The sequence below is a fragment of the Acinetobacter sp. WU_MDCI_Abxe161 genome (assembly GCF_025514355.1).
GTDB lineage: Bacteria > Pseudomonadota > Gammaproteobacteria > Pseudomonadales > Moraxellaceae > Acinetobacter > Acinetobacter pittii_E.
Window position 1 is genome coordinate 1 of record NZ_JAHPTU010000001.1, and the last position, 57,671, is coordinate 57,671.

A 57,671-nucleotide genomic window follows, 5' to 3' on the forward strand; every position below is an offset into this window, starting at 1 on the left:
GCGAAGAGACTCGAACTCTTACACCTTGCGGCGCTGGAACCTAAATCCAGTGCGTCTACCAATTTCGCCACGCCCCCGATGGCTGTGTATATTAGCGATAAGATCTAACAGTGACAAGTGTTTTTTTTCTAAAAAAAACTAACCGTGTAAATTGTATACAGATACTAGATCAATGATTTTTATCAATTTGAATCTGCTTTAAGCAATTTATTGCTTCACTGGCATTTGAAAACCGATTTTGCTGCTGTTTTTGTAATAAACCTGTGAGCAATGGATAAAAATTGAGAAACTGCGGAGGCAATTGAATGCTTAATTTTTGGCAATGTAATATTGCCCAATCACGATAACTGGTTGCTTCTAAGCGAGTTTGGGTTAACCATTCATATAAAACGATACCCAATGCATATAAATCGCTTTGTATGCTCTTATACCCTCCTCGAAATAGTTCAGGAGCCATATAACGAGGTGTTGCATCCATGATTGATTCTTGACTTGAGATAGGCCTTGTTTTCTCAAAATCAATCAAATAAGGCTTTTGCTGAAACTTTCTAAAATGTTCTGTCTTAACGTCTCCATGAATCCAGCCAAATTCATGCAGTTCAGCAAGTTTATTTATTGCGAACCAAATCTTTCGATATACATCATTAAAAACAGTTTCGTTATTCAATGAATCAAACCACACATCACTATCAGGTAAAATCAGAACTTTACCTAAAGACTGGCCTAACTGGGGAATTAAACTGACTTCAATCAGTTTGTAAGGTAAAAGCCATGTTGAGTTCTTAAGGTTAATTTCTTTGTAAAATAATTGCTCATGCAAAAAATCTTGCTCACTTTGAGCATGGGTTTCAGGCAAATGATATTTTAACCAGTAATTCTTAGTGTCTATGGTACATGTCCATAAACACCGCCCTAACACTGCACTTGCTGGCTTGGTCACACATATTAAGTTTTCTATGGGGGAAGCAAAATCATGCTTCAGCATAGTAGGACTCAGGCTGTTGTTTCTTTTCTTCAAAACGCAAAACCTCTAAACAATGCTGAATTGTTTTACCAATACGAGCATGCGTCTCAATTGAAGAAATTTTTGGCCAAGTCGCGCGTTCTCCTTCCCTTTGCAAACGTTTAAACAAATGTGGACGCGGATTTTGCAAAGTATAGGTATAGTGACTTAGGCTATATTTAGCAATGATATTTACATCACCATAATAACGTTGCCCCATTACGCCATATCCATGATCTAACAATCTTCTGACTGGAGATATAGAACCAAGTCGCTGACGAGTAAAATCCATAACGCCCATTGATAGCACTTTACCTTGGCGTCTTAGAATTCTTTCAGGCCAACTTAGTACATCTTTACGAAAGCGATCCGCATCATTTTGCATAAATGGAACAATATGGGGGTTAACTTGACTCGCAATTGTGTAGTTTAAATTGTAAAGCCGTGCCATTCTTTCTTGAGGGAAATCACTTCTTACGCTTCCATCCACCCACTTTGTATTTGCCATATAAGGTGTATGCTCACCATCATAACGTTTGCTGGTTAAACGTACCGGTGGGAATAAAATTGGCACAGCACATGAAGCTAATACCGCACTCCACACCAAAACGTTCGGTGTCATAATGGCGTTCATAATCCGCGGGTTTTCTGTTGCATCATACGGCGCTACAGCAACATTAATATTCAAGCCTGATTTTTTAAAAGCTTCTTCAAAAGTAAGATCGCCTAAATTTTCAATTAGGAATTTTTTCAAATAGTGAACATCGGCAATCCCACCATTGCCTTTAATAAGTTCACGGAATTTTCTGAAATGAAAAGCATCACTAAAGAATTGCTCGCCATTTAATAAGTTTTGAATATCTTCACTGGCAGAGGTTCCCAGCATACCTGTCATAATTGCTCCAGCACTTGAGCCAGAGAGTACTTTAGGCATCAAGTCTTGTTCAATTAGAGCTTTACATACCCCTGTATGAAACAGACCTAAAGTCGCCCCACCCGAGAACATAAGTGCGGGCTGTCCGTATGCCTTTTCACAGTTTTCAAAAAACTCAATTTTTTCTTTTCTTTGAAAGGTGATGCATTCACTTGAAGCAATGTAAGCCAAGCTTTGGCTTACCTCATCAATATAGTCTTCAATTAACTTTTTTGTTCCCACATGCGTTGCAGCAAAAAGCATCGGGTGACCAATATTTGCAATATCATAGGTTAGACCTTCTTTGAGTAAATAGATGAGGTCTAGTGTTCGATGTTGCTGACGATATCTTTTGAGTAAGGTATACCGATAAGAAATGAGCTCGGCATCGAAGTAAGGTGAACTATTATCAAATTTCCACTCTTGTACCCCTGTTTCTTCATCTAGCTTTAGGGCAAAAGACTTCCATTCTTCATAAGATTCAGCCATGTCTAATTGACGTTGTAATTTTTTGATACGGTAAGCCTGATGTGGATTCATATCACTTCGTAATTTTTCAAACATAATTCGTCCTCATCTTCTCAGATGATTTTACTGAATAGACATGACAACACTATGCTCGGTCTGAACATTTCAATCAATTGCAAAACCGATAAAGTGTATAGGCAATAAGTTTTTTGTCAGCCTGTTAATTTCGGTGTTAGTATCCTAGTAAATTACTGTTTAACATGATTGATTAACCATGGCTACCATTGATTTACCAGAGAATTTAGTTCAAACATTATCACTTGTATTAAATCAGCTACAGCAGGTCTTACCTGAACCTCGAGAAGAGACAGATTTTACTGCACCTGCTTTTAGATGGGAAAATCAGCAACTTAAAGCCATCTACACACCGAAAAATATTTATCTTGATGACTTAAAGGGCATTGAGCGTCAAAAAGAAAAAATCATCCAAAATACTTTGCAATTTTTAAATGGCCTACCGGCCAATGATGTGCTTTTAACGGGTTCGCGTGGTACAGGAAAATCTTCTATCGTTCGTGCTTTATTAACTGAGTATGCCCCTCAAGGATTACGTTTAATCGAAATTGAACGTGATGATTTAGCAGACTTACCTAAAATTCAAAAACTCATTCAAAATCGACCTGAAAAATACATCGTCTATTGTGATGACTTAGCTTTTAACGCTGAAGATGAAAATTATCGCAGTTTAAAAAGTGTATTGGATGGTTCATTACAATCTGGTTCAACAAATTTTATTATTTATGCAACCAGTAACCGTCGCCACTTGTTACCAGAATTCATGCATGAAAATACACCTGTAACCAAGGTCGATGTTCCACAATATACTGAGTTACACCCGCAAGAAGCGATTGAAGAAAAGATCTCTTTATCAGATCGGTTTGGTTTGTGGTTATCTTTTTATCCTATGGACCAAAATTTATATTTAGAAATCGTAGAACATTATCTTGATAAAGCGAACATGCCTTTTAATGACGAAGTTCGTGCTGAAAGTTTACGTTGGTGCCAGATGCGTGGTCAGCGTTCTGGTCGAGCTGCTTATCAGTTTTCTAAGCATTGGATTGGTTTAAATGCGTTAAAAGAGCTAACCAGTTCTTCCAAATAAAATAAAACGGCTATTTCAATAAAAATAGCCGTTTTTTTAAGTATTAAGAATTTACTGGAATAGATAACTCGGTCATTGGCCAACGTGGTGTAGTCGTGACAGCTAAACCATCATGTTGGCCGGCTTTTAAACGCTGATAACCTGCAAAAGCAATCATTGCCCCATTATCAGTACATAAAGCAGGCTCGGCATAATAAACTTGTGCTTTAATTTTCGCCAAGGAAGTTTCTAATTGCTCACGTAGTCTTAAATTTGCACTGACTCCACCGGCAATAACTAAACGTTTAAGTCCAGTTTGCTTTAAAGCTTTTACTGATTTTTTTACCAAGGTATCTACAATTGCTTCTTGGAAGGAAGCAGCAATGTCCGCGTCTCTATTTTCACCATTCAATTTTTTCAATTGAACAGAAACGGCTGTTTTTAAACCACTAAAAGAAAAATCTAGACCTTGATGAAGCATAGGCCTTGGAAATTCAAACGCTAATGGATCACCGGATAATGCAAGTTTTGCGATGTTTGGCCCACCTGGATATGGCAAGCTCATCATTTTTGCAACTTTATCAAAAGCTTCACCCGCAGCATCATCAATAGACTCACCCAATAACTCATATTGACCAATAGCATGGGCTGCCATCAATTGTGTATGCCCACCTGAAACCAACAATGCCACAAATGGAAATTCGGGTGGTTGACTTGCAAGTAATGGTGCCAACATATGCCCTTCCATATGATGAACACCAATAGCAGGCTTATTTAAAGAAAAAGCTAAAGTTCGTCCAAATAAGGCGCCTGTCATTAATGCTCCCATTAAGCCAGGACCACGCGTATACGCGACTGCATCAATCTCTTGTTTTTTTACACCACTTTGCTCAAGCAATTGATTCATTAAAGGAATTAATTTACGAACATGGTCGCGAGAAGCAAGTTCAGGTACTACCCCACCATATTCGGCATGAAGTTTAATCTGACTATAAAGAACCTGTCCCCGTAAGCCGAGTTCGCTATCATAAAGTGCCAACCCTGTTTCATCACAAGAAGTTTCCAAGCCTAAAACAATCATCAAAACTGCCTTTTATATGAGTCAAAATATTGCAATCGCTATTATAGACTTGTGATATGAGTTGTAAATGAGTAAAATACTGACCTTCACTTGTGATCCGGCGCAATGGTGTGCCTGATCTTATCCATAATCTAGAGGATTTTACATGCCACAAGTTAAGTTGAAAGAAGGCGAACCAGTTGACGTAGCTATCCGTCGTTTCAAACGTTCATGCGAAAAAGCTGGTGTTTTAGCTGACGTTCGTAAACGCGAATTCTACGAAAAACCAACTCAAGAACGTAAGCGCAAAAAAGCTGCAGCAGTTAAACGCTACCAAAAGAAATTGGCTCGCGAATCTGTACGTACTACTCGCCTTTACTAATTAATTTGTGATTGACTGCTGAATTATGACTACTTTAAAAAACCAAATTACTGATGCATTAAAAACTTCTATGCGTGCCAAAGATATGGCAACAGTGACGGTTTTGCGTAGTCTACAAGCGGCAATTAAGCAAATCGAAGTCGATGAGCGCAAAGAGCTTGACGACGCTCAGGTTCTTGCGGTCATTGAAAAGCAAATTAAACAACGTAAAGAATCGATCAAAGCCTTTGAAGGTGCTGGTCGTAATGATTTAGCTAGTAAAGAACAAGCCGAAGCTGAGATTATCTCTCAGTTTCTACCAGAAGCTATGACTGAGGAAGAGCTTGATTCTCTCATTGAGCAAACGATTTCTGCTCAAGAAGCAACTAGCATGAAAGATATGGGTAAGGTGATGAATTCTCTACGTCCGATCATAGCCGGGCGTGCCGATCCTGCTCAAGTTTCAGCAAAAATTAAAGCTAAATTAGCTTAATCCTCCCTCTTTTCTTATTCTTTCTTAGATTAAACTTTCATTTACTTGTAAGTTTAAATATATCTACGTCTACGAAAATTATAAGGTCAAACTACAGATCTAAATTTTCATTCGTCGTTCATCTTGCATTTGTTTGAGTCGACTGTCTATTCTAGCTGACATTGCTTGATTGTCTTTTGCTAATCGTTGAGCATGCAACATTGATTTAATTGCATTTTCTTCACTACCTGACCAATACTCTGCTTCAGCCCGATAGCGTAAAACATTAACCGCTCTTAAAGGTGCATTCTTATCCAAATTAGCGGCTTGCTGTAAAAATTGCCAGCCTTGTATATCTCTCGGATTCTTATTAATAAATCTTTGAACCAAGGTTTGGACTTGCGCAAATTTACCTTGACGTAGCAACACTTCAGCCAACTTATAACTAAAAGCTTTATTTTCAGGCATCGTCATTTGTGTAGCAGCAATCGTAGTATAAGCTTGATCTAATTTGTTTTGACCCAAATAAATATCTGTCTGCAATAATGCCACTAGAGGCTTTCCACTAGATTTCGCTTGATCTAAAGTAGACTGGGCTTGAGCATAATCACCTTGTCTTGCATAAAATGCTGCTAAAGCAATCAGACCAGCAATATTCTTTTGAGCGGCCAAACTTTGTAGTTGGTTTTCAGTTGCCTGATTTGCAACCACCATGGTGTACCATTTTAGAATCTCAAAATCAGCATCATATATACGGTTTTTAACTCTCGGCATCTGGTTTGCACGAAGGCGAGCTTCACTCATACGCTCAGTCGTCAATGGATGAGTCAACCAGAAGTCTGGTAAAAAACTCACTCGACTTGTAGCCCTATGCATTGTTTCAAAGTAATCTGCCATACTTTGTGGGTTATAACCTGCCGCATACATATATTGCATGCCGATACGGTCTGCTTCACGCTCTTGATTGCGACTATACGTTAATTGCTTGTCCATGAGTGCAGCTTGCGTTCCAAGCATCACTGCTGCGCCCGCATCACCACCACCCTGTGCAGCTATAGCCACACCTGCCAAAAGTCCTGCTAGACTTAATAACGTTTGACCCTTAAAGGCTTCTTCAGAGCGACTAAAATGTCTTTGTGATACATGGGCAATTTCATGTGCCATTACCCCAGCAATTTCATCAATATTACGAGCTGAAGCGATAAGCCCTGTATTGAGCGCAAATAATCCGCCCGGCACAGCAAAAGCATTAATTTGGGGATCTTTGATAACAACCAGACCAATTGGCTGTCCAAGCTGAGTTTCGCTTAAAATACTCGAAAATACCTGAAAAAACTGGTCTTCTAACCAGACATCTTGAATGACTGGCATTTGTTTGTGAACTTCCCGAAAAACTTTTTCACCAATAAATTTTTCTTTTTGTTGATCAAGCAAACCGATTCCACTTCCAATATTTGGAATTTCCACCTGATTTGCAGATGGTTGAGGGTCAAAAGGCTGCGCGTACGAAGCATTTGTTATAAAAGCCGTACTTAAAATAATTGGCAGAAATCTCAAAAGTTTTTCTCTATTAAAATTAAAGCATCAAAAAAGTCTACTGATATAAAACATAAAAAATTATGTTCAATCAATAGACTTTTACTATATCACTCGAGATAGTTTAGTTTTGCAATGAAGTGTTATTCATCATTTATGCAAAATTTGGATTTACCAAATATCTAGGAGTTTTATCTTCTAAGGCTTCAACTAGATTTTTATAAGCAAGATTTGCCATTTTTTTACGGGTCTCTGCAGTAGCCGATCCTACGTGAGGCAAAGTAACCACATTAGGCAATTTAAAAAGCGCTGAATCTTGCAAAGGTTCTTTTTCGTACACATCCAAACCGGCTGCAAAGATTTCCTCACTTTGTAAGGCCTCAATCAAAGCTTGCTCACCAACCACTGAACCACGCGCAATATTAATAAAAATAGCGTGCTTTTGCATAAGCTCAAATTGAGCTTTGCCCATTAAGGCTTTTGATTCATTATTTAAGTCAACAGCGGTTACTACAAAATCAGACTGTTGCAGCAATTCATCCAAACCAAGATATTGTGCTTTTAAAGGCTCAGCCAATTCAGGCTTTTCACGGCGATTATGGTAAACAATATTCATGTTAAATCCGTAAAAACCCCGGCGTGCAATTGCAGCACCAATATTACCAAGTCCTATAATTCCTAGGGTTTTTCCAAAAACATCCAAACCGAACTGCTGAGGCCCTACTGTTCTTTTCCATTCACCTTGTTTAGTCCAATGATCAAGAAAAGGAACTTTTCTAGCAGCGCTTAGTAATAATGTAAAAGCAAGATCAGCAGTTGTTTCAGTTAAAACGTGAGGGGTATTTGATAACCAGATTTTTCTTTGATTTAAATAAGCCACATCATAATTGTCATAGCCCACCGTTACAGATGAAATAATTTTTAGTTTTTGTGCAGGCGCAAGATTACTTTCATTAAGAAGTCTCCCAGCACCAATCATTCCATCGGCATCTACAACTTGCTGGCGTATTTGCTCATTAATGTCACCCAATTTTGGGTTAAGAACCACAACCTGATAATCCTGTTGTAATCGAGACAAAATTTCTTCATCAATTTGGCTAAAAACTACAACTTTTTTCATGTAAATCCCTACTACTCGTTGTTATCTTGCATCAATTGCCATAATCTTTTTTTAAGGAGCGGTTTCTCCAACATCTCTTTTAAACTTGCCAAGTGAATAATATTGGCATGTTGAATATAAGAACATTCACCCAAACACAAAATTTTCTTATCTGCTGCAACAGCATCTAAAAATCCTTGAATATATGAACCTGCACCGCGTTGGTCTTGATAGCTAGCCAAAGGGAACGGCCATTTCAATTCAGCATATTGCCCTATTTTTGCTTTTTGAATGTTACTCCAAAGCTGCTTTTCTTCATTAGCTAAATTGGTAACATCTAAAAAAATGACACACTTTTCAAGTGCAAATGCTTGCAACTCAAATGAAGCAACCGTAATCGTTGGAACGTGTACCTCATTACGAGGTGGCACAACAGGCGGAACTTCTGCTGGAATTGGGGCCACAATTTCAGGTTCAACTTTGGGAATTTCGTTGATTTGTGGTTTTATGGGTTGTTCAAGAGCTAGATTATTCTTAGAAGGCAGTATAATCGGCTCCACTTCTGGAGCAGTGTGATCTCGCCAGAGGCTTTGAGCATTATTTTTTTGGCACGCCTGTGTCTTAGGAACCCATACGTCAATCCCTAAAGTCGCCAATATATTTCTTTGCTGCCCAATCATCTGTAAATCAATACCTCTACTCTATCTACATTCTAACGGGCTTGAGTTTTTTTTTCAGTGTTTTATTTCATTGAGATGTTTTTATAATCGTATATGTCTTTTAAATAATCATCACACTATTTCTTTTTTGCATTTGATCGACAATTTCTTCTGTCTCAAAACCAAAACGCCAATAAAGCAATTCAAGAACATCCAGCTCATCTTGCGTGATAATACGGTCGCTCCACAGACACATTTCTGCAATAGCTAGAATACTTAGACGGTCACGCAATAATAAACCAGCAATATCATTTAAAATTTCAGCCAGATCTAATGGCTCATCTGAAATTTCATCATAGATATACATTTCATCTGGGTTAAGTAGTGAACGCAAAATACGCTCACGTACTTCTAACTGATTTGGACTATTAATTTGCTGGACATGAAGTAAAGCATCAATCAAACGAACAATTTGAGGTTTTACTTCTTCAAATGCGGTCGGCAAATGTAACGGCATTAAATTCAATTCATATTTAACCCGCTCCAGTAAAAGTGCATCTAATAGGCCAATCTCACCATCTTCCTGAATAATCAGGGCTAGTTTTGTCAAAAATTGACGCGCAATACTTGCAGGTATATGACCGATATTTTTACATGCATCGTGAAATATCTGAATATGAATACGCCCATCCAGATTTAGTAGCGCATCTATAATGGCATGACTAACTGGCGCGTCTTTTGGAATGAATTCTCGATATTGGCGAATCATCAAAATAGCGACCATTACCTCGCGTGAACCCGTCGCAGTTTGTAGTGCTCGCTGAATTAATTCAGGACGCTTCTTATTTCGACGTACGTCGCTACTCAGAGGTTTAATAGCATCATTTAATGCAAAACTAATCGGTGACAGTCTTAACAAAGGTAGAGGCTGTGGAGATGACCAGGGAATATAAATTTCTTTCTCAGATTCTTCCAAGAAATGAAATAAGCTAAACAATGGACGATTACGAAGTTTCTTTAAATTTTCTAATTGCAGATCTTGTAGTAAAGTCGGATTTAACTCATAAATACGTTCACGAATACTCGGATGAATATTCATCCAGCTTTGTGGGCTCAGTGAGTTAGCAAAACACATGTGTGCGATTGACTCTGAATAGGCACTATGAATTTGCGAACCAGAGTGGTGAACATAAATACGCAACAAGGTTTGGGTGTTCGCATTATTTTTTAATAGCCGTACTGTTTTTTGATCATTACGGAATGTACGTCCACTCAAAGTCAAATATTTAATAAAACGAGTAATCAGCACGCCTAAGCTTCCGGCTAACCAAATTACCCCACCCACGGCAACAAAAACTGTTTCAAACTTATGTTTATAACCTGGGCTATAGCGCTTAAAACCTTGTTTGGCTAATTTACTGCCCCACTGACTAAAAGTTGTTAAACCACTATATAGAATCTTTAATTTCGTATTTTCAACAGCCTCACCCGATAAAATCTGATTAAACTCATGGCCTAATAAACCATATAACTCAAGCTTATCCAAATTTTGTAAAGCGCCCCAGGTCAGAATAATGACAATATCTTTAGGATGAAAACCTGCCGTAAGTGCATTTACACCTACTTCATCAGGTAAAACATAGACGGTTGGTACTTTTAGGGAAAAAGTTTGCGCCAAGTGCTCTGTAATTTTTAATGCGGCGAGTTCTTCGGGAGTACTTTCCTCTTTCACCAAACGACGTGCTTTAAGTTGTTTTGCTAAAGAGTGCCCACCTTTACGCAGAATATAAAGTTCGGTAACTACTGACCAAACCATAATAAAAAGTAATAGCGCGACAAAATAAGGACTTAAAGTATGCCACCAAATTGGTTGGCTATAATCAAAAAAATGGACGAGTAAACCTAAAATTAAATTTAAAATAAAAATAGTCAGCAACACGGCAACCAAACACATAGTGATGGACCATGCCATATTTTTATTTTCGATTAGATAGTGGCTTACTTCTTTCAATGTAAATATTCCCAATTACATTGTTAGGTTTCATCATAAAAGAAAAAAGCGGGAAACACCCGCTTTTTTCGGCTATTTCTATTCTTCTTTAATGCCAGTTAAATCTACAGAAGCAGCATCGACATTCACATCAATATAACCATCTTTTTTCTTTTTCGCAGAATCATTACGCTTCTGCTCCAAATTGTTTAAATAGTTAACGTCAATATCACCAGTTACATAGATTCCATCAAATACTGAGCAGTCAAACTCTGTTAAATCAGGCACTTTGCTAGTACGTACAGCATTTTTCAAATCTTCCAATTCTTGGAAAACTAAGCGATCAGCACCAATAATTTCTTGGATCTCTTCAACACTACGCTCTGAAGCAATAAGTTCAGCTTTCGCAGGCATATCAATACCATAAACGTTTGGATACATCACTTTTGGTGCTGCTGAAGCAAAGTATACTTTTTTTGCACCAGAATCACGTGCCATTTGAATAATCTCATTACACGTTGTGCCACGCACAATAGAGTCATCAACCAACAGAACGTTTTTCCCTTTAAACTCTAACTCAACAGGGTTTAATTTCTGACGTACAGATTTTTTACGTTGCTGTTGTCCCGGCATAATAAAGGTACGGCCGATATAACGGTTTTTCATAAAACCTTCACGGAACTTCACACCCAGAATATTTGCAAGTTCTAAAGCTGAAGTACGGCTCGTATCTGGAATTGGGATAACCACATCAATATCATGGTCCTCACCCCAGTCACGTAAAATTTTATGAGCGAGCTTTTCACCCATTTTTAAACGGGCTTTATAAACCGAAATTCCGTCAATAATGGCATCAGGACGAGCAAAATAAACATATTCAAAAATACATGGACGGTATTTTGGATTAGCCGCACATTGTTTAGAGAATAATTGACCATTTGCATCGATAAAAATTGCTTCACCCGGTTCAATATCACGCTCAATTTTAAAACCAAGAGCAGTAATAGCAACTGATTCAGAAGCAATTATGTATTCCATCTCACCCTGGTCAGTTACACGTGAACCATAAATAAGTGGACGAATACCGTTTGGATCACGGAAACCTACTAAACCATGACCAGTGATCATCGCCACGACACCATACGCGCCCTGACAACGCTCATGCACACGAGAAACCGTATGGAAAATATCATCAGCTGTAGGATTTAAAGTACCTTTCTTTTGTAATTCATGTGCGAATACATTTAAAAGAACTTCTGAGTCAGAATCAGTATTCATATGACGTAAATCTGTTTTAAACAGGTCATCATGAATTTCTTCTGCATTGGTTAAATTACCATTATGTGCAAGTGTAATACCGTAAGGTGAATTCACATAAAATGGCTGTGCTTCAGCACTGCTTGCAGAACCAGCAGTTGGGTAACGTACATGGCCAATGCCATAATTACCAAGTAATGCTCTCATATGACGAGTATGAAAGACATCACGTACCATACCGTTATCCTTACGCAGGAAAAGACGGCCTTCATGGCAGGTTACTATTCCAGCTGCATCTTGCCCACGATGTTGCAACATCGTTAAAGCATCAAACAACATTTGGTTCACTGGCGATTTACCGGCTATACCAACAACTCCACACATAGCAACCTCGCAGACAAGCTAGGAATTAATAAAAAGGATTCTTTGTCGAATGGTCAGATCGGCTTTCTAAATCTTCCGATTTGTCCATTGGTTTTGAAGGCGCGCCTGATGCGCTACCTCCAGATGTTATTTGATGAAATGCCTCACTTGCTGCATCTTTAGATAACTCTGTAGCTAAAGGGGCATATGGCAATAAATACTGTATAAGCTTGGATTGCTTCCAGTGTGGTGAACTCTCAACCCAAGGCCCTACACCCTGCATTGTAATTAGTACAACCAACAAACCCTTTAAAGAACCAAAAGCACCACCTGCTAAACGATTTAATGGCCCCAATTTCAGACTTTTCAAGAGGCCATTTAAAAATGCAGAGACGATCCATGTTAAAACAATGATCAAAAGCGCTATAAATGCAAAAGCTGCAATTTTTTGAACCACTGGATCATGACTTAAACCCGACATAGACGGCGCAAGAAGGACAGCATATTTTGCACCCATAATTAATGCAATGACCCATCCTACCAAGTTCGCAAAGGCTTTGATAAATCCTTGTCGCAAACCGTTTAGCCCCCCAATGAGCAAAAGTATCAGAATAATGATATCAATTGTGTTCATATTCACTTATGACATAGATGCAACACATTGTTTCACTAGAATAGGACCGGTATAAATCAGCCCACTATAGATCTGTACTAATGTTGCTCCAGCTTGCTGTTTGACTGCTGCTTGTTCACCCGACAAAATTCCCCCCACGCCAATTAACGGGATTTGTCCTTTTAATGTTTGGGCAAACAAACGTAAGCATTCTGTACTTTTTTCAAAAACAGGTGCGCCTGATAAACCACCCGACTCGTTACCATTAGGAAGATTTTCTACACCTTCTCTTGATAAAGTCGTATTGGTAACAATTAAACCATCAATTTTAAAATGCAATAATTGTGCTGCAATAAACTCAACATCTTCAGCTGTTAAATCAGGTGCAACTTTTAGAACCAAAGGAACATAATGATTATATTGTTCGGCTAGCTCAAGTTGTCTTTCTTTTAAGGTTTGCAATAATTCAGTTAATGCATCACCGCTTTGTAAACTTCTTAAGTTCTTAGTATTTGGAGATGAAATATTAACGGTAATATAAGAAGCGTAGTTATAAACTTTCTCTAGGCAAATTAGGTAATCATCGACAGCCTTTTCTACAGGCGTATCGGCATTCTTACCAATATTAATGCCTAAAATCCCTTTAAATTTTGAAGCTTTGACATTTTCAATCAACTTATCAACGCCATCATTATTAAAACCCATACGGTTAATAATGGCTTTAGCTTCAGGAATACGGAATAAGCGGGGCTGCGGATTACCCGACTGAGGGCGAGGCGTAATGGTTCCAATTTCAATAAAACCGAATCCTAGACCTGCCAGTGCATCAATGTGTGCACCATTTTTATCAAGCCCAGCTGCTAAACCTACCGGATTTGGAAATTCAATTCCCATACAAGTCGTTGGTTTCGCTTCTACGCTCTGACGTAGCAGGCCGAACTTATGTGCTTTATCAAGCATAGATAATGTTAATTCATGGGCACGCTCTGGTGCTAAACTAAACAACATCGGGCGAGCAAGTGAATATAACATACCAATCACAATCTACTGATTTTAGGTAGGCATATTATAGGCACAGGGAGCACAAAACACCATGCTTAAGACCAGCATATTTTAATATGTTATTGAACCGTCGCTGTTAATTTAATCTGACCTTCACTTGAAACCATTTCCATTTTTTCAATACTTAAGCCCATTTGCGCCAGTTGGGTTAAAAAGTTCGCTAAAATTGCGTAATTCTGATGAGTAACAATAATTTGTAACTGCTCGCCATTTTGTTGAGAAGTGACGGTTAACCCTTGTTGTTGAGCTACACGTTGTATTTTTTCTGCTTGACCCAACTCAAGCTCATTCGCAGGTTTCATCGTGACTGCATTACTTTGCATCCACACCATCAAATCTTTTAAATCATTTAGGCGCTGTTGCTGTTGTTCTGCTAAGGAATGCATTTTCCAAAGTGAAGCTCCAATAATAGCCACTACAACAAAAATTGTAGTAAAGACCACCATGATACGTTCACGGACAGTTAAACGGTCTAAATATTGATTGATTTGTTCAATCCACTGATCAAACCGGTTTTGCAATTGAGCTAACATTTTCATTATTGTATTTTCACCACCCCAATTGCCCCACCACCATCGGCTTGAATATTACCTAACTCTGCCTTGAAGCCTTGCTGATTAAGCTGCTGTGTTAAAGCTTGCAAATCATCTCCCGATTTTGCTTTTAAGGCCATGGTTAGTGTAGAAGCATCATAATTTAACTGCTGAGCTAAAATTTGTCTTTGCATTAAAATAGGTCCAACACGGCTCAACAGAGAGAGTGCTTGTGTGTCACCCTGTTTACTCATTCTTAAATGACTTTCAAATTGGCTTTTTATATTTTGTTCATTTACACGACTAGAAGGACCAAACCAATATTTATATTGCTCAATTGTCTGCTCAGCTGTTTGATTGGCTACATTTCTTAATTTCACCCAACGCAACAAATCATAGCTAAACTGAACCACAATTATTGCTAAAACAATAACCGCACATGCTTTCCAGTACCCAGAAACCGTCTGCTCTTGCCCTTTGGCTTTTGGTAAAACATTAAAAGGATGCTGTTTAGGTTTATCTAAGCCCTGAAACTCATAAAAAAATTCTGAACGTTGCTCAACACTAGAAGCTGCTTCTAAGCTTTCTAACTGTTCTACAGTCAGCCCACTATATTGATAATGTGTTTCAACCGGCTGGAACTCCAAAAACAATCCCAAATCATCCAGTGAATTACCTACCCACTTACTTTCGCGCGCCAGTAATTTTTGATCAATATTACACAGAATAACTTGTTGATCTTGAGGTTCAGGCAAAATCAAAAAGTCTGGTAACAAAGCAACGAGCTTGATTGGCAACAAATTCATCGCATGTTGCCATGTTTCCACAGTAGTTTTTGCGACGCCCAATATTGTTAATTGATCAGCATGAAAATGATGAACCACTTTCATGTGATCAATCGGCAAAGTTACAAACTCTTCAAGCAAATATTTAACACCATCTGCTCCGAGTTGCTTGTAATGAGACTTTGCTATTTGTTGCTGGAATACCTGAGCATGACGGCTAGGAAAAAAGACGACAGCCTCTTTTCCTTGATGCAATTGTAGGTCTTGTATTAATTGATCCAGACTTGCAGCCTGTAACCAGTTTTCTCCGTTAGACCAATGCCATATTCCATTGGTTTCAGGCATCCATAAATACAGCATAATGGGCGAAATAACCTTTTTTAATTATATTGTGGGTATAAAACTATTTTTTTGTGTTGATAAACCAGTTGCAATCACAGCCTGATCATAAATTCGGGCTTCAGCCAAAGCAAATGGATTAAAGCTTTCATGAGTCAGCAGTTCAGCAATATGTCCTACTACATTCATATGACACACCACTACAATTGACTCATAAGGAACCTGAGATAACCACTCAATTGCTTCTTTCGCATTATCATCTGGTTTAATTTTATCGCATAACAGCACAGGCACATCTTTAAAATACGCTTGAATATGTGCCAATGTTTCTTGAGCACGTAGTAAAGGACTAACTACAAAAATGTCAGGCTTAACAATATCTTTTAAAAATGTTGCTGTCTGTTCAGCTTGAGCGTGTCCACGAGCAGTAAGAGGGCGTTTAGTGTCGTTACCATTTACAGGTGGAGCGGCTTCCCCATGGCGAACCAATGTCAGTTGCATAAATTTTCCTTGTTAATAATTCTTGCATTATAACCACAATTTATGACATTTCTTCTTCAGACTTCGTGATGAGGCAAAACAAATTCTACATCACTACGATGTCCGTTTTTCATAAGAGATAATGCAATATTTAAAGGAGGCGCCCCTTCAAAAATAACTTCATATAGAGCGTTGGTAATAGGCATATAAACATCTAGTTCTTCTGCTTTACCACGCACCTGAACGATTGTATTGATGCCTTCTGCTGTCTGACCCAACTCTTTACTGGCTTGATCAAGTGTTTTACCCGAACCTAAAGCATAGCCAATCTGATAATTACGGCTTAAAGGACTATTACAAGTCGCGAATAAATCTCCCACACCTGACAACCCCAAGAATGTAAGTGGATTTGCACCTTGTTTTACTGCAAAACGACTCATCTCGGCCAGAGCACGGGTTAAAATCATACTCTTGGTGTTTTCACCAATTTTGTAAGCTGCGCCAATTCCCATTGCAACCGCATAAATATTTTTAAGCGCACCACCTAATTCCACACCATGCACATCATCACTACCAAAAACACGGAATAGAGCACTATGCAGAGCATGTTGCACAGCATAACGAACTAATTCCGAATCACTAGCAATAACGGTACCCGACGGCATACCTGCCATAATTTCTTTTGCAAGGTTTGGACCTGATAGCACACCATAAGGTACTTCCGGCAATTCTTCACGAATAATATCACTCATGAAGCTGAAAGTTTTAGCTTCAATACCCTTGGTTAAAGAAACAACCGCTTGTGCCGTAATATATGGAGCAATTTGTTTTAAGACATCACGGAATGAGTGACTTGGAATTGCGACCAAAATAATATCTCGGTCACACACGGCTTGCTCAAGATCAGACACGGCACGTAATGATGACTCTAAAGTAAAGTCCGGCAAGTAACGTTTATTAATGTGGGTTTTATTAATTTCCTCAGCTGTTTCGGCATCACGAATCCAGATCATGGTATCGCAACCGTTACGTGCAGCTAAATTTGCCATAGCCGTTCCGAAGCTCCCTCCCCCTAGAACAGTAATACGTAAAGCGGTTTTTTTATCAACCGCAACAGGTTCTACCAAATCTGTAAACTTAAATTCAGCCATCTTTTATTATCCTATTTCTTACTTTTACAGACTTTTAAGCCTGCCAAACTTTTACGAATTCTTTACTTTCAATATCTGCACGGGGTGCAATTACTTTAGCTGCTGTACCGACGTAAATAATACCTGAAATTAAATCACGGGCTTGCAGGCCTAAATGCTGTTTTAACCAATTTGATTCGACAACTGCACCACTACGCCACATGGTCGAAAACCCTTGAGCTTGCAAAGATAACAAAAGATTTTGTATTGCGGCCCCTGTACTTAAGATTTGTTCAAAATGCGGTACTTTTGGATGATCTTGTAATTGTGTAAGCGCCAAAATGAGTAGCGGGGCGCGAAAAGGATGTTGTTTAACTCGTTCGAGTTGAGCGGGATCAGTTTCACCCAAATCTGCCAAAGCCTTTGCTAACACTTCTCCAAAAGCAGCACGTTGTTCGCCCGAAACTACCACAAAACGTGTTGGCTTAAGTCTATGATGATCTGGAGCTGTCAAAGCTGCTTGGAAAGCTAACTCTAATTGCTCTGTATTTGGAGCTGGCTCAACTAATTGGCCAATAGACTGACGCTGATGAATATTTTGGTGAATTATTTGTATTGCTGAATCCGTCATTAATATTGATCTAACTCAAAAATTCAAAATAGATTAGCATAATCTACCGTTAATCCACCATTGAATCTAGTTTATAAAATTAGCGAACTCACACTTTGACATTTTTTAATACAAAACATCAAAACTCATACAACGTATTCAAAATCAATTAGAAAACCTGTGTTCAAATGGCAATATCTTTTAGCGATTAACTTTAGGTGAATTATGAAAAAAATAATTTTAGCGAGCGCAATGAGCGGTGTTGTTTTATTACTTGGTGCTTGTGCAACTACTCCTAAAAATACTCTAGCAGTTCAGAAAGAAAATAATCAGTTTGAAGTTACAGGTATTGGCAAAACCAATTTAATTGCAAAAAACAATGCAATTACAGCAGCCCAAAAAACTTGCTCAAAAAACACTTCACCAGTCGTTGTGGATGAAAAAACAACCTACAATGGTGTATTAAAAGATGTTGTAAGTGAAAAAACTGGTCAAATGGTTGAAGCTGCGGCAGGTGTTATTGGTACATTGACGGGTAAAAATGCATCTTTAGCAAAAGATGATGACTATCAAACAACGCTTACTTTCTATTGTAAAATTAATTAATTAAAAAAATCCCAATCAAATGATTGGGATTTTTTTATTAGCAGTAACCATCTAATCTGGTCAGTGGTAATTTCTTACCAATTGCTTTTTCAATTTCGGGTAAATAAAAGGCATCATCTTCTGAAAGAAAACTAATACTTACACCTTGTGACCCAGCGCGACCTGTACGACCAATACGGTGTACATAATCATCAGACTGCTCAGGCAAAGTAAAGTTAATGACATGTGATACGCCATCTACATGAATACCACGACCAGCAACATCCGTCGCAATCATAATATTATGTTTACCTTGCTTAAATTGCTCTAGCATTTTTAAACGTTTATCTTGAGCAATCTCACCTGAAAGCATACCGACTCTATATCCATCTTTCTTTAAATGATCATAAAGACGGCGCACCTGATCACGTCGATTAGCAAAAATCATGACTTTATCGATCGGCTCTTCACGCAAGATATCTTGTAATAAACGATATTTATCTTGTTTAGCCACGACATACACTCGTTGCTCTACATCGTTATTCGTTTTTTGCTCAGGCTCAATTTCAACAGTGATCGGTTCAAACAACCATTGTCTCGCCAAATTCAAAACATCATAACTAAACGTCGCAGAGAACATCAGCGTTTGACGTTGTTCCTTACGCGGAGAGTAACGGACAATACGTTTTACAGAAGGAATAAAACCCATGTCCAGTAAACGGTCAGCTTCATCAATCACTAAAAATTCAATTTGATCGAGCCAAACTTCTTTTTGTTCTACAAAATCAATTAGACGCCCAGGTGTAGCGACCATGATATCGACAAAATTAGCATCTAGCTGTTTCTTTTGCTTATCAAAATCTACACCACCTAATAATGTTACAAGGTGCAAATCTGAGAATTTTGTGAGTAGCTTTGCATCACTTTCAATTTGCAACGCCAATTCACGAGTGGGTGCCAAAATTAAGGCACGTGGCTCACCACGGAAACGCTGCTCTTGAACCGGATTATTGAGTAAATCATTAATTACACTAATCAGAAACGCAGCTGTTTTACCAGTTCCTGTCTGTGCTCGCCCAATTGCATCATGCCCGGCTAATGTATATTTTAAAACCTTTTGCTGAATTGGGGTCATTTGAGTAAACCCTAAAGCATCAATCGCCTTTTTAAGTTGCGGATGTAAATTCAAGGTTTCAAAACCAGATGTCATAAATACGTGCTCTAACAAACAATCTCTCGAATGAGAAGATCATTATAAACAAAAACGCCCCAATTCAAAAATTGGAGCGTCCATCATTCATCAAAAAGATGAATTAGTCTTAGTCTAAAGGCTGAACGTTTTCAGCTTGAAAACCTTTTTGGCCTTGAACTACGCTAAATTCTACACGTTGGCCGTCACGTAAAGAACGGTGACCGTCACCTACGATCGCACGGAAATGAACGAATACATCGTCACCGCCGTTACGTTGAATAAAACCAAAGCCTTTAGTGTCATTAAACCACTTTACTACGCCTTGTTCACGAGCTGTCATAAGTCAATCCTCAGATGTTGAAAAAAGGACCTTCCGGTGTTGCAAACAGCAGAGCAAACAAGGTTTTAAAATATTTATAATCTTAAAGCTTGTAATCATTCTGTAAAACTATCAACAATTTCCGGTTACATCCATTTGTTATAGGGTTATTAAATCAATTTGATTGTGTGGTAAATCCTAAAACGGTTCGAGCTTAACACGGGTTTATGACAATTAATAGAATTTTTTTCAATTATTTCCCCTATTTTTAGTTCTTTTTTTAAACAGCTTATTACAATATTTTTTATAGAAATTCCCCCTATCTTGTTCCATAAAATATGCTGTATTTACTAAAAATTTGTTAGAATATTTTTTTTAGTTGTTTTGATGATGAATGAGCAATACTTCTTCTAATACAGCACCCATTGAAATTAATGCCCTTGGGCAGCCCTGCCCAATGCCATTGTTAATGCTAAAGCGTGAACTTAAAAAAGCGTCAGGCAAACAACAATTTTTATTAAAATCGTCAGATCCTCATAGCGAAATTGATGTAACTCGTTACTGTGGTTTGCATCATTTTATGTGTCAAACTACACACGTATCAGAGAGAGAATTTCACTATTTAATTGAAACTCAATAATTCTTTGCTAAACTAAAAGATTAGAAATTGCATAAAATTTTACATTTCTCTACCCAATTTTCCTTAATTATGAAGCTGATTCAAATTAAGATGAATTTATTGGTTATCCCATTCGATCCTATAAGGAGAACTCATGAGTGACAGCAGCAATCAATTGATGCCCCTGTCATTGTCTGCGCCCGGTGTAAACCTTGGTGCATATATCAGTACTGTCAATCAGATTCCTATTTTAACGGCCGAGCAAGAAAAAGAACTTGCTGAGCGTTATTATTATGACCAAGATCTTGATGCCGCAAAAATGCTGGTAATGTCGCATTTACGCTTTGTCGTTCATATTGCGCGCAGCTATGCAGGTTATGGCCTACCACAAGGCGACCTTATTCAAGAAGGTAATTTAGGCTTAATGAAAGCCGTGAAACGTTTCGACCCAAATATGGGTGTACGTTTAGTATCTTTTGCCGTCCATTGGATTAAGGCAGAAATTCATGAATACGTTATTCGCAACTGGCGTATTGTCAAAATTGCAACGACAAAAGCTCAGCGTAAATTATTTTTCAATTTACGTAGTCTAAAAAAATCGAGTAAAAAACTTACCCTCGAAGAAGCTCAATCGATTGCTAATGACTTAAATGTAACACCAGAGCAAGTACTGGAAATGGAAGGTCGTTTAACTGCCTATGATGCTGCTTTTGAGGCGCAAGGCGACGACGATGATGACACTCCTCATACTGCTCCTGCGTTGTATCTTGAAGATAACCGCTATGACCCTGCTCGTTTAGTCGAAAACGAAGACTGGGAAGAGCAAAGTACTTCAGCCTTGCATGATGCAATGGACCAGTTAGATGACCGTTCACGTAATATTTTGCAACGCCGCTGGTTAGATGATGACAAATCTACTCTTCATGAGTTAGCGGCTGAATATAATGTTTCTGCAGAGCGTATCCGTCAGCTTGAAAAGAATGCGATGGAAAAGATTAAAACTGCCATGTCAGCAAGCTAAAATAAATGAAAAAATAAAAGGGCGATCCGCCCTTTTGTTTTATCTGGCTATGTTTAGCCAACCCAATCTATGTTAACGTTGCTTTTCATTATTCAATTGCGTTTTTTGTTATGTGGATTGCCATTTCAGCCCTTAATCTTGCCTTTGCAGTCATATTGGGTGCTTTTGGAGCACATGGTCTTAAAGCTCATGCGGGTCCCGAGCAACTTGCTTGGTGGCATACTGCAACCGACTACTTTTTTTATCATGCACTAGGTCTATTGGCGCTTGGTATTTTAAGTAAGGTTCTTCCTCATTTCCCAATCAAGTTATCTTTTCTACTTATCCAGATTGGTATTCTATTTTTTTGTGGTTCGCTTTACATCATGGCGCTAGGTTTACCACGAATATTAGGTGCAATTACACCAATCGGTGGAGCCTTAATGATTGCTGGATGGCTGGTCTTGGCTTGGAATGCTTTCAAATACGCAAAATAATCGGAATGTGATCATGCAAATTTATTTAAATGGCGAATTAACGGACACGCCTTGTCAAAACCTGTTGCAACTCATTCAGGAACTGGCACTTGAAGGAAAACGCTTTGCTGTAGAACACAATCAGCAAATCGTTTCCAAAAGCAAATTAGAGCAAATTTCTATTGCTCAACATGACCGTATCGAAATTATTCACGCTGTTGGCGGCGGCTAAGTCGGAGTTATCCATGCAAGACACCCCTCTCATTATTGGTTCACGTTCTTTTCAATCTCGTTTATTGGTCGGAACTGGCAAATATAAAGACTTAAATGAAACGGATTTAGCTATTCAAGCCAGTGGTGCAGAAATCGTAACCGTCGCAATCCGCCGTGTGAATATTGGACAAAATCCGGATCAACCAAACTTACTCTCAGTTATTCCGCCAGAAAAATATACAATCTTGCCAAATACCGCAGGTTGTTTTGATGCTGACAGCGCAGTACGGACTTGTATGTTAGCGCGTGAACTTCTAGATGGTCATAACCTAGTAAAACTTGAAGTTTTGGGCGATGAGAAAACCTTATATCCAAATGTAACCGAGACCCTAAAAGCGGCTCGAACTTTGATTGATGATGGTTTTGAGATTATGGTTTATACCTCGGATGACCCTATCATTGCGCAAGAACTCGAAAGTATGGGTTGTGTTGCAATTATGCCTTTAGGAAGTCTGATTGGCTCGGGTTTGGGCATTTTAAATCCACATACCATTTCAATTATTAAAGAAAATGCAAAAGTGCCAGTTTTGGTAGATGCAGGGGTTGGTACAGCAAGTGACGCTGCTATTGCAATGGAACTCGGTTGTGACGGCGTACTCATGAATACTGCTATTGCAGCTGCTCAAAATCCTATTTTGATGGCTTCTGCAATGAAAAAAGCTGTTGAAGCAGGACGTGAAGCATTTTTAGCTGGTCGTATGCCACGTAAGCGCATGGCAAATGCAAGCTCGCCAGAAACAGGTTATTTCTTTAAATAATTTATTTCTTGCAATAACACAGCCTTTAATTGTCGTTATAACGCCTATGCGACTTGTATAGGCATTTTACTTTTCAAAGATGAAAAGTAACAAAAATCTTTTGTTTCGCTGATATTACATCCATGTGATACAGCGAAACGGTGGCATCCATGCCACCTCACGATAGTTATCGCTTACGAGAGTTTACGTTGAGTAAGACTAAGCCTGTTGCTCATCACGTTTAAACACTAACTCTTTTGCTGATGAATTCTCAGCATCAAAGTAGTAACCTTCGGTATTAAATGCTTTGATGTCATCAGCTTTATTTAATTGGTTTTCAATAATAAAACGAGTCATTAAACCGCGCGCTTTTTTCGCATAAAAACTAATGACTTTATATTTGCCATTTTTCTGGTCAAGAAAAACAGGTTTCACAATTTCAGCCTTAATTTTTTTCTCATTGACCGATTTGTAATATTCATCTGAAGCTAGATTTACCAACAATTCAGATTTAATTGCGGCCAAATCTTCATTAATCTGATTGGTGATAATGTCACCCCAAAATTCATACAAATTGTGACCGCGAGTATTTTTTAATTTAGTACCCATCTCAAGACGATACGGCATCATTAAATCCAAAGGACGCAACAAACCATACAAGCCCGATAACATACGTAAATGGTGCTGTGCAAAATCAATATCTTTGTCTTTTAAGTGATAAGCATCTAATCCAGTATAAACATCACCCTTAAATGCATAAATCGCCTGACGAGCATTTGAAAAATTAAATTCGGAGTCCCAATCTCTGAATCGGTCTGCATTTAGTGTGGCAATTTTTTCACTGACACTCATTAAATTGGCAATTTCCGAAGCAGAAAGCTTACGGCAAACATCAATTAATTGTGCTGAATGTTCTAACAAGCGAGGCTGAGTAAACTCATCTGTAGGTAACGCTGTTTCATAATCTAAAGTTTTTGCAGGAGAAATTAAAGCAAGCATAGACAACCTGAAAAAATTATTATTAATGCCAACTATAACAGTAGATATTTTTTAATGCTAACTCGTGTTTTCAATGACGACTATCGGTAAAATAGGAATACGTATTGTTATTTATCGATTCTTATATGTCTGAGCAAATTTTCATTCAGGGTCCAGTAGGTAAAATTGAACTTTTTGTAGACCGCCCTGAAGGTGAAATCAAAGGCTTTGCGGTTGTTTGCCATCCGCACCCATTGCAAGGTGGAACTCCTCAACATAAAGTCCCTGCTCTTTTAACCCAAATCTTTAATGAATATGGCTGTATTGTATATCGTCCGAGTTTCCGTGGTTTAGGCGGTAGCGAAGGTATTCATGATGAAGGTCATGGTGAAACCGAAGATATCTTAGCTGTCATTGAACATGTCCGTAAGCTTCATGAAGGCTTGCCGTTTTATGCAGGTGGTTTTAGCTTTGGCTCACATGTTTTAGCAAAATGCTTTGCACAACTTGAACCTGAATTACGACCTGTACAGTTAATTTTATGTGGTTTACCAACAGCTACTGTAGTAGGTTTACGTCACTATAAAACTCCTGAAATTCAAGGTGATATTCTACTCATTCATGGTGAGCAAGATGACATTACCTTGCTTTCAGATGCGATTGAATGGGCAAAACCGCAGAAGCACCCAATTACGATTTTACCGGGTGCTAATCACTTCTTTACAGGCTATTTAAAACAGCTTCGTCAAATCATTACACGCTTTATTATTATGAAATAAACTACAAATTGATGGGCATGGATTGAGTCTATGTCCATCATTTTATAGGCAGCTTCATTATTGAAAATTATGCTAATTTAATCCGAAACGGGCTAAATATTTTTTACTCTATCATTATCGTTTACCCTGATTCTTATAAAGTTTTAATAAGTGTCTATAATAACTTCACGCATTTGACTAAAAAACTCCAACAATATGCTTCATTTTACTTTTTTAGGCACATCTTCAGGTGTACCCACTCTGACACGTAATGTTTCAGGATTAGCAGTTCGTAACAGCAGAAATAAGGACTGGATTTTAATTGATGCTGGTGAAGGTACACAGCACCGCCTTCAACAAGCTAGACTATCCTTACAAAACCTAATAGCCATTTGTATTACACATGTTCACGGGGACCATTGTTACGGTCTAGTTGGCTTATTGGCAAGTGCAGGCATGAATGCTCGTACCAAACCACTAACCGTGATTGCACCCAAAGAGATACAGCAATGGTTTGAAATTACAGCCCAACTTACAGATTTATATTTGCCCTATCCCATCAATTTTATTGATGTTAATGAGGTAATACAGTCTCAGCAGATCTCTGATGAGTTTATTGTTCAAGCCCATCCTCTTAGCCATCGTGTCCCAAGTTTTGCCTTTAGTGTTTATATAAAATCTACACAGAAGAAGTTAGATATCCAAACTTTAACTCAGCTTGGTGTACCTAAAGGCGATATCTGGGGACATTTAAAACGAGGTTATGATGTTGAGTTTGAAGGACGAATTTTAAAATCGAAAGACTTTATCAAAGTTCAGAATCAGCAAATCCACGCAGTTATAGGTGGTGATAATGATCAACCTGAACTATTAGCAGATGCTTGCAAAGATGCTCAATTACTTATTCATGAATCGACTTATTTGCAAACGGTTTTGGATAAAGTTGGTAAAGGACCAATGCATAGCTCAGCAAAAATGGTCGCTGAGTTTGCGGAACAGCAATCTTTAAGTAATTTAATTCTGACACATTTTAGTCCTAGGCATCAGGATAAAATTGGACAGCAAGCTATTACCGAAGAAGTTCGCCAATTTTATAAAGGTCATTTTTATTTAGCGAATGATTTTGATGAATTTACTTTAAATGAAGCTGGACAGCTTTTAAAAGTCGAGTAAAAGTTAAAGTTGAAGAAGCTCATGACTGAGCTTCTTATTTCTAAAAAAATTACTCTACAGATGCTAAAGCTGTTACCAACAACTTCCAGCATTTCTCTACAGTGTCTACTTTAACTCGTTCACCTGGCGCATGTGCACCTTGAATATCAGGTCCAAACGATACCATCTGTAAATCTGGATAGTGTTCAGCAATAATCCCACATTCCAAGCCTGCATGAATTACTTTAAGATTTGGTTCAATATTAAAAGCCTTTTGATATGCGTGTTGTAAGCACTTTAGAGCAGCCGAATCTGGATTTGGTGTCCAACCCGACACTAACGGTGTAAGTGTAGAACTGATATTAAACTGACTAAAATGTGCCTGAATTTTTTCTGCAAAATCTTGAGCTTCTTGATTCACCATTGAGCGAACCATTAAGACAGCTTTCCCGCCTTCGCGATTTAATTTCACAACCCCAATATTATTTGAGGTTTCAACTACGTCTGGTAAAGCTTGGCTCATACTTGCAACACCGTATGGACTTGTTGCCAAAGCTTGCAACCATTCGTTTTGCTGTTGTTGAGTAATCACTTGATTCGTTTCAACGCTAGTAGGTTGAATAGTGAATTGCAAATTATCATCAATACCCTGTAATTGGTCTTTCCATATCGTTTGATATTCAGCGAGTAATTTTTCTAATTCAGGCAATTGGTTAGATGAAATTGCAATAGTCGCTACAGCTTCTCGCGGTAAAGCATTACGAGCTGTACCACCCGTGAACTCAACAAGATGCCCACCAAGCTTTGCTAAATACTCATTTAAAAAGCGGGCTAAAATAATGTTGGCATTGCCACGTCCTAAATGAATATCTACTCCAGAGTGACCACCTTTAAGACCAGCCACCTGAATATTTATAACTGTCAAATTTTCAGGAATTGGTTCATACGTAAGTGCTTGTTCGACTTCAACATCAATACTGCCTGCACATCCAAGATATAACTCACCCCACTCTTCTGTATCAATATTAAATAACCATTTTCCTTTTAGCACACCTGCCTGTAAAAGCCGTGCACCACTCATCCCTGCTTCTTCATCAACAGTTAAAAGAACTTCAATTGGCCCATGAGCAATATCATTTGAGTCTAAAACTGCCAAAGCTAAAGCGACCCCAATGCCATTATCAGCACCTAAAGTAGTGTCTTTGGCAATTAACCAACCATCCTCAAGAACTGGGCGAATCGGATCTTTAAAAAAGTCGTGTACTGTGCCAGTGTTAGCCTGCGTGACCATATCTAAATGGCCTTGGAGAATGACTCCAGCTACATATTCTTTACCCGCAGTCGCATCCTTACGGATAATTAAATTACCGACCTCATCTACGTAAGTTTCTAAATTCCGACTGTGTGCCCAGTTCTGCAAAAATTCACGAAGTTGCTGCTCATGCTTTGATGGGCGCGGAATAGTGCAAAGAGTTTGAAAATGCTGCCAAACAACTTGAGGAGATAATGTTGCAATATCAACTTGTGTCATGAAAACCACACTCTAATTATGTAAATATCTTAATAATTTCAATATACACAATGCATTAAAGATAGGTAGGGATTTCGGGAAAGATTTTGTATTTTTATCTTTAATCTAAAGAGTACGACTTTTTAAAAAGCCGTACTTCATGAATAAGTCTTAACAGTCTTAGACTTAGTTTTTCCATTCAAATGCTGAAAAACTCTGATCAGCTTTCAGACTATTTTCCACGGCCTGTGCAAGCTGACGAATAATACTTTGCGTTTCAATCTTTTCAAACCAATCTTGTTCTTCATCAGGATTGGCAGAGATTTCACACATCAAATGCCCTTCATGATCTGTTTTTTGGCAAGTAATAGATAAGGGTAAAAGATGATTATCAATACTGACTTCTACTTTTTCATGTTCATGCACAATATGTTGTGCATCAAAGCCATAATGTCCCAATTGTTTAAACAGTAAAGCCGCTACATATTCTTGTGTGATATGGCATTCATTTGGTGGATGATCAAGCACCCCATGTTGTGGGCAACTGGCAATAAATTGTAATTTTTTCATCCTTTGTCCTAACACTTTTATCATTATCTGCGCTTAGCATAAGCAATAAACAAACAGCAGCCAAGCCTTTAGCCCGCTGCTGCCGTTGCTATTGTGTTAGCAATTATAAAATGTGTTAGGTCAAAAGTTATTGGCTAACTTCGATTGTTAAGCCTGCACGATTCGCCAACTCAGTGAAAGTTGGGAAGCTTGTAGCAACAGTTTCAGTACCGTGAATTGTAATCGGACCAGAAGTACGAAGACCTGCCATACTAAAACTCATAGCAATACGGTGGTCATGGTGCGATTCGATTTCACCACCAGCAAAAATTGGTGACCAATCGCCAGATTTGCCTTTACCTTCGATAATGATGCCATCTTCAGTTGGCGTACAGTCAATGCCCATAATTTTTAAGCCATCTGCCATAACTTGAATACGGTCAGATTCTTTCACACGAAGCTCTGCTGCACCAGTCAATACCGTTTGGCCTTCGGCACAAGCTGCTGCAATAAATAAAGCTGGGAATTCATCAATTGCTAAAGGCACTTGGTCTTCAGGCATATGAATACCTTTAAGCGTGCGTGAACCTTTAATATGAATGTCTGCAATAGGCTCACCACCAGCAATACGTTCATTTTCAACAGTGAGGTCGGCATCCATCTGTTTTAAAATTTCAATTACACCAGTACGTGTAGGGTTAATACCTACCGCTTCCAAAACAACATCGGATCCTTCAGTAATTGCAGCACCCACCATAAAGAAAGCAGCAGATGAAATATCAGATGGAACCTGAATATCAGTACCTACTAATTTTCCACCACCAACAAGTGAAATCTTGTTGCCTTCGGTTTTAACATCATAACCAAATGCACGAAGCATACGCTCTGTATGGTCACGAGTTGGCTCTGGCTCAGTTACCGAAGTTTCACCTTCAGCCCACAAACCAGCAAGTAAAATACCCGACTTCACTTGAGCAGAGGCCATTGGCAAGTCGTATTGAATGCCTTTTAATTGCTGACTACCCGTAATGCTGACAGGTGGTGTACCTTTTTCACCTGTTGTTTGAATTTGCGCACCCATTAAACGCAATGGCTTAGCAATACGCTCCATTGGGCGTTTAGAAAGCGATGCATCACCCGTCATCACTGAATCAAACTTTTGTGCTGATAACATGCCTGAAAGCAAACGCATGCTCGTTCCAGAGTTACCCATATACAATGCACTTGCCGGTGCTTTTAAGCCATGCATGCCCACGCCATGGATGGTCACTTCACCATTTTTAGGGCCTTCAATGCTTACACCCATATCACGGAAAGCCTGCAAAGTTGCCAAAGCATCTTCGCCTTCAAGGAAGCCAGTTACATGGGTAGTGCCTTCGGCAATAGCACCAAACATAATGGAGCGATGTGACACAGATTTGTCACCCGGTACGGTAAATTTACCTTTAAAGGTCTTATTTCCCGGTAAGATACTGAATTGCTGTGTCACCTTATTTTTCTCCATTAAAGGTTTTTTGGCTAACATATGATTGAAATGCTGACGTGCTGCCTGAGCATGGCCGAGTAAACCCATTAATGCATGAGAATCTTCGTTTTCAATCAATTTTCTAAGTACGGTAAGTTGTTTTTCGAAGCCATCAACAGCATTTAATATCGCTGTTTTATTGGCAAAGAAAATGTCATGCCACATTTGAGGATCACTGGCAGCAATACGCGAAAAATCACGAAAACCACCGGCTGCATAACGGAAAATATCAAGATTATCTTCACGGTTTGCAAGTTGCTCGACCAAATTAAATGCCATCAAGTGCGGTAAATGACTGGTATGCGCCAAAACTTCATCATGCTTGGCAACATCCATACAAATGACTTCAGCTTTAGCTGCTGACCAAAGTTGAATCAGTTTCTCAACTGCCCATTCTGCACTTGTCGGTAACGGGGTTAAAATTACTTTGTGATTTGCAAACAGGTCTACCTTACCTGCATGAACACCCGTGTGTTCACTACCCGCGATAGGGTGTCCCGGTACAAAACCTGCTGGTAAATCTTCACCAAATACAGCTTTTGCTGCATCAACGACATTACCTTTTGTACTTCCCACATCAGTTACAATGGTGGTTTCTGACAAATAAGGCTTAATTTGTTCAAGCACTTTTTGCGTCGCACGTACTGGCAAGGCTAAAACGACTAAATCTGCCCCTTTCACGGCTTCAACAGGATCAGAAAATCCTTCTTGTATTAAGCCAAGTGATTTTGCATCTTCTAAAGTTTTCTGTGAGCGTGTAGATGCCACGATAGTTGTCGCCAACTTTTCGGCAACAATAACGCGAGCTAAACTCGACCCAATGAGTCCTAAACCAATAAATGCAACTTTTTTAAATAGGGGTTGTGACATAACTTCAACTTTGCTTTTGCTCAAAGTTATTTAGACCTTTGAGCAATTTGTTTTTAAGCATAATGACATGCCCATCTTAATGCATGTCATTATTCCAACATGAATAATTAGAGAACAGCAGCAGGATAAGAACCTAAAATACGAAGCTCTTTTACCATTGGACGAATATCATTGATTGCCGCAGCAACATTCTCTTGATCGATATGGCCTTCTAAATCGATAAAGAATACATAGGCCCATTTTTCAGGTAATGCCGGACGCGTCTCAATGCTTGTTAAACTAATATTATGTTTTGCAAATGGCGCTAAAATTTCTAATAAAGCACCTGCGCGGTCATGCGCTGAAATTAATAATGAAGTTTTGTCATTACCACTTTGTGGAATCTTTTCACGACCAATCACTAAGAAACGAGTGGTATTTTCAGGGTTATCTTCAATATTGCTATGTAGGATTTCAAGATTATACATGCCTGCTGCGATATCAGACGCGATCGCTGCTGAATGCCATTCGTTGCGAATACGACGTGCAGCTTCTGCATTTGAGTTTAAAGCAACACGTTCAACACCCGGATAATGCGCGTCTAACCATTGACGACATTGAGCCAAAGTTTGCTGGTGTGCATAAATCTGTTTAATACTATCTTTACGTGTATTTTCAGAGACTAGGAATTGATGATGAATACGTAATTCAACTTCACCAATCACATTTAAATTCGATGTTTTAAAACAATCTAAAGTATGGTTCACAATACCTTCAGATGAGTTTTCAACTGGTACTACGCCGTAATGTGCACTACCCGCTTCTACTTCACGGAACACTTCGTCAATTGTTGGTAATGGACGAACAACTGCATCTTTACCAAAGTGTTTAAGTACAGCAGATTGAGTAAAAGTCCCTTCTGGCCCTAAAAATGCAATGCTTTGCGGAGCTTCTAAAGCGAGACAAGCAGACATAATTTCACGGAACAAACGCGCCATGGTTACATCAGACAAAGGACCTTGATTGCGTTCCATGACTTTACGTAAGACTTGTGCTTCACGTTCAGGACGATAAAACAAAGGATTCTCTTCGGAAGCAAATTTAGCTTTTGCAACAGCTTCAGCAAGGCTTGCGCGGCGATTTAATAATTCTTGAATCTGTTGATCTACACTATCAATATCTTCGCGAATTTGTTCCAAACTAAGAGAAGTCGTTTTGTTTTGATCATCGTTGATCATTAGAATGCAGCCTCAGTAAAATCATCTTTTGAACGAGAGTATAACAATAGTCTGCTTTGATTTGTTAGGCAATATGGCTGTAAAAGCTTTTTTCATTAACCTTTTTGCGCACATTTCTTTGATCACTTTATTTGATAATGATTTTCATTTATCATTTGCATAATAAATTTTATTATTCCCCATTATGCATAAATCATTTTTCTTTTTATCTTCAAGTTTTTTATTAAGTACTTTAATAAGCTGTTCTGTTTTGGCTCAAACGTCTGTACAAAATCAATCAAAAATCGTTTTTCAAAATAATCAGGCACAATTTCAAATTAAATCTAAACATACAGGTCATGATTATCTTATTCAAATTTATAAACCGCCTGTTGCCCCCCCCCAACATGGTTATCCAGTACTTTATATTTTAGATGGGAATGCCACATTTCCAAGTGCTGCCAATATTGCTCAATCGATTGGAGCGGGTTCTACCAAATTGGGCTTAGACCCGCTCATGATCATAGCGGTTGGTTACCCTCAGCAAAAAACCTTTGATGTGCAGAAGCGTGCTTATGATTACACTCCAAAACCTTCTGCTGAATTTCAAGCACAAGGTAAATATAAATATGGGGGTGCCGATCAGTTTATTGCGTTTTTAGATAGCGAACTCAAGCCTGAAATTGCGAAACAATTTCCAGTTAATAGCCAACAACAAAGTCTATATGGACATTCTTTTGGTGGCCTATTTGTGCTTTATCATTTTTTTCAAAAGCCTAGTACATTTCAGCGTTACTTTGCTGCAAGCCCTTCTCTTTGGTTCGATCAAGGCATGTTATTTCAACTGTTAAATCATTGGCAAAGTCAAAAACAAAGTCATTCTCCGATGCTTTTAACCACGGTCGGTACCCATGAACAAGGCGGCCCTCGTACTCAACTTAAAAATAAATTTAATGAAACAGATTTCTTTAAAGCTTTAGAAAAAAAGCGTTCAGATCAATTTACTTATTGGCATTTTTATAACCCAGCTGAACAACACATTACAAATTTATATGCGAGTTTACCCAAAGCCCTTATATTTGCTTCGTGCAAAGATCTAGAAAGCTGTAAATCTTTATTTGATGAGCAGAAGCAGAAGACAGCTCAATAAAAACTTACTCGATTTTTAAAAGCTAAGCTCGTCTCAATGTGTAGATTAGCTATACTAGCTAAAGACGTCATAACAACAGTAAAATAGAATGAATAAAATTATTATTTTAAGCCTACTTGGCTTCACCAGTTTCACTTTAACAGGTTGTGGTGGTTGCCCAATAATTGCAGGATGCAATGGTACAGACCCTTCTCCATATTATATAACGACTACCAGCAGTCAAGTTCGTGGTATTCCAATTCCACCCAAAACCAAGCTGACCTATCAATCTCAACATTTCAGGCAGAAATCTGAGCAAACGCATGCTTTAAAAGAAAGAAATTTATCAGGTATCTCTTTACCGGCAGACACAGCCATCATTTGGGGTGGTATGCCAGTTGACATGTTTATACAGTTTTCTAATCCCGAAATGAAAGGATTTTCGGTCTATCCTGCACAAGGATTTAAAGCAGAATTATCAAATGAGTTTTTACGTTTATGGAAAAGCTGTGAAAGTGATTTAGACATTACTTTAAAGGATCCAAATGACTGGTCATTTAATCCTAAAAATATGAAAATAAGAGGTTGTAGTATCAATATTCAAGAACGTAGTGCATACACCGAAGATTCATTTCATCAAGATGAAGCAGATGAGTTTTTAAGAAAGATGAATCATGCATTACAGCAATTACCAAAACAACAAGACTATCCTGTCATTCAACAGAAGACTAAATAGTTAAAAACAAAACAGCCTGTTCTAAGACAGGCTGTTTTTTCTTTGCTTAATTAGGCTTTGCCAATTAATCCACGTGCTACGATTTCTTTCATAATTTCATTTGTACCACCGTAAATACGTTGGATACGGGCATCTACAAAGAAACGTGAAATTGGGTATTCAGTCATATAACCATACCCACCGAAAAGTTGTAGTAAGTTATCAGCGACTTTCATTTGCATATCACTACTGAAACTTTTCAATGCTGCAGCCGTTTCTACATCTAGTTTACCTTCTTGATATAATGCAACATTTCTTTCATAGAAAGCTGCTGTTGCAAGCTCATCAATTTTTGCTTGGGCTAAAACAAAACGAGTATTTTGGAACTGAGAAATAGGTTGACCAAATGCTTGGCGCTCTTTTACATACGCTGTTGCCAAATCAATTGCACCACGAATTGCCCCAATTGCAGTAGATGCAATGGCTGTACGTTCACGAGGTAACTCTTGCATTAAGTAAGCAAAACCTTGCCCAGCTTGACCGAGTAACTGGTTTTTAGGCACTTTTACATTGTCAAAAAATAGCTCTGAAGTATCTTGAGAATGCAGGCCGATTTTGTCGAGATTTGTGCCTTTTTTAAAGCCTTCTAAATGCGTATCTGCTAATAGTAACGATACACCTTTGGCACGCGCTTGAGGATCCGTTTTTACTGCGAGTACAACAAGATCAGCATGTTGTCCATTTGAGATAAATGTTTTTGAGCCATTTAATAAATAGTGATCGTCTTGCAAAATGGCGCTGGTACGCATTGATTGTAAATCCGAACCTGCTCCCGGTTCAGTCATACCAATTGCACCAACAACCTCACCTGTTACCATTTTCGGCAACCAGTATTGTTTTTGCTCTTCTGTCCCGATATGTAAAATATACGGTGCAGCAATTTCAGAGTGGCAAGAAATCGCTGTTGATAATGCACAAAAACCAGCACGTGCAGATTCTTCAACTAACATTAATGAATAATAGGTTGGCACACCGTAACCACCATATTCTTCTGGGACATCCACACATAAAAAGCCATTTTCGCCCAGTTGACTCCAGACAGAACGCGGCATAATTCCTTCACGCTCCCATTGGTCGTAATGAGGCGCAATATGCTCACTCAAAAAACGTTTAAAATTATCACGGAATAATTCTAAATCTGCATCGTATGCCAACATAATATTTTCCTTCAGCTTTATTGTTTTATCGAATCTCATTGCTGTGCATGCTAATCATTTTTTCAGCAACTGTCATGACATAGCCGCTCATTAAAACTGTACTTTTCAGTCAGCCAATAAAAAAGGAAGCTCAAAGCCTCCTTTTTTATATAGGTTTATTTAAATTAATCTAGACCTTCAGCGACTTGAGGAGTTTTTTGTTCCATCATTTTTCTGTCGACTTCATCTGGATTATTCAAAGCATCATTTAACTTATCTTTATCTAAAGCACCGACCCATTTTGCGACGACTATCGTTGCTAAAGAGTTACCTACAAGATTGGTTAATGCACGTGCTTCTGACATGAAACGGTCAATACCTAAAATCAATGCCAAACCTGCCACTGGAATATGACCAACAGCAGATAAAGTTGCTGCCATCACAATAAAGCCAGAACCTGTTACACCCGCTGCACCTTTAGATGAGATTAAGAGTACTAGTAACAAAGTAATCTGATGCTGAATATCAAGCTGTGTATTTGTTGCCTGAGCAATAAAGATTGCAGCCATGGTCAAATAAATTGACGTACCATCAAGGTTAAATGAATAGCCTGTTGGTATCACCAAACCAACTACAGATTTTTCACAACCTGCAATTTCAAGTTTACGCAACATGCGAGGCAAAACTGATTCAGAAGAAGATGTACCAAGTACAATTAATAACTCTTCACGAATTAAGCGAATCATCTTAAGGATACTAAATCCGCTAATACGGCTGATTGTACCCAAGATCAAGAAAATAAAGAGTAAACAAGTAATATAGAAGCAGATAATGAGCTGCCCTAATTGTACAAGTGAACCAACACCATATTTACCGATAGTGAATGCCATCGCACCGAATGCACCAATCGGAGCCAATTTCATGACCATATTCACAATGTTAAAGAACACATGTGCAACTTGATCAATAAATTTTAAAACTGGACGTCCGGCATCACCTAACTTATGTAAAGCAAAACCAAAGAGAATTGCAAAAAGAAGGACTTGTAAGATTTCACCATTTGCAAATGCACCAACAACCGTATCTGGGATGATGTGCATTAAGAAATCAATGGTAGATTGTGACTCACCAGAACTGACGTATTTTTGAATGCCCGAAGTATCAAGAGTAGTAGGGTCAACATTCATCCCTACACCTGGTTTAGCAATGTTAATTACAACAAGGCCAATTAGAAGTGCAATTGTTGAAACGATTTCAAAGTATAACAATGCAACGCCGCCAGTTTTTCCGACTGACTTCATGCTTTCCATACCAGCAATACCGCTTACAACGGTACAGAAAATAACTGGAGCGATGATCATCTTGATCAAACGAATAAAGGCATCACCTAATGGCTTGAGTTTCTCACCTAAACCTGGGATATGTTGTTCAACACCATTGACAATTTGCGTGGAGCTTGGAGAAAAATGTCCCACCAAGATACCTGCAATAATCGCAATAATCACCTGAAAATAAAGTGATTTATAAATCGGTTTTTTAGCCATAACTTTACTTCAATCTATATTTCCAAGTCCGTTGGAAATACCAAAATGAAACGTCTATTCTTTACGAATACACAGCCCTAACCTTTCACATTAACACCGCAAAAGGGAAATGGTTTTTTGTGAACAAAAAACCTTCCTACTACCTCAATGAAAACAAAATAGATGTTTTCTAAAACAGGAGAATACCTGAAGTTTCTAACTACTTTGAGTAGCTAGAAATAACCTCTTACTTTTTCAATAAAAAGCTGAAGATATAGGAGAATCACATAAAATTATGATATGAGTGCTCAAAAAAGCACGAGAAAGTGTACTCGAATTAAATAACGATTCGGTTAAATTTTTAGCTGATACGCATAAAAAACACTCAGGCAATCCTAAGACTTTAGTATAAGAAACACTTTTGATATTTTTTCAGCAGTTTTTTATGTCATATTGATTAAATACTTGTGGACATTTCATTTTGAGCTGCCTACATCCCATCATTTTTATTGTTTTGAACTACGATGAATACTAAACGTAATATCTATAAAGATGCTGAACATCCCTTTGCTCAATATGTCCGTATTTTAGGTAAGGGGAAAACCGGATCTCGCTCTTTAAGCTACGAAGAAGCCTATCAAGCATTTACCATGATTTTAAAAGGTGAAGTTTTAGATGTGCAGTTAGGCGCATTTTTAATGTTACTTCGGGTTAAAGAGGAATCTATTGAGGAACTTGCAGGATTCGTACAAGCGACCAAAGACCAGCTTCATTTTGGACCTTTAGACGTTGACTTAGATTGGTCATCTTATGCAGGTAAACGAAAACACTATCCATGGTTTTTGTTAGCCGCTCTTACACTTGCACAGCATGGTCATAAGATTGTTATGCATGGCGCGTCGGGTCATACGCTTAACCGTGTTTATACCGAGCAAGTTTTAGAATATCTTGGTTATCAAATTTGCCATTCTGAACAAGAAGTTCGCACTCAATTGGCAGAGCAAAATTTCGCTTACTTACCCTTAGAGGTAATTTCACCAGTTTTAAGCGAACTGATTTCTCTAAGAAATGTCATGGGATTACGTTCACCAATTCATACTTTAGCCCGATTAATTAATCCTTTTAATGCCAAGGCCACCTTACAAGCAATATTCCACCCGGCTTACAGAAGTTCCCACCAACATAGTGCATTCCGCTTAGGCTATCAAAATAGCGCAGTCATTAAAGGTGAAGGTGGTGAGTTTGAACGAAATCCAGACGCAAAAACACTCATTTGCGGGATTAAAAATGGAGAACTCTATGAACATGAGTTGCCAAAGCTCACGCCAGAACGAAGCCCAATTGAAGAAGAGCTAGATTTAACTACATTTAAGGCAGTATGGCTTGGTCAACAGCACCATGAATATGGGGAAATGGCAGTAACAGAAACCATCGGAATCGCGCTATATACCATGGGAGTTGTTGCTAGTTTTGAAGAAGCGATGCAAAAAGCAAAAGTATTATGGGAAACACGTAATTCAAGCCAATAAAACTAATATAAGATCATACAGCCTTGTATAGCATGTTTTTCTTATATTGCTGCATATAGGCAATACTTACTTTTCAAAGATGAAAAGTAACAAAAATCTTTTGTTGAGCAAACAGTACTTCCTTGTACTGTTGCTCAACTGGCGACATCCATGTCGCCCACGCGATAGCAAATGCTAAATAAGATTTATTCTGAAAGTGATTTCAAACAAAACGAATTGGTTTAAATTCAGGTTCATGCTTGTGATGATCGTCATCACACTCTTCACCTTCTTCTTTTGTTCCACGGTCAATATAACCGCTACGTTGATCTTCTGGTAAGTTCTTTAACTCCCAAGCGATCACAGCTTGCATACAAGTCTCACGCTGCTCTTTTGTTAAAACAACGCCATTTGGCCATTTACCAATTTCTACTGCTGTTTTTAAACGCTCTACAATTTCAGGGTTTAAAACAGATAGCATTTGTTCAATATTCATGATTCATCTCTTTGAAAAGATTCAAAATCTTGGTTCCAACCAAGTTTGGTACGGCAGGCCATATAGAAATCATAACCTGGTGGATGCAATAAACTTAGTTTAAATGGATGTTTACGAATGTGTAAACTGTCTCCAACATTGAGCGAGACACTATGTTGTCCATCTGCACTCACCATTGGTAATACCCGATTTTCGCGAATAACGATTTTAATTTCGCTTTGACCACCGACTACGATAGGTCGTGATGACAATGTATGGGGATGCATTGGAACTAATGCAATAGCATCCATACTTGGATGTAAAATTGGTCCACCACCTGACAACGCATAAGCCGTTGATCCGGTTGGGGTCGAAACAATTAAACCATCACTGTGTTGGCGATAAACATATTGACCATCAATATTAAGTTCAAAGTCAATCATGTGTACCGATTTGCCCGAATGCAAAACGACATCGTTTAAGGCAATCGCATCATAAATCACTTCACCATTTGTTCTTACTTCCATTTCCAGTAAGAAACGACGGTCAAGTTGAAAATGTCCTTGAAGCACTTGGTCAAGTTTAAAAATAGCTTCTGAAGGTTTGATATCAGTTAAAAAACCTAATCGCCCTCGGTTAATGCCAATTACAGGCGTATTGTAGCGAACTAAAGATCTTGCAGCGTGGAGTAATGAACCATCCCCCCCTACTACTATGACCAAATCAGCAACTTCACCTAATAAATGACGACTCACCACCTGTGCATGATCATAAGGCACTAATTCAGCAGTTTCCTGATCAAAAATGGGGTTTAAGCCTAGGTTCAACAAATGATCATGAATTAAACATAGTGTTTCTACAACTGATGATTTATCTGGTCGACCGATTAACCCGACGTTTCTGAAGGACTTATGTGAAATTTGCACGAATGAGTAAGCTCCGCTGCGATACTTGCCTATAATAACATTAACCTGATTAATTTAAAAAAACATAACTACAAGATGCTGTAAAATTCAATCTAAGTTTTCCAATTATTCACAGTTTTATCATTGCAAATTGATGACAAGCTATCGCATCATTACAGGCATTGTTAGGGTTTTATCTCATTTTTATGAAGTTTGAACGTGGTATCGGTTTCTTTGCACTAATCTTTTCCATTTTGGTCATTGGTGCTTTTATTGCTCTTAGTATCTATCTGATTCGTCTAGATAATATTATCCGTGAAAAATTTGAAGGACAACGGTGGGATATTCCTGCCAAAGTGTTCGCACGACCTTTAGAAATTTATAACAATGCGCCTATTACCCAAGCAAACTTCACTCAAGAATTAAAACTTTTGGGTTACAAAGCTTCAAGTAATTATGACAAGTCTGGAACGTATGTTGCTCAAGGTAGCAATATGTATATCCACACGCGTGGTTTTGATTACGGCGATAGTGTTGAACCAGAACAGGTACTAGAGTTAAGTTTTGCAAATGATCAAGTTGCCGAGGTTCGCAGTACAAAACCATCTTCAACAGGTGTTGCACGATTAGAACCACTTCTTATTGGAGGGATCTATCCTCAACATAATGAAGACCGTGTTCTGATTAAACTGAATAAGGTTCCTAAGCCACTCATTGAAGCTTTAATTTCAACAGAAGATCGTAATTTCTATCATCATCACGGAGTTTCAATTCGTGGTACTGCTCGTGCATTGGTGAGTAATATTACAGGTGGAAAGCGTCAAGGTGGTTCAACCCTAACTCAACAATTAGTTAAAAACTTCTACCTTACACCTGAACGCACTTTAAAACGTAAAGTTAATGAAGCGTTAATGGCTTTGCTTATTGAGCTACATTACAGCAAAGATGAAATTTTAGAAGCCTATTTAAATGAAGTGAATCTGGGCCAAAATGGTAGCTACTCAATTAATGGCTATGGTTTGGCTTCACAATTTTATTTTGGTTTACCATTACGTGAACTCAATGTTTCACAACAAGCTTATTTAGTCGGTTTGGTGCAAGGCCCTTCTTTATATAATCCTTGGAAAAACCCTGAAGGTGCGAAAAAACGCCGCGATACCGTGTTAAATAACATGCGTGTAATGGGTTATTTAACTCAATCAGAATATGAAGATGAAATTGCACGTCCTTTAAATGTGCTAAGTAAACCAAGTTTAGGACCTGCAAAATTCCCAGACTTTTTAGATATTGTTCGTCGTCAATTACGTACAGAATATCAAGAAAGTGATTTAACCAATCAGGGCCTACGTATTTTTACGACTTTAGACCCAATTACTCAAACACAAGTTCAAAATGCTTTTAAAGCTTCTGTAGATCGCTTGGCAAATAGTAATCCATCACGTTTGAAAAATTTACAAGGTGCTGTACTGATTGCGCATCCTGAAAATGGCGAACTGGTTGCAGCAGTTGGCTCTACACAAGACTTTACTGGTTTCAACCGTGCGTTAGATGCAAAGCGTCAAGTCGGTTCTTTATTGAAACCTGTAATTTATTTAAGTGCTATTGAATCAGGACGCTACAACTGGGCAACTCAAATTGAAGACGCTCCAATTAGTGTTCCTGTAGATGGTGGTAAAAGCTGGACGCCTAAAAACTATAGTGGTGGCGGACATGGCATCGTAAGCTTGAGTGAAGCATTAGCAAATTCATATAACCTATCGGCTGTACGCTTGGGTCAAGAGTTTGGTTTATCTACTTTTACCAATAATTTAAGAAAATTTGGTGTCGAGTCAACAATTCCTGCCTACCCTTCTATTTTCCTTGGGGCAGTCAATATGTCGCCAATGGAAGTATTGGGAATCTATGAGAACTTCGCTACAGGTGGTTTTAAATATCCAACACGTGCGATTCGATCTGTCGTAGATGCCAACGGCCGCCTACTTGATCGTTATGGCCTTAATGTTCAACAAACGATTGATCCATCTGTTGGCTATATCATGAATTATGGCCTACAACAGGTCATGTCTTCAGGTACGGGTCGCTCAGCTTATAACAGCTTATCTCCAGCTTTAAAATTGGCAGGTAAATCAGGTACGACTAACGATACACGTGACTCATGGTTTGCGGGTTACTCAGGTAATCACGTTGCTGTAGTTTGGTTAGGTTTAGATGACAACAAAGTAACAGGATTAACGGGTTCATCTGGTGCGTTGCCAGTATGGATTAATGTGATGAAACAATTACGTCAAACCCCTGTGAATCTACGTCAACCAGATACTGTACAGTGGCAGTGGATTGACCGTGCAACTGGTGATTTATCTGCTCAAGCTTGTGATGGTGCTATGTATATTCCAATGTTAACGCATACGGTTCCGCACCGCGCTACACCGTGTGGAGCACCTTATTATCAAGTTGATCCAACATATACGCCACAAAGTGATAACACAATTCCTGAATCTCAGGATGATAATACCGACAATTATATTCGTGAAAGTGAAAACCAGATGGAACAAGATCTGGCAAACAACACACATGTAATATCGAGTGGTAGTTATAACAACTAAGCGTTAACAGGAAATTAGGATATGTTGAAGAAAGGTGTTTTTTATATTGGTGCTGTTCTTATGGTTGGCTGTACAACTTTGCCTGATCATTCTGACTCCAAACAGAAAACATCTACGCCTCCTGTTAAAAAGACGGAAACTCCATCAGGCGTCAAAATTACGCCTTATGACCATCCAGAAATTCAACGCAAAAATTTACAGGTGATTGTTCCTCAGCAAAAAAAGCCTCAACATTTTAATGATGATGGCAGCCAGCTACCGGCATTTAAAGTGTTAATGCAAAAAACGCAGCAGGCTTATAAAAACCAGCAATGGTCAGAGGCTGAGCGCTATGCACTTCAAGCACAGCGTTTAGCACCGCAAGCAGCTGAGACTTATTTATTTCTTGCACTTACGGCAAATCATAAACAGCAATATTCTAATGCTGAGTCTTTAGCACGACGTGGTTTAAGTTTTGCTCAAAGTCAGGCTATGAAAAAACAGCTTTGGTTGGTCATCTTAAAAGCTGGGCAACAACGCAATAATCAAAAAACTGTTCAAGAAGCCCAGCAAGCATTAAAAGCTCTCTAGCTTTTAATGCTTATTTATTTTCTTATTAGAAATTACGAATACCTGCTAAACCATATGCACCATGCTGCTGTGCAATAGTTAAATCGTCAGGATGTACTCCACCCAAAGCAAAAACCGGAATCTGGCTATTTTGAGCAAGATCACTAAAACGTTCCCAACCCAATGCTATAGCCTCTGAATGAGTTGTAGTTGGCTTTACAGGGCTAATAAAAACAGCATCACAACCAATCTGCTGAGCCTGTTTTAAAGAAACGGCATCATGACAGGCGGCGATATAACGTACGCCCACCGTTAAATCGCCTTTATGCAAATTCATGAGCTGAGATTGTTTTAAATGAACAGTCTTAATCTGTTTTTGTAATTCAGGGCTTAATTGCTGCCACATATCTACATTAATAATTAAATTTGATCGTTGCTCTTCATCTAAAGCAGTTAATTGCTCTATATATTGCTGCTCAGATTCATCCTCAATACGCCAATACAATAAGGCATCACTGTTTTCTACAGGTTTAAGTGTATTGCTAATTTTGATGAGATGAGGCCAATAGAGTCGTTTTATAATGTCTTTATTGGCTTTAGGAAAGTTTAAATGAAGCAACTGTTCACGTGTATACCATGCCCATGGTTGGTGAATAAGATTTAATAATTCATCAGGCACATAACTATTAAATAAATGTAAATTGACGATAATGTCATCATATTCATGGTGAATATAATCAAACTGATGCCAATCTTTTAAACCAATACCCACTTCTTCATAGATTTCACGGCGGCAGGCATCTTCTGGTGTTTCACCCTGCTCAACTTTCCCCCCTGGGAACTCATGCTTTCCACCTTGATGCTGCTCTTCTTGGCGCCAACCTACTAATATTTTTCCACGATGAATTAAGATGGCTATTGCGACATCAACAATTGGTTTGGGCATTTTTTTACTCTCTAAAACTTTTCTCAAGTGTAAGCAAATTTTATCAATTTATAAAATCTTAAAAATTCCATTGACAGATCTATTCGATAATGATTATCATTTAAATCGTTCAAGAACATACCACGGAGCACAACAAATGAACGCACCTTTTAGCTTATTTACTCGTAACAATGACACAGCTCACGCCTTACCAATGTTACATTCTAACAACCTCTTTGCATTAGGCCGTGAAATCCGCATTATGCATGCTGGCGAGGAATATCGTTTACGCCTCACTCGCAACAATCGTCTAATTTTAACTAAATAAAAAATATACTCGCGTTTCAATAATATTCGTGGGAAAACAAAAAATGGATAGCATGGGTAACCATGCTATTTTTTATGAAGGAAGAATAATCTCTACTCTCAAACCACTTTGTTCAGCATGCATAAAACGTAACTTGCCATTATGTAATTCAATAATTTTTCGCGTAATTGAAATGCCTAATCCAGAACCTTGCTGCTGAGTACCGAGTACCCGAAAAAAACGCTGCCCTAAACGTTGCAATACCTCATCATCTACCCCATTCCCCGTATCTTCAATAGAGACCTTAATTTGCTGTTCATGACGACTAATCTCAACATGAATAGAGCCTAAAGTCGGGCTATAACGAATGGCGTTATCAAATAAATTTCTAAAAGCAATAAACAGTAATTCTTCATTCGCATATGTTTTTGTTTCTGTCGATAAGGTATTTACCTCTATCAACATCTGTTTAGCTTTCGCATCTAAATCTACAGTTTCAATGACTCTTGCCAGTAAGTAATTTAAATCGATAACCGTCTTAGGAAGTTCTGGCTGCTCAGCTTCATTAGGTTCCAAGCGTGCAAGAAGTAATAAATTTTCAAGTATTTTTGTACTTCTAGAAACGTCTTCTTGTATACGTTCAAAATCTTGATGAAGTTCTGGAAGATGTTGGTATTTACGCTGCAAAACCTGAAGACGCATTTGTATGGCAGATAATGGAGAACGTAACTCATGCGAAGCATCTGCAGTAAAACGCTGTTCAGCTACAAGAGCCCTTTGCAACCTTGCAAGTAATTGATTTAAAGCATCTATAACAGGCTGAATTTCTGTAATGACATCCGGTTCTTGAATTGGTTCTAAATTTGATGCAGTTTTTTGAGCAATCCGTCTAGAAAGCAAATTTAGCGCAGCCAATTGATGCTCGGTACGCCAACTTACAATGACCCATTGCAATAGCCAGAACAACACCATAAGACCGCTATATCCAGCAAGTGCTTTGAGTACTTCTTCAACACGTGTACTCATTGGCTGAAAAACTTCAACTTGCAGTTGAGAATCTTCTTGTTGTGCAGCCAGACTACGCCACAATTGACCATCAAACCAAAAATACGAAAAACCTTCTGACAAGTTACCTTGTTCAAAAAGTTCATGCTGATAGCTATGAGAATGAGTTAGCACTTGGCCTGTATCTAATAACTCATACTGAATATCAAATTCATCGCTCAGCTCATCAAACTGTTTCATAGAGTGTCCAGAAAGATCGGAAACCAGCAAAGTATCTGAAATTTCATCCATGATTTCGTCTTGCACTGACATGTTGTGATAGATCGAAAATATGGTGAGTAAGCTTAAAGCCAGTAGCCCCACCACGACACTACTCCACATCGTGGTTTTAACCAATTGCGACTGCAAGGATGAGGGATTCGATTTCATTTTAAATCTCCCATACGGTAGCCTAGCCCCCGTATGGTTTTAATACTGCTACTTCCGATTTTTTTTCGAAGCTGATAAATAAATACTTCGATCGCGTTACTTTCAATTTCCTCACCCCATGAATAAAGTGCTTCTTCTAATTGATCACGGGTAATAATGTGCTCAGGATGCACCATCAGCTTACGCAATATTTGGAATTCTTTTGCCGTTAAATCGATAGATTTTCCCGCGCTTAATACGACTTTCGCTTGTGTGTCGAGTTGTAGGTCACCCCATGTTAAGATGGATTGTTGACTCAAAGTTTGTTTGCGTAATTGAGCACGGATGCGGGCCGATAACTCTTCTAAACTAAAAGGCTTAACCAAATAATCATTTGCGCCTAAATCTAGCCCCTCTACCCGATCATGAATGCTGTCACGTGCAGTAATAAAAATAACAGGTACATTTTTTTGTTTATGGCGGATCGTTGTTAGAACCTTTTCACCAGCCAGTTGCGGTAAGCCCCGATCAAGTAAAATACAGTCATAGTCGTGCTGTTCGATTGCCGTAAGTGCATAATCACCTCTTTCGACCCAATCGACCTGATAACCATCTAACTCTAACCATGATTGAATGCTTTCAGCTTGAGAGCGATCATCTTCTGCAAGCAAAATTCTCATCTCTTTTTCCTGTTATATCCTGATTTGATCTTGCCAAGCCTTTATAAAAAAAGCAAAGCCGCATTATTTAAATGCGGCTAAAAGTAGTAAATCTAGAGATTTGTTCATTAGAACTGAACTTGATCTACATCAATTTCTACGCGTTTTAAAGGTTTATAATCAATATCTACTTCACCAATTAAAGTTACATTTGTATTAGCTGAAATAGGACGACCTTGCCAAAGTTCATCATCTACATCAACTGTAATACTACCTGTCTTGTCACGAAATTGATATTTTTCATCGCCTAAAGACTTTACAACCTGACCATGTAATTTGATCGGTGTATTGTCTTTTGAGGTTAATGCCTGTTTTACTGTGGTGACAGTTGCCGGAGCAATTGCAGCTTGATTCACTGGTGTATTTGCCACAACTACGCCAGCAGCAGTCATACCAGCAGTCATCAACATTACTTTAAGCATATTCATATTATTACCCTCTGTTTATGGCTCCCTCTTGGGATAAAGCAATTAAATCAAGCATAAATGAGGTGAATCTTAAGAAAAATTTAATTTAATGGCACAACCCGCAATACCTCTTCTAATGTCGTAAGCCCTTCAATTACCTTACGGGCCCCAGCAATTCTTAAAGGCTCTATACCTTCTTTTTTAGTTTGAGTTCTCAAATCATTTAACGTCCCATGACTGCTAATAAGATGCTTAAGCTCAAGACTGACTGGCATAAATTCATAAATACCGACTCGCCCTTTATAACCTGTATGACGACATTCTTCACAGCCTACTGCTTGATAAACTATTTCAGGCATTTCCATAATATAGTCAAATGTTAGATGCTCCCACTCATCCTCATTAATATGAGTTTGTTGTTTACAGTGGGGGCAAAGCTGTCGTACTAAACGCTGTGCAAGAACACCTAAAATTGTTGCGGCAGTCAGAAATGGTTGTACCCCTAAATCATGCAAACGAGTCAAACTAGACGGCGCATCATTGGTATGTAAAGTTGATAATACTAAATGCCCTGTTAATGCTGCCTGAATCGCCATATTCGCCGTGTCTTGGTCACGAATTTCACCAATCATAATAATGTCTGGGTCTTGTCGCATCAGCGCACGCACGCCATCAGCAAAGCCTAATACAATTGCATTATTGACCTGCATTTGGTTAAAACTAGGCTCTAACATTTCAATCGGGTCTTCAATGGTACATACATTGACCTGCTCAGTTGCGAGCTGTTTCAAAGAAGAATATAGCGTAGTTGTTTTACCTGAACCTGTAGGACCGGTAACCAAAATAATGCCGTGACTATTTTTTGTTAATTGCTGCCACTGTTGTAATAAACGCTCCTCAAAGCCCAATTGCTGAAAAGAACGCACCAGCACATCTGGATCGAAAATACGCATAACCAATTTTTCACCAAATGCTGTTGGCAAAGTTGATAAACGTAATTCCGTTTCTTGACCTTTGGGTGTACGAGTTTTTAATCGACCATCTTGCGGTTTACGTTTTTCCGCTACATTTAAACGCCCTAAAATTTTAATTCGAGAAATCACGGCGGTCAGTGTGTTTGAAGGCATGTTATAAATGGTGTGCAAAACCCCATCAATACGGAACCGGACTTTACCATTGTCTTTACGTGGTTCCATGTGAATATCACTGGCACTCTGCTCAAATGCAAACTGTAAAATCCAGTCGACCAATTTCACAATATGCTGATCATTAGCATCTGGGTTTTGACTATCACCAAGCTGCAAAAGCGCTTCAACATTTTTACTGTCACGGTCATGCGCTGCATCTTTTTGAGCCGAGTTTACTGCGCGACTCACCTGATAATATTCTCGCAAATAACGCTGTAACTGTTCGGGATTAAGCAGTACCCGTTCAATTTTTTTAGGCGCTAGACTTCGTTCAAGGTTATTGAGCCAATCTGTTTGAAATGGTTGATCTGTTCCAATCACGATTCGGTCAGCATGAATTTCAACAGCTAAAATATGGTTACGAATGGCAAACTCTTGTGACATAACCTGCGTTAAAGCGCTGACATCTGCCTTTAAAGGATCGATCACAAATAGAGGTAGCTGAACCCGATTTGCAAACCATAAACATAAGCGGTTTAAACTCAAATGCGTATGTGTGTGTTGCTGATCTTTTAAATTAAAATGTGCAATCCACTGTAATGGGTGCCACTTTAACTGGTCTTTTTGGCGGTGACTTGTCTGTACCAGTAATTTATCTCGTTCTGTTATACGGCCTTCTTGTAATAGTTGTTCTAGACACCAATATGTATCTATTTCTACATGTGCATTCATGTGTTATCCCCAATATATTTTTATAATATAACAGAGATATTTTAGGTTTAAATATCCTTCAACTTCAGTTAATTAAACCAATTCTCATCTTAATATTTTTTTGTGTCACAGATCATATTTATAAAAATATTTTCTATCTAGTTTTGTCTAAAAAAGACACTATGCTCACTATAATAAAAAGCATAAACTGAACATGAATACATGATTTTAAAATGATTCAAATCTACATATAACAATAAGCAAAGAGGAAGTAATATGGAACTTCCAATGACAATGTCATTACAAACAACATCATTTGAAGAATTTATTACGGTGATTGCTGCTGCGCTCGGTTGTGGTTTATTAATTGGATTAGAACGTGAACGAAGCAAGCTTAAACATGAATATAAAACCTTTGCCGGATTCCGATCTTTTGCCATTAGTGCATTATTAGGAGCAATTTGTTTTTTATTTGGCACTGAAATTGGAATTGTAGGCGCCCTTCTCATTGGGGCTATTAGTATTGTTTCCCTCAAAAATCAGCCGAATGACCCAGGTGTGACCACAGAACTCGCCTTTATTATGACTTATTTCATTGGGGGAATTTGCATTTGGAATATTTCGCTCGCTGCTGGCTTAGCTGTGATCATGACGATTATTTTATTTGCAAAGCAGTCTATGCATGGCATTGCCAGTCAGTGGATTACCGAAACGGAATTGCGTGATGGTATTTTTCTACTTGCCTTACTTCTAATTGCTCTACCTTTAGTACCCAATAAACCCTTTTGGGGTCCAGTTTTAAATCCTCATGTGATTTTAAAATTACTGACTTTGATCTTATTTGTACAAGCACTCGCTCATATTGCGAAACGACTTTTGTCATCTAAAAATGCCCTATTACTTTCTTCTCTAGCTTCAGGATTTGTTTCTAGTACAGCGACGATTGCCAGTTTAGGTTTAGAAGTACGCTCTGGCAAAGCCAATGCAACGACAAATGCAGGTGCTGCGTTAATGTCATGCGTCTCCACACTGATTCAAACCTTAATTATTGTGATCGGTATTAGCTTTGCTTGGTTTAAGCTAATTATCTTTCCGACACTTATTGCACTAGTTGTTTTAACGGTATGGGCCTTTATTTTATTACGTAAAGCAGAACCTAGTACGGCTTCGCCCGAGCTTGACTCAAGAATGTTCAGCTTAAAAGAAGCCATTATTATTGCAGGTACACTTACCCTTATTCAGGCAGGTGTTTATGGTTTAAGTCTATCTTTAGGCGATGCTGGATTAATCGCGGGGACCTTACTCGCATCTTTGTTTGAAATACATGCAGCAATTGCGGCAGTTATTGTGCAAGGTGAACCTGATAGCGCACATATGACACCTTTACTCATTGCCTTTTTAGGAGGTTTCGCAGTTCATGCACTTGCCAAAAGTGTGAACTCCGCAATTTCGGGTGGGCTGCACTATGCACTTGCTTTCGTTCCCGCCCAACTCATTCATATGGCTATTTTTATTAGTTTACTTTGGCTCAATATCCATTGGTTTTAAAATATCTATTGTGCAAGCGAAGAAGTCTTCACCGCATCAACCACAGTAACTACAAATTGATCGACCTTAAAATGAATATCAAAGTTTGAAAATTTCATTTTATAGATTCGTTCAGCGTCTTCTTGATAGGCTGGTCGAGGATCTAAAGCTAAGACTTGCTCAAGCTCATCAATGTATTGAGAATTCATTTCTTCATTTTGTAAAAAATATTTTTGTGCTGTTAATGCAGCTTCCCCCCAAATGACTGACTTCCGTTCCGGTTCTGCATGGGCATAACCACTTTGTGCATCGCTAATTGAATCAGAATATTGAATATAAGGCTTAATATCTAAAATTGGAGTGCCATTTAATAAATCGCTTCCTGTGATATAGACGCGGACAGCCTTCCCCACTTTTTCTACTTTATTAAGTTTTACGACTGAAAGACCTATAGGAGAAGGTCTATACATGCTACGTGTAGCAAATACGCCTATTTTTTCGTTGCCCCCTAAACGTGGCGGACGGACCTGTGGACGAAATTTATCGGCATTCCCCTGATTTTTATTATCATGAAACTGCCAAACTAACCAGAGATGACTGAACTGCTCAATTCCCTCAAATGCTAACAAGTCATTATAGGGTTCTATCATGTCAATATAAGACTCAATATTGACCAAATTAGGCTGGCGTGGAATACCGAATTTCTCCCGATAAGGAGAACACATGTAGCCAATTATGGGGAAGGTGACAGAGTTCATCATCACTTTTTCTTATAAACACAATTAAATATATTCAGTTTATCGGGAATGAAATTAGATTAGAATAGCAATCTGTTTTCTTTTAATCGTGATCGAGACCTTTAATGGCTGCTTTTAACGTTGAACGTATTACTCATGTTCACCACTGGAATGACACTCTTTTCAGTTTTAAAACTACACGCGACACCAGCTTACGTTTTAAAAATGGTCAGTTCGTAATGATCGGACTTGAAGTGAATGGCAAACCGTTAATGCGCGCATATTCGATTGCAAGTGCAAACTACGAAGAAGAGTTAGAGTTCTTCTCAATTAAAGTACAAGACGGTCCTTTAACTTCGATTTTGCAAAAAGTACAAGTTGGCGATGAAATTTTAGTTTCTAGAAAACCAACAGGTACTTTGGTTCATGATGACCTTTTACCAGGTAAAAATTTATATCTTTTATCTTCTGGTACTGGCCTTGCACCATTCTTATCAATTATTCGTGACCCAGAAACTTACGAACGCTTTGAAAAAGTAATCGTTGTTCATGGTACACGCTATATTTCTGAATTAGCTTATCAAGACCTTATCTTGAATGAATTGCCAAACCACGAATTCTTTGAAGAGTTAGGTATTAAAGACAAACTTGTTTACTACCCTACAGTAACTCGTGAGCCTTTCCACACTCAAGGCCGTGTAACAACTGCAATTGAAACTGGCGCTTTATTTGAAAAAATTGGTTTACCACGCTTCAACCGTGAAACTGACCGCGCAATGCTTTGCGGTAGCCCTGCATTCTTAAAAGACGTGGCTGCATTACTTGACCAACATGGTTTAGTTGAATCACCTCGTATGGGTGAAATGGGCGACTACGTGATTGAACGTGCGTTCGTAGAAAAATAATTTTTTCTAGACATAAAAAAACCGAGGCAAAGTCCTCGGTTTTTTTATGTCTGTTTAGAGAAATTTAAGGCATTAAATTTAATCGGCTCATCTATTTCTTAAAACGTCTAGAGAAGATCAAGCTAAAGGCACTGCTCCTTCTAAATAACTATGCAGATCAATGTTTAAATTAAACGAATAAATAGCTGAGACCACATAGCTAGTGATAAAATCAATTTATCAGTTCAGTTTGATTTACTGGTAATTTTGTACCAAAAAAATTAAACAATCGTTAAAACTGCCAAACCATTTCAACATTTCATGTAGATTGATTAAAACTCATTCTGGCGCAGCTTCCCATGTCTTATCTTTATTTAGCAATTGCGATTGCTTGTGAAGTCATTGCAACTTCAGCTTTAAAAGCATCTCAAGGTTTTACTGTTCCTATTCCATCCATCATTACAGTGGTGGGCTATGCAATTGCTTTTTATTTATTGTCCCTGACTTTAAAAACAATTCCGATGGGGATTGCATATGCCATTTGGTCAGGTGCAGGTATTATTTTAATTTCCGCAATTGGCTGGATATTTTACAAACAGCATTTAGACTTGGCAGCGTGCATTGGTCTTACTTTAATGATCACGGGTATTATCATTATTAATGTGTTTTCTAAAAACACTCATCTTTAAACTATAACTAAAACAACCGAGTAAGATGCAAATCCTTGTTTAAAAAAATTCACCTTACTCGGTATGAACAACTTATTTCAAACTACCCGTCAAAAATTGCTTTAAACGTTCACTTTTTGGGTTATTGAGTACTTCATTAGGATGGCCTTGTTCCTCAATTTTCCCTTGATGCAAAAAAATCACTTGTTTAGATACATTGCGCGCAAAGCCCATTTCATGTGTGACCACAATCATGGTACGCCCTTCTTCCGCCAAGCCTTGCATGACTTTAAGTACTTCACCAACCAACTCTGGGTCAAGTGCACTGGTTGGTTCATCAAACAACATCACTTCCGGTTCCATAGCCAAAGCACGAGCAATTGCTACACGCTGCTGCTGACCACCAGATAAAAATGTCGGATATTTACTTTCAACGCTTTCAGGTAATCCAACTTTACGTAGATATTTGCGTGCACGCGCTTCAGCCTGAGCACGTTTTACCCCAAGTACATGAATTGGTCCTTCAATGACATTTTCCAGCACTGTCATGTGTGACCACAAATTAAAATGCTGAAACACCATCATGAGCTGGGTACGCATTTTTTGTAGCTGCTTTGGGTCAACGACTTTTAAATTGCCTTTTTTATCAAAGACTGTGCGTAGTTTTTCACCATTAAGTTTAATAGTGCCATTACTGGGTTGTTCCAAAAAGTTAATACAACGCAGCAAGGTACTTTTACCTGAACCAGATGAACCAATGATACTAATGACATCACCAGCATTTGCATCAAGTGATATTCCTTTAAGTACTTCATGATCGCCAAATGTCTTATGTAAATCGCGAATCACTAGTTTTGCAACGTGTTCCATTTATGTCTCCTAATGATTCGATGGTTTTAAAAATGCCAACCAACGTTTTTCAAGCCGACGAAATATCCAAATCAAAATAAATGCCAATACTGCATACAACACCGCGGCAATCCCAAAAGCATTGAAGGTGTCATAGGTTGCTGCATTCACATCACGCGCAATTTTCAAAATGTCAGGAACTGTTGCTGTAAATGCAATAGTTGTCGCATGTAACATTAAAATGACTTCATTGCCATAAAATGGTAAAGCACGGCGTAACATCGACGGGATGATAATACGGGTATAGCGTTTCCATTTCGACATACCGAAAGCTTGTGCGGCCTCTATCTCGCCATGTGGAATAGAACGGATCGCTCCAGCAAAGATTTCAGTGGTATATGCACTAGTATTGAGCGCAAATGCCAAAATGGTGCAATTTATACCTTCTCTAAAAAATGCATCGAGTGTCTGATGTTCATGGATGTAATCAAAGCTGTAAATGCCTGAGTAAATAATCAGTAGCTGGATGTACAGTGGTGTGCCACGAAAAACGTAGGTAAACAACCAGACTGGACCACGCAACCAAAGATTTTCTGATACCCGTGCAAGCGATAAAGGCACAGCAAGCACAAACCCAATACCAATAGATAACACCAATAACCAAGTAGTCATTGCTACCCCAGTCATTTGTAGGCCATCGCTCCAAAGGTATGCCTGCCAATATTGTTGAAGGATTTCAATCATAATTGTCCCCTCCTCACACCAGCAGAATAACGACGTTCAAGCCACATTAAAATCAGGTTCGACACTGTGGTAATCGCCAAATAGATCGCAGCAGCCACGATACTGAAAAAGAACAATTGCATGGTATTTCTACCCGCATCTTGTGAAATTTTTACAATATCAGTCAGACCAATAATTGAAACCAGTGCGGTTGCCTTAATCAAAACTTGCCAGTTATTACCAATACCCGGTAACGCAAAACGCATCATTTGAGGGAATAATACTCGGTGAAAAACCTGCCAAGGGGTCATACCATAAGCCATTGCTGCTTCAATTTGTCCTCTTGGAACCGATTGAAATGCACCACGAAAGGTCTCGGTAAAATATGCACCATAAATGAACGCTAAAGTAATCACACCAGCCACAAACGGGTTGATATCAATTTGGTCCATTTGCAAGGCTTCAGTAATTTGATTTAGGCCCAACTGCAAGCTATAAAATAACAACAGCATAATGACCAAATCAGGCACACTACGGATGAGTGTGGTATAGGCTGTCGCAATGTAACGTAAAATTTTAATATTAGAGAGTTTTGAGCTCGCACCAATTAAGCCAATAATCACAGAAAGCAAAAGTGACAACAGCGCAAGCTGTATGGTCATCCATGTACCGCTGAGAAGGAGTGGCCCATAGCCAGAAAAAAACATGACTCCTCTTCTCCTTAAAAACAATATCTAATATTGATAAGATGAGAATAGATCTAAAAATGTCGGCTTAAAGCCGACATTTTTCACATCATTAGTAAATGCTAAAGGAGAAATACTTTTTCTCGAGTTTCTTATATGTGCCATCTGCAATGATTGCAGCTATTGCTTTATTAATGTTAGCTTTCAAATCTGCATCTTCTTTGCGTAAGCCAATCGCCGCGCCTACACCCAGTGTTTTTGCATCAACCACATTGCCACCAACAAAACCGAAGTTTTTGCCTTTTGGTTGTTTTAAGAAAGCACCATCAACCATAATTGCATCTTGTAAGGTTGCATCCAAACGCCCTGACATCATGTCTTGGTAAATCAAATCTTGGACTGGATAAGGTACAACAGTTACACCTTTTGGTGCCCAATAGGTTTTAGCATAAGTTTCTTGAATTGTGCCCTGTTGTACGCCCACACGTTTACCCTTCAATGATGCAGCGGTCGGTAATAACGGTGAACCTTTTTTTGCAACCATACGTGTTGGCGTATTGTAGATTTTGCTAGTAAATGCAATTTGTTTCGCACGTTCATCCGTGACTGTCATTGATGAAAGAATGCCATCAAACTTTTTCGCTTTAAGTGCCGGAATCATCCCGTCAAAAGAGTTCTCAACCCAAACACATTTGGCTTTGAGTTTTGCACAAATAGCATTCCCTAAATCAACATCAAAACCAGTTAACTTGCCATCTGGTGTTTTATATTCAAATGGTGCATAAGACGACTCAGTACCAAAACGAATCACCTTCCAATCCTTTGCTTGAACATTCGTCGCAACAGCAGCCAAAACTAAAGTTGTTGAAACGAATATTTTTTTCATAAAGCTTGCCATCTTGAAGCTTCTCCTTAAAATCCCAATAAGGTGATAAAAACTTGAGTATTTCTAACTTACTCTTCTGCCGAAATAATTGCAATTTCTATACCATAAATTAAGGATTCATGAAGATGACTAAACAGTGGATTGTATTAACTGATTAATTGTTGAAAAATCACTCAAAATATGAAGCTAATTTTTGAGTGCATAGGCTTCTGCCATATTTTCATTTTCGACCAAGGTCCTAATGGTATATTCATGGTTATGTTCTTTGGCAGTGGCAAATTCACATTTCTGATCCCATAACATTGAGCAACCACTCAGCAATGGACAACCTGCAAATAATTCGGCTACCCAATCAACAAACACTCGAACTTTAGGCGATAAATGACGGTTTTGTAGATACACAACTGATATTGGCATAGGTGCAGGCAACCATTCAGTCAGTACTTCTTTGAGCGTACCTTCTTCTAGATGTTTCGCCACCATGTAATATGGGCATTGAATTAAGCCAAAACCTTGTACTGCCAAATCAACATAGGAGTCGCCATCGTTGACAGAAACACGCCCCTTTACACCAACACTATGAATTTCGCCATCCACCATAAAATCCCAGTCGATATTGCGTCCGGTACGGCTGTTAAAATAATGCACGACTTGATGTTGCTTTAAGTCATCAATAGTTTTTGGTTCACCATGCTCTGCCAAATAACGGGGTGCAGCAACCGTCACACACTGAATTGTTCCGATACGACGTGCAACCAAACTTGAATCTTTCAACTGACCAATACGGATGACACAGTCCACCGCATCTTGTACCAAATCGACTGGACGATCACTCATTCCAATTACCAAATCAATATCTGGATAACGTGTATGGAAGTCACAGAGCATTGGAATTAAGATCATGCGCCCAATCGAAGCTTTAACATCAATACGCAGTCGGCCTCTTGGTCCACGTTCCGAATCATGAAAATTTGATTCTACGTCTTCGACATCGGCTAAAATTCGTGAAGTACGTTCATAATAAACTGCCCCATCTGGTGTCAAACTAAGTTTACGGGTGGTTCGGTTAAGCAACCTAACTTGTAAATGCTTCTCTAAACCCTGAATAGTTGTCGTCACAGAAGCACGCGGTAAACCCAAACTATCAGCTGCTAAACTGAAACTATTTGTTTCGACAACTTTATTGAATACTCTCATGGCATGAAATAGATCCACACGCACACTCCTATTAATGCGTTTTATTTAACTCAAACACATCAATTATTATAAAAATACGAATAGTGTTATCAAATTTAATATATTTATTCGTGATTGACAAACTTTTATGCTCCGTCCATCCCATAAACCCTGTTTCTCCCATACGGACCAAAACTAAAAGTCTGAAAACAGGTATCCAAATAACTAGGAGCACCTCATGTCATTTTCCCGCAAACAGTTCGCACTGTCTGCCATCTTTGTTGCCATTTTAGCAACAGGAGGCAGTTTTATGTTTTTACATGAAAATGCCGATGCAAAAGCTGCACCGACCGCTGCCCAACAAGCTGCTACTGTTGATGTCGCCCCTGTAGTGAGTAAAACCATTACCGATTGGCAAGAATACTCCGGTCGTTTAGAGGCGATTGATCAAGTCGATATTCGGCCTCAAGTTTCAGGAAAACTCATTGCCGTACATTTCAAAGATGGCAGTCTGGTTAGAAAAGGCGACTTACTTTTTACAATCGACCCGCGTCCTTTCGAAGCAGAACTCAATCGTGCCCAAGCTCAACTCGCTTCGGCTGAAGCACAAGTCACTTATACGGGTTCTAATCTTTCCCGTATTCAACGTTTAATCCAAAGTAATGCTGTCTCACGTCAAGAGCTAGATTTAGCCGAAAATGATGCACGCTCAGCCAATGCCAACCTGCAAGCTGCTAGAGCTGCCGTTCAATCTGCACGTTTAAATCTTGAGTACACCCGCATTACTGCGCCAGTCAGCGGCCGAATTTCACGAGCCGAAGTCACCGTCGGCAATGTAGTTTCTGCAGGTAACGGAGCACAGGTTTTAACAAGTTTAGTATCTGTATCTCGCCTTTATGCATCTTTCGATGTTGATGAACAAACCTATCTGAAATACATCAGTAACCAGCGTAATTCTGTACAAGTTCCTGTTTATATGGGACTTGCCAATGAAACAGGCTTTACTCGTGAAGGTACGATCAATTCAATCGACAATAACCTAGATGCAACCTCAGGAACAATCCGTGTTCGCGCGACCTTTGACAATCCAAACGGCGTTTTATTACCGGGCTTATATGCACGAATCCGTTTAGGCGGGGGTCAACCTCGTTCAGCAATTTTAATTAGCCCAACCGCAATTGGGGTCGATCAAGATAAACGCTTTGTCGTGGTCGTTGATGCTAAAAACCAGACTGCTTACCGTGAAGTAAAAATCGGAGCGCAGCAAGATGGTTTGCAAATCGTGAATAGTGGATTAAAAGCGGGTGACCGTATTGTTGTGAATGGTTTACAGCGGATTCGTCCGGGTGACCCTGTTACGCCACATCTCGTTCCTATGCCTAACGCACAAATCACAGCTAATAGCACTACGACTCAACCTCAGCCAACAGATAAAACATCAACTCCGGCAAAAGGTTAATCGCATATGAATATCTCTAAATTTTTTATTGATCGGCCGATCTTTGCTGGTGTGTTATCAGTATTGATTTTACTCGCCGGTCTGCTTTCGGTATTCAAATTACCGATTTCTGAATATCCGGAAGTTGTTCCCCCGTCTGTGGTGGTTCGCGCTCAATATCCAGGTGCAAACCCGAAAGTAATTGCTGAAACTGTTGCTTCTCCGCTTGAAGAATCGATCAACGGTGTAGAAGACATGCTGTATATGCAATC

Annotated in this window: 59 protein-coding genes (1 of these 59 running past the window's edge); 22 read left to right on the top strand and 37 right to left on the bottom strand. The window is 38.7% G+C overall.

Annotated features, from left to right (window positions below):
* Positions 1-169: 169 nt before the first annotated feature.
* The gene (locus KTI78_RS00005; RefSeq protein ID WP_016140520.1) at positions 170-985 is read right to left on the bottom strand and encodes a protein kinase domain-containing protein; all 816 of its coding nucleotides are present in this window, start codon (positions 983-985) and stop codon (positions 170-172) included.
* Positions 972-2,480, bottom strand: a complete 1,509-nt coding sequence (locus KTI78_RS00010; protein ID WP_239975123.1) for a DUF3336 domain-containing protein — start codon at positions 2,478-2,480, stop codon at positions 972-974. Before KTI78_RS00010 ends, KTI78_RS00005 begins: the two co-directional genes overlap by 14 nt.
* Before the next feature lie 178 nt (positions 2,481-2,658).
* Here KTI78_RS00010 and KTI78_RS00015 point away from each other — a divergent pair, with 178 nt between their 5' ends.
* The gene (locus tag KTI78_RS00015) at positions 2,659-3,546 is read left to right on the top strand and encodes an ATP-binding protein (protein ID WP_016140518.1); all 888 of its coding nucleotides are present in this window, start codon (positions 2,659-2,661) and stop codon (positions 3,544-3,546) included.
* 43 nt (positions 3,547-3,589) lie between these two features.
* Here KTI78_RS00015 and tsaD read toward each other — a convergent pair whose 3' ends face one another.
* Positions 3,590-4,606 carry a tRNA (adenosine(37)-N6)-threonylcarbamoyltransferase complex transferase subunit TsaD gene (gene tsaD, locus KTI78_RS00020; RefSeq protein WP_262444861.1) on the bottom strand — a complete coding sequence of 339 codons (1,017 nt, stop codon included), beginning with the start codon at positions 4,604-4,606 and terminating at the stop codon, positions 3,590-3,592.
* Positions 4,607-4,751: 145 nt separating this feature from the next.
* Here tsaD and rpsU point away from each other — a divergent pair, with 145 nt between their 5' ends.
* Both rpsU and KTI78_RS00030 read left to right on the top strand, forming a co-directional pair.
* Positions 4,752-4,967 carry a 30S ribosomal protein S21 gene (gene rpsU / locus KTI78_RS00025; RefSeq protein ID WP_001136722.1) on the top strand — a complete coding sequence of 72 codons (216 nt, stop codon included), beginning with the start codon at positions 4,752-4,754 and terminating at the stop codon, positions 4,965-4,967.
* Positions 4,968-4,992: 25 nt separating this feature from the next.
* The gene (locus KTI78_RS00030) at positions 4,993-5,439 is read left to right on the top strand and encodes a GatB/YqeY domain-containing protein (RefSeq protein WP_016140516.1); all 447 of its coding nucleotides are present in this window, start codon (positions 4,993-4,995) and stop codon (positions 5,437-5,439) included.
* 99 nt (positions 5,440-5,538) lie between these two features.
* On the opposite strand, the gene KTI78_RS00035 is transcribed toward KTI78_RS00030, so the two are convergent.
* From KTI78_RS00035 to KTI78_RS00090, 12 genes are all read right to left on the bottom strand, one after another.
* Positions 5,539-6,966: a M48 family metalloprotease gene (locus KTI78_RS00035; protein ID WP_080649578.1), complete on the bottom strand. Its 1,428-nt coding sequence runs from the start codon at positions 6,964-6,966 to the stop codon at positions 5,539-5,541.
* A 142-nt stretch (positions 6,967-7,108) separates the two neighbouring features.
* Positions 7,109-8,074 (bottom strand): 2-hydroxyacid dehydrogenase, encoded by a 966-nt coding sequence (locus KTI78_RS00040; protein ID WP_262444862.1) that lies wholly within the window; start codon positions 8,072-8,074, stop codon positions 7,109-7,111.
* A gap of 11 nt (positions 8,075-8,085) precedes the next feature.
* Positions 8,086-8,733 carry a hypothetical protein gene (locus KTI78_RS00045; RefSeq protein WP_262444863.1) on the bottom strand — a complete coding sequence of 216 codons (648 nt, stop codon included), beginning with the start codon at positions 8,731-8,733 and terminating at the stop codon, positions 8,086-8,088.
* A 100-nt stretch (positions 8,734-8,833) separates the two neighbouring features.
* On the bottom strand, positions 8,834-10,723 hold the full coding sequence (locus KTI78_RS00050) for a M48 family metalloprotease (protein ID WP_039758715.1): 1,890 nt from the start codon (positions 10,721-10,723) through the stop codon (positions 8,834-8,836).
* Between the two features lie 78 nt (positions 10,724-10,801).
* Positions 10,802-12,343, bottom strand: a complete 1,542-nt coding sequence (gene purF / locus KTI78_RS00055) for an amidophosphoribosyltransferase (protein ID WP_262444864.1) — start codon at positions 12,341-12,343, stop codon at positions 10,802-10,804.
* A 25-nt stretch (positions 12,344-12,368) separates the two neighbouring features.
* Positions 12,369-12,956, bottom strand: coding sequence for a CvpA family protein (locus KTI78_RS00060; RefSeq protein ID WP_016140510.1), 588 nt, complete (start codon positions 12,954-12,956; stop codon positions 12,369-12,371).
* Positions 12,957-12,962: 6 nt separating this feature from the next.
* Positions 12,963-13,967, bottom strand: coding sequence for a quinone-dependent dihydroorotate dehydrogenase (locus KTI78_RS00065; protein WP_016140509.1), 1,005 nt, complete (start codon positions 13,965-13,967; stop codon positions 12,963-12,965).
* Between the two features lie 89 nt (positions 13,968-14,056).
* The gene (locus KTI78_RS00070) at positions 14,057-14,536 is read right to left on the bottom strand and encodes a type II secretion system protein M (RefSeq protein WP_262444865.1); all 480 of its coding nucleotides are present in this window, start codon (positions 14,534-14,536) and stop codon (positions 14,057-14,059) included.
* Positions 14,536-15,675: a type II secretion system protein GspL gene (gspL, locus tag KTI78_RS00075; protein WP_016140507.1), complete on the bottom strand. Its 1,140-nt coding sequence runs from the start codon at positions 15,673-15,675 to the stop codon at positions 14,536-14,538. Before gspL ends, KTI78_RS00070 begins: the two co-directional genes overlap by 1 nt.
* A 24-nt stretch (positions 15,676-15,699) precedes the next feature.
* Entirely contained in the window at positions 15,700-16,155 is a 456-nt protein-coding gene (locus KTI78_RS00080; RefSeq protein WP_016140506.1) for a SixA phosphatase family protein, read from the bottom strand.
* A 56-nt stretch (positions 16,156-16,211) separates the two neighbouring features.
* The gene (locus KTI78_RS00085; RefSeq protein WP_016140505.1) at positions 16,212-17,285 is read right to left on the bottom strand and encodes an NAD(P)H-dependent glycerol-3-phosphate dehydrogenase; all 1,074 of its coding nucleotides are present in this window, start codon (positions 17,283-17,285) and stop codon (positions 16,212-16,214) included.
* 34 nt (positions 17,286-17,319) lie between these two features.
* Positions 17,320-17,895 carry a nitroreductase gene (locus KTI78_RS00090; protein WP_262444866.1) on the bottom strand — a complete coding sequence of 192 codons (576 nt, stop codon included), beginning with the start codon at positions 17,893-17,895 and terminating at the stop codon, positions 17,320-17,322.
* 204 nt (positions 17,896-18,099) lie between these two features.
* On the opposite strand from KTI78_RS00090, the gene KTI78_RS00095 reads away from it, so the two are divergent.
* Positions 18,100-18,480, top strand: a complete 381-nt coding sequence (locus KTI78_RS00095; RefSeq protein ID WP_262444867.1) for a hypothetical protein — start codon at positions 18,100-18,102, stop codon at positions 18,478-18,480.
* Between the two features lie 37 nt (positions 18,481-18,517).
* Here the strand turns inward: KTI78_RS00095 and rhlB are convergent, their stop codons facing one another.
* Positions 18,518-19,669 (bottom strand): ATP-dependent RNA helicase RhlB, encoded by a 1,152-nt coding sequence (gene rhlB / locus KTI78_RS00100; RefSeq protein WP_016140502.1) that lies wholly within the window; start codon positions 19,667-19,669, stop codon positions 18,518-18,520.
* A gap of 109 nt (positions 19,670-19,778) precedes the next feature.
* A complete protein-coding gene (locus tag KTI78_RS00105; protein ID WP_000126912.1) occupies positions 19,779-19,991 on the bottom strand; it encodes a cold-shock protein in 213 nt (70 codons plus the stop codon).
* 373 nt (positions 19,992-20,364) lie between these two features.
* Between KTI78_RS00105 and KTI78_RS00115 the strand changes: the two genes are divergently transcribed.
* From KTI78_RS00115 to KTI78_RS00135, 5 genes are all read left to right on the top strand, one after another.
* Complete coding sequence (locus tag KTI78_RS00115; RefSeq protein WP_016140501.1) at positions 20,365-20,610, top strand: sulfurtransferase TusA family protein; 246 nt, start codon at positions 20,365-20,367, stop codon at positions 20,608-20,610.
* Positions 20,611-20,743: 133 nt separating this feature from the next.
* Positions 20,744-21,610 carry an RNA polymerase sigma factor RpoH gene (gene rpoH, locus KTI78_RS00120; RefSeq protein ID WP_002115267.1) on the top strand — a complete coding sequence of 289 codons (867 nt, stop codon included), beginning with the start codon at positions 20,744-20,746 and terminating at the stop codon, positions 21,608-21,610.
* Between the two features lie 110 nt (positions 21,611-21,720).
* Positions 21,721-22,086, top strand: a complete 366-nt coding sequence (locus tag KTI78_RS00125) for a DUF423 domain-containing protein (RefSeq protein WP_262444868.1) — start codon at positions 21,721-21,723, stop codon at positions 22,084-22,086.
* Between the two features lie 13 nt (positions 22,087-22,099).
* Complete coding sequence (thiS, locus tag KTI78_RS00130) at positions 22,100-22,297, top strand: sulfur carrier protein ThiS (RefSeq protein ID WP_174748960.1); 198 nt, start codon at positions 22,100-22,102, stop codon at positions 22,295-22,297.
* A 13-nt stretch (positions 22,298-22,310) separates the two neighbouring features.
* Positions 22,311-23,096, top strand: a complete 786-nt coding sequence (locus tag KTI78_RS00135) for a thiazole synthase (RefSeq protein WP_001154366.1) — start codon at positions 22,311-22,313, stop codon at positions 23,094-23,096.
* A 198-nt stretch (positions 23,097-23,294) separates the two neighbouring features.
* On the opposite strand, the gene yaaA is transcribed toward KTI78_RS00135, so the two are convergent.
* A complete protein-coding gene (yaaA, locus tag KTI78_RS00140) occupies positions 23,295-24,074 on the bottom strand; it encodes a peroxide stress protein YaaA (RefSeq protein WP_262444869.1) in 780 nt (259 codons plus the stop codon).
* A 125-nt stretch (positions 24,075-24,199) separates the two neighbouring features.
* Here yaaA and KTI78_RS00145 point away from each other — a divergent pair, with 125 nt between their 5' ends.
* Both KTI78_RS00145 and KTI78_RS00150 read left to right on the top strand, forming a co-directional pair.
* On the top strand, positions 24,200-24,832 hold the full coding sequence (locus KTI78_RS00145; RefSeq protein WP_125697704.1) for an alpha/beta hydrolase: 633 nt from the start codon (positions 24,200-24,202) through the stop codon (positions 24,830-24,832).
* Positions 24,833-25,027: 195 nt separating this feature from the next.
* A complete protein-coding gene (locus KTI78_RS00150) occupies positions 25,028-25,984 on the top strand; it encodes a ribonuclease Z (protein ID WP_016140496.1) in 957 nt (318 codons plus the stop codon).
* Positions 25,985-26,033: 49 nt separating this feature from the next.
* On the opposite strand, the gene KTI78_RS00155 is transcribed toward KTI78_RS00150, so the two are convergent.
* From KTI78_RS00155 to pheA, 4 genes are all read right to left on the bottom strand, one after another.
* Positions 26,034-27,494, bottom strand: a complete 1,461-nt coding sequence (locus tag KTI78_RS00155; protein ID WP_262444870.1) for an aminoacyl-histidine dipeptidase — start codon at positions 27,492-27,494, stop codon at positions 26,034-26,036.
* A 165-nt stretch (positions 27,495-27,659) separates the two neighbouring features.
* Positions 27,660-28,043 (bottom strand): hypothetical protein, encoded by a 384-nt coding sequence (locus KTI78_RS00160; protein ID WP_016140494.1) that lies wholly within the window; start codon positions 28,041-28,043, stop codon positions 27,660-27,662.
* A 127-nt stretch (positions 28,044-28,170) separates the two neighbouring features.
* Positions 28,171-30,417, bottom strand: coding sequence for a bifunctional prephenate dehydrogenase/3-phosphoshikimate 1-carboxyvinyltransferase (locus tag KTI78_RS00165; protein ID WP_262444871.1), 2,247 nt, complete (start codon positions 30,415-30,417; stop codon positions 28,171-28,173).
* Between the two features lie 107 nt (positions 30,418-30,524).
* Complete coding sequence (pheA, locus tag KTI78_RS00170) at positions 30,525-31,634, bottom strand: prephenate dehydratase (protein ID WP_002049199.1); 1,110 nt, start codon at positions 31,632-31,634, stop codon at positions 30,525-30,527.
* 184 nt (positions 31,635-31,818) lie between these two features.
* Between pheA and KTI78_RS00175 the strand changes: the two genes are divergently transcribed.
* Positions 31,819-32,763, top strand: coding sequence for an alpha/beta hydrolase (locus tag KTI78_RS00175; protein ID WP_262444872.1), 945 nt, complete (start codon positions 31,819-31,821; stop codon positions 32,761-32,763).
* Positions 32,764-32,851: 88 nt separating this feature from the next.
* A complete protein-coding gene (locus KTI78_RS00180) occupies positions 32,852-33,478 on the top strand; it encodes a hypothetical protein (RefSeq protein WP_262444873.1) in 627 nt (208 codons plus the stop codon).
* Between the two features lie 50 nt (positions 33,479-33,528).
* On the opposite strand, the gene KTI78_RS00185 is transcribed toward KTI78_RS00180, so the two are convergent.
* Positions 33,529-34,674, bottom strand: coding sequence for an acyl-CoA dehydrogenase family protein (locus KTI78_RS00185; RefSeq protein WP_262444874.1), 1,146 nt, complete (start codon positions 34,672-34,674; stop codon positions 33,529-33,531).
* A 164-nt stretch (positions 34,675-34,838) separates the two neighbouring features.
* Positions 34,839-36,197 carry a dicarboxylate/amino acid:cation symporter gene (locus KTI78_RS00190; RefSeq protein ID WP_002118145.1) on the bottom strand — a complete coding sequence of 453 codons (1,359 nt, stop codon included), beginning with the start codon at positions 36,195-36,197 and terminating at the stop codon, positions 34,839-34,841.
* Positions 36,198-36,700: 503 nt separating this feature from the next.
* Here KTI78_RS00190 and KTI78_RS00195 point away from each other — a divergent pair.
* Positions 36,701-37,705 (top strand): glycosyl transferase family protein, encoded by a 1,005-nt coding sequence (locus KTI78_RS00195; RefSeq protein WP_262444875.1) that lies wholly within the window; start codon positions 36,701-36,703, stop codon positions 37,703-37,705.
* Between the two features lie 202 nt (positions 37,706-37,907).
* Here KTI78_RS00195 and KTI78_RS00200 read toward each other — a convergent pair whose 3' ends face one another.
* Together KTI78_RS00200 and KTI78_RS00205 are read right to left on the bottom strand one after the other, a co-directional pair.
* Positions 37,908-38,180, bottom strand: coding sequence for a YeaC family protein (locus tag KTI78_RS00200; protein WP_002118245.1), 273 nt, complete (start codon positions 38,178-38,180; stop codon positions 37,908-37,910).
* Entirely contained in the window at positions 38,177-39,085 is a 909-nt protein-coding gene (locus KTI78_RS00205) for an NAD(+) kinase (protein ID WP_262444876.1), read from the bottom strand. Before KTI78_RS00205 ends, KTI78_RS00200 begins: the two co-directional genes overlap by 4 nt.
* 185 nt (positions 39,086-39,270) lie before the next feature.
* On the opposite strand from KTI78_RS00205, the gene mrcB reads away from it, so the two are divergent.
* Together mrcB and KTI78_RS00215 are read left to right on the top strand one after the other, a co-directional pair.
* Positions 39,271-41,667 carry a penicillin-binding protein 1B gene (gene mrcB / locus KTI78_RS00210; protein WP_262444877.1) on the top strand — a complete coding sequence of 799 codons (2,397 nt, stop codon included), beginning with the start codon at positions 39,271-39,273 and terminating at the stop codon, positions 41,665-41,667.
* Positions 41,668-41,688: 21 nt separating this feature from the next.
* Positions 41,689-42,237 carry a tetratricopeptide repeat protein gene (locus KTI78_RS00215; RefSeq protein WP_262444878.1) on the top strand — a complete coding sequence of 183 codons (549 nt, stop codon included), beginning with the start codon at positions 41,689-41,691 and terminating at the stop codon, positions 42,235-42,237.
* A gap of 25 nt (positions 42,238-42,262) precedes the next feature.
* Here KTI78_RS00215 and KTI78_RS00220 read toward each other — a convergent pair whose 3' ends face one another.
* A complete protein-coding gene (locus KTI78_RS00220; RefSeq protein WP_057105898.1) occupies positions 42,263-43,162 on the bottom strand; it encodes an NUDIX domain-containing protein in 900 nt (299 codons plus the stop codon).
* 136 nt (positions 43,163-43,298) lie between these two features.
* On the opposite strand from KTI78_RS00220, the gene hemP reads away from it, so the two are divergent.
* Positions 43,299-43,469, top strand: a complete 171-nt coding sequence (gene hemP / locus KTI78_RS00225; protein WP_002118129.1) for a hemin uptake protein HemP — start codon at positions 43,299-43,301, stop codon at positions 43,467-43,469.
* Positions 43,470-43,541: 72 nt separating this feature from the next.
* Here the strand turns inward: hemP and KTI78_RS00230 are convergent, their stop codons facing one another.
* The 4 genes from KTI78_RS00230 to KTI78_RS00245 all read right to left on the bottom strand — a co-directional run bounded on the left by KTI78_RS00230 (position 43,542) and on the right by KTI78_RS00245 (position 47,846).
* Complete coding sequence (locus KTI78_RS00230; RefSeq protein WP_125738615.1) at positions 43,542-44,882, bottom strand: sensor histidine kinase; 1,341 nt, start codon at positions 44,880-44,882, stop codon at positions 43,542-43,544.
* Positions 44,879-45,541, bottom strand: a complete 663-nt coding sequence (locus tag KTI78_RS00235; protein ID WP_016145898.1) for a response regulator transcription factor — start codon at positions 45,539-45,541, stop codon at positions 44,879-44,881. The genes KTI78_RS00230 and KTI78_RS00235 overlap by 4 nt, the downstream gene beginning before the upstream one ends.
* Positions 45,542-45,648: 107 nt before the next feature.
* Positions 45,649-46,008: a NirD/YgiW/YdeI family stress tolerance protein gene (locus KTI78_RS00240; RefSeq protein WP_016145899.1), complete on the bottom strand. Its 360-nt coding sequence runs from the start codon at positions 46,006-46,008 to the stop codon at positions 45,649-45,651.
* Positions 46,009-46,088: 80 nt separating this feature from the next.
* Positions 46,089-47,846: a GspE/PulE family protein gene (locus tag KTI78_RS00245; RefSeq protein ID WP_262444879.1), complete on the bottom strand. Its 1,758-nt coding sequence runs from the start codon at positions 47,844-47,846 to the stop codon at positions 46,089-46,091.
* Between the two features lie 255 nt (positions 47,847-48,101).
* Between KTI78_RS00245 and KTI78_RS00250 the strand changes: the two genes are divergently transcribed.
* A complete protein-coding gene (locus KTI78_RS00250; protein WP_262444880.1) occupies positions 48,102-49,373 on the top strand; it encodes an MgtC/SapB family protein in 1,272 nt (423 codons plus the stop codon).
* 5 nt (positions 49,374-49,378) lie between these two features.
* On the opposite strand, the gene tsaA is transcribed toward KTI78_RS00250, so the two are convergent.
* The gene (gene tsaA / locus KTI78_RS00255; RefSeq protein WP_262444881.1) at positions 49,379-50,113 is read right to left on the bottom strand and encodes a tRNA (N6-threonylcarbamoyladenosine(37)-N6)-methyltransferase TrmO; all 735 of its coding nucleotides are present in this window, start codon (positions 50,111-50,113) and stop codon (positions 49,379-49,381) included.
* 101 nt (positions 50,114-50,214) lie between these two features.
* Here tsaA and KTI78_RS00260 point away from each other — a divergent pair, with 101 nt between their 5' ends.
* Entirely contained in the window at positions 50,215-50,994 is a 780-nt protein-coding gene (locus KTI78_RS00260; RefSeq protein WP_016140480.1) for a ferredoxin--NADP reductase, read from the top strand.
* Positions 50,995-51,332: 338 nt separating this feature from the next.
* Positions 51,333-51,662, top strand: a complete 330-nt coding sequence (abeS, locus tag KTI78_RS00265) for a multidrug efflux SMR transporter AbeS (RefSeq protein WP_016140479.1) — start codon at positions 51,333-51,335, stop codon at positions 51,660-51,662.
* A 72-nt stretch (positions 51,663-51,734) separates the two neighbouring features.
* On the opposite strand, the gene KTI78_RS00270 is transcribed toward abeS, so the two are convergent.
* From KTI78_RS00270 to KTI78_RS00290, 5 genes are all read right to left on the bottom strand, one after another.
* Complete coding sequence (locus KTI78_RS00270) at positions 51,735-52,511, bottom strand: ABC transporter ATP-binding protein (RefSeq protein ID WP_262444882.1); 777 nt, start codon at positions 52,509-52,511, stop codon at positions 51,735-51,737.
* A 9-nt stretch (positions 52,512-52,520) separates the two neighbouring features.
* Positions 52,521-53,234 carry an ABC transporter permease gene (locus KTI78_RS00275; protein ID WP_262444883.1) on the bottom strand — a complete coding sequence of 238 codons (714 nt, stop codon included), beginning with the start codon at positions 53,232-53,234 and terminating at the stop codon, positions 52,521-52,523.
* Positions 53,231-53,920 (bottom strand): ABC transporter permease, encoded by a 690-nt coding sequence (locus KTI78_RS00280; RefSeq protein WP_262444884.1) that lies wholly within the window; start codon positions 53,918-53,920, stop codon positions 53,231-53,233. Before KTI78_RS00280 ends, KTI78_RS00275 begins: the two co-directional genes overlap by 4 nt.
* 91 nt (positions 53,921-54,011) lie before the next feature.
* Positions 54,012-54,797 carry an ABC transporter substrate-binding protein gene (locus KTI78_RS00285; protein WP_016140475.1) on the bottom strand — a complete coding sequence of 262 codons (786 nt, stop codon included), beginning with the start codon at positions 54,795-54,797 and terminating at the stop codon, positions 54,012-54,014.
* Between the two features lie 174 nt (positions 54,798-54,971).
* Entirely contained in the window at positions 54,972-56,000 is a 1,029-nt protein-coding gene (locus tag KTI78_RS00290; RefSeq protein WP_224991394.1) for a LysR family transcriptional regulator, read from the bottom strand.
* A 199-nt stretch (positions 56,001-56,199) separates the two neighbouring features.
* Here KTI78_RS00290 and adeF point away from each other — a divergent pair, with 199 nt between their 5' ends.
* Together adeF and adeG are read left to right on the top strand one after the other, a co-directional pair.
* Positions 56,200-57,420: a multidrug efflux RND transporter periplasmic adaptor subunit AdeF gene (gene adeF, locus KTI78_RS00295; RefSeq protein WP_262444885.1), complete on the top strand. Its 1,221-nt coding sequence runs from the start codon at positions 56,200-56,202 to the stop codon at positions 57,418-57,420.
* Between the two features lie 6 nt (positions 57,421-57,426).
* On the top strand, positions 57,427-57,671 hold the beginning of the coding sequence (gene adeG / locus KTI78_RS00300) for a multidrug efflux RND transporter permease subunit AdeG (RefSeq protein ID WP_262444886.1). Its footprint extends 2,935 nt past the window's final position; 245 of the gene's 3,180 nt are visible here — the first part of the coding sequence; its start codon is at positions 57,427-57,429; the stop codon falls past the right edge of the window.

Bases quoted from the DNA above. Each gene is read 5' to 3' on its own strand.
- KTI78_RS00005 (WP_016140520.1), bottom strand. From the start codon at position 985: ATGCTGAAGCATGATTTTGCTTCCCCCATAGAAAACTTAATATGTGTG.
- KTI78_RS00145 (WP_125697704.1), top strand. From the start codon at position 24,200: ATGTCTGAGCAAATTTTCATTCAGGGTCCAGTAGGTAAAATTGAACTT.
- KTI78_RS00180 (WP_262444873.1), top strand. From the start codon at position 32,852: ATGAATAAAATTATTATTTTAAGCCTACTTGGCTTCACCAGTTTCACT.
- KTI78_RS00220 (WP_057105898.1), bottom strand. From the start codon at position 43,162: ATGCCCAAACCAATTGTTGATGTCGCAATAGCCATCTTAATTCATCGT.
- KTI78_RS00150 (WP_016140496.1), top strand. From the start codon at position 25,028: ATGCTTCATTTTACTTTTTTAGGCACATCTTCAGGTGTACCCACTCTG.
- rpsU (WP_001136722.1), top strand. From the start codon at position 4,752: ATGCCACAAGTTAAGTTGAAAGAAGGCGAACCAGTTGACGTAGCTATC.
- KTI78_RS00285 (WP_016140475.1), bottom strand. From the start codon at position 54,797: ATGGCAAGCTTTATGAAAAAAATATTCGTTTCAACAACTTTAGTTTTG.
- gspL (WP_016140507.1), bottom strand. From the start codon at position 15,675: ATGCTGTATTTATGGATGCCTGAAACCAATGGAATATGGCATTGGTCT.
- KTI78_RS00030 (WP_016140516.1), top strand. From the start codon at position 4,993: ATGACTACTTTAAAAAACCAAATTACTGATGCATTAAAAACTTCTATG.
- KTI78_RS00115 (WP_016140501.1), top strand. From the start codon at position 20,365: ATGAGCAATACTTCTTCTAATACAGCACCCATTGAAATTAATGCCCTT.
- yaaA (WP_262444869.1), bottom strand. From the start codon at position 24,074: ATGCTTGCTTTAATTTCTCCTGCAAAAACTTTAGATTATGAAACAGCG.
- KTI78_RS00060 (WP_016140510.1), bottom strand. From the start codon at position 12,956: ATGAACACAATTGATATCATTATTCTGATACTTTTGCTCATTGGGGGG.
- KTI78_RS00215 (WP_262444878.1), top strand. From the start codon at position 41,689: ATGTTGAAGAAAGGTGTTTTTTATATTGGTGCTGTTCTTATGGTTGGC.
- KTI78_RS00190 (WP_002118145.1), bottom strand. From the start codon at position 36,197: ATGGCTAAAAAACCGATTTATAAATCACTTTATTTTCAGGTGATTATT.
- KTI78_RS00240 (WP_016145899.1), bottom strand. From the start codon at position 46,008: ATGAATATGCTTAAAGTAATGTTGATGACTGCTGGTATGACTGCTGCT.
- rhlB (WP_016140502.1), bottom strand. From the start codon at position 19,669: ATGACATCTGGTTTTGAAACCTTGAATTTACATCCGCAACTTAAAAAG.
- KTI78_RS00165 (WP_262444871.1), bottom strand. From the start codon at position 30,417: ATGTCACAACCCCTATTTAAAAAAGTTGCATTTATTGGTTTAGGACTC.
- KTI78_RS00125 (WP_262444868.1), top strand. From the start codon at position 21,721: ATGTGGATTGCCATTTCAGCCCTTAATCTTGCCTTTGCAGTCATATTG.
- KTI78_RS00250 (WP_262444880.1), top strand. From the start codon at position 48,102: ATGGAACTTCCAATGACAATGTCATTACAAACAACATCATTTGAAGAA.
- KTI78_RS00280 (WP_262444884.1), bottom strand. From the start codon at position 53,920: ATGTTTTTTTCTGGCTATGGGCCACTCCTTCTCAGCGGTACATGGATG.
- tsaD (WP_262444861.1), bottom strand. From the start codon at position 4,606: ATGATTGTTTTAGGCTTGGAAACTTCTTGTGATGAAACAGGGTTGGCA.
- KTI78_RS00085 (WP_016140505.1), bottom strand. From the start codon at position 17,285: ATGGCTGAATTTAAGTTTACAGATTTGGTAGAACCTGTTGCGGTTGAT.
- KTI78_RS00090 (WP_262444866.1), bottom strand. From the start codon at position 17,895: ATGACGGATTCAGCAATACAAATAATTCACCAAAATATTCATCAGCGT.
- KTI78_RS00185 (WP_262444874.1), bottom strand. From the start codon at position 34,674: ATGTTGGCATACGATGCAGATTTAGAATTATTCCGTGATAATTTTAAA.
- KTI78_RS00015 (WP_016140518.1), top strand. From the start codon at position 2,659: ATGGCTACCATTGATTTACCAGAGAATTTAGTTCAAACATTATCACTT.
- KTI78_RS00175 (WP_262444872.1), top strand. From the start codon at position 31,819: ATGCATAAATCATTTTTCTTTTTATCTTCAAGTTTTTTATTAAGTACT.
- KTI78_RS00155 (WP_262444870.1), bottom strand. From the start codon at position 27,494: ATGACACAAGTTGATATTGCAACATTATCTCCTCAAGTTGTTTGGCAG.
- KTI78_RS00040 (WP_262444862.1), bottom strand. From the start codon at position 8,074: ATGAAAAAAGTTGTAGTTTTTAGCCAAATTGATGAAGAAATTTTGTCT.
- KTI78_RS00275 (WP_262444883.1), bottom strand. From the start codon at position 53,234: ATGATTGAAATCCTTCAACAATATTGGCAGGCATACCTTTGGAGCGAT.
- KTI78_RS00070 (WP_262444865.1), bottom strand. From the start codon at position 14,536: ATGAAAATGTTAGCTCAATTGCAAAACCGGTTTGATCAGTGGATTGAA.
- KTI78_RS00105 (WP_000126912.1), bottom strand. From the start codon at position 19,991: ATGACAGCTCGTGAACAAGGCGTAGTAAAGTGGTTTAATGACACTAAA.
- KTI78_RS00010 (WP_239975123.1), bottom strand. From the start codon at position 2,480: ATGTTTGAAAAATTACGAAGTGATATGAATCCACATCAGGCTTACCGT.
- hemP (WP_002118129.1), top strand. From the start codon at position 43,299: ATGAACGCACCTTTTAGCTTATTTACTCGTAACAATGACACAGCTCAC.
- KTI78_RS00080 (WP_016140506.1), bottom strand. From the start codon at position 16,155: ATGCAACTGACATTGGTTCGCCATGGGGAAGCCGCTCCACCTGTAAAT.
- abeS (WP_016140479.1), top strand. From the start codon at position 51,333: ATGTCTTATCTTTATTTAGCAATTGCGATTGCTTGTGAAGTCATTGCA.
- KTI78_RS00045 (WP_262444863.1), bottom strand. From the start codon at position 8,733: ATGATTGGGCAGCAAAGAAATATATTGGCGACTTTAGGGATTGACGTA.
- KTI78_RS00195 (WP_262444875.1), top strand. From the start codon at position 36,701: ATGAATACTAAACGTAATATCTATAAAGATGCTGAACATCCCTTTGCT.
- adeF (WP_262444885.1), top strand. From the start codon at position 56,200: ATGTCATTTTCCCGCAAACAGTTCGCACTGTCTGCCATCTTTGTTGCC.
- pheA (WP_002049199.1), bottom strand. From the start codon at position 31,634: ATGATCAACGATGATCAAAACAAAACGACTTCTCTTAGTTTGGAACAA.
- mrcB (WP_262444877.1), top strand. From the start codon at position 39,271: ATGAAGTTTGAACGTGGTATCGGTTTCTTTGCACTAATCTTTTCCATT.
- KTI78_RS00200 (WP_002118245.1), bottom strand. From the start codon at position 38,180: ATGAATATTGAACAAATGCTATCTGTTTTAAACCCTGAAATTGTAGAG.
- KTI78_RS00065 (WP_016140509.1), bottom strand. From the start codon at position 13,967: ATGTTATATTCACTTGCTCGCCCGATGTTGTTTAGTTTAGCACCAGAG.
- KTI78_RS00245 (WP_262444879.1), bottom strand. From the start codon at position 47,846: ATGAATGCACATGTAGAAATAGATACATATTGGTGTCTAGAACAACTA.
- KTI78_RS00230 (WP_125738615.1), bottom strand. From the start codon at position 44,882: ATGAAATCGAATCCCTCATCCTTGCAGTCGCAATTGGTTAAAACCACG.
- KTI78_RS00135 (WP_001154366.1), top strand. From the start codon at position 22,311: ATGCAAGACACCCCTCTCATTATTGGTTCACGTTCTTTTCAATCTCGT.
- purF (WP_262444864.1), bottom strand. From the start codon at position 12,343: ATGTGTGGAGTTGTTGGTATAGCCGGTAAATCGCCAGTGAACCAAATG.
- KTI78_RS00235 (WP_016145898.1), bottom strand. From the start codon at position 45,541: ATGAGAATTTTGCTTGCAGAAGATGATCGCTCTCAAGCTGAAAGCATT.
- tsaA (WP_262444881.1), bottom strand. From the start codon at position 50,113: ATGATGAACTCTGTCACCTTCCCCATAATTGGCTACATGTGTTCTCCT.
- KTI78_RS00270 (WP_262444882.1), bottom strand. From the start codon at position 52,511: ATGGAACACGTTGCAAAACTAGTGATTCGCGATTTACATAAGACATTT.
- rpoH (WP_002115267.1), top strand. From the start codon at position 20,744: ATGAGTGACAGCAGCAATCAATTGATGCCCCTGTCATTGTCTGCGCCC.
- KTI78_RS00095 (WP_262444867.1), top strand. From the start codon at position 18,100: ATGAAAAAAATAATTTTAGCGAGCGCAATGAGCGGTGTTGTTTTATTA.
- thiS (WP_174748960.1), top strand. From the start codon at position 22,100: ATGCAAATTTATTTAAATGGCGAATTAACGGACACGCCTTGTCAAAAC.
- KTI78_RS00260 (WP_016140480.1), top strand. From the start codon at position 50,215: ATGGCTGCTTTTAACGTTGAACGTATTACTCATGTTCACCACTGGAAT.
- KTI78_RS00160 (WP_016140494.1), bottom strand. From the start codon at position 28,043: ATGAAAAAATTACAATTTATTGCCAGTTGCCCACAACATGGGGTGCTT.